At 70.1% G+C, this 54492-nt stretch carries 57 protein-coding genes and 4 pseudogenes (1 of these 61 running past the window's edge); 14 read left to right on the plus strand and 47 right to left on the minus strand.

The genetic code is table 11. From position 1 onward, the window contains the following. A pseudogene (locus tag ABT078_RS12525) lies at positions 1-61 on the plus strand (CocE/NonD family hydrolase C-terminal non-catalytic domain-containing protein) (its annotated part extends 799 nt beyond the left edge of the window); the annotation flags it as partial. A 118-nt stretch (positions 62-179) separates the two neighbouring features. Then, positions 180-1409, plus strand: coding sequence for a fumarylacetoacetase (fahA, locus tag ABT078_RS12530; protein ID WP_351226700.1), 1230 nt, complete (start codon positions 180-182; stop codon positions 1407-1409). Between the two features lie 135 nt (positions 1410-1544). Here fahA and ABT078_RS12535 read toward each other — a convergent pair whose 3' ends face one another. Further along, positions 1545-1838 carry a hypothetical protein gene (locus ABT078_RS12535; RefSeq protein ID WP_351226702.1) on the minus strand — a complete coding sequence of 98 codons (294 nt, stop codon included), beginning with the start codon at positions 1836-1838 and terminating at the stop codon, positions 1545-1547. A gap of 421 nt (positions 1839-2259) precedes the next feature. Here ABT078_RS12535 and ABT078_RS12540 point away from each other — a divergent pair, with 421 nt between their 5' ends. After that, the gene (locus tag ABT078_RS12540) at positions 2260-2901 is read left to right on the plus strand and encodes a DUF4190 domain-containing protein (protein WP_351226704.1); all 642 of its coding nucleotides are present in this window, start codon (positions 2260-2262) and stop codon (positions 2899-2901) included. 106 nt (positions 2902-3007) lie between these two features. Here the strand turns inward: ABT078_RS12540 and ABT078_RS12545 are convergent, their stop codons facing one another. From ABT078_RS12545 to ABT078_RS12615, 15 genes are all read right to left on the minus strand, one after another. Continuing rightward, positions 3008-3157 (minus strand): hypothetical protein, encoded by a 150-nt coding sequence (locus ABT078_RS12545; RefSeq protein WP_351226706.1) that lies wholly within the window; start codon positions 3155-3157, stop codon positions 3008-3010. Between the two features lie 144 nt (positions 3158-3301). Further along, on the minus strand, positions 3302-4951 hold the full coding sequence (nuoN, locus tag ABT078_RS12550) for an NADH-quinone oxidoreductase subunit NuoN (RefSeq protein WP_351226708.1): 1650 nt from the start codon (positions 4949-4951) through the stop codon (positions 3302-3304). Then, positions 4948-6552, minus strand: a complete 1605-nt coding sequence (locus tag ABT078_RS12555; protein WP_351226710.1) for an NADH-quinone oxidoreductase subunit M — start codon at positions 6550-6552, stop codon at positions 4948-4950. The genes nuoN and ABT078_RS12555 overlap by 4 nt, the downstream gene beginning before the upstream one ends. 14 nt (positions 6553-6566) lie before the next feature. Next, a complete protein-coding gene (nuoL, locus tag ABT078_RS12560; RefSeq protein ID WP_351226712.1) occupies positions 6567-8462 on the minus strand; it encodes an NADH-quinone oxidoreductase subunit L in 1896 nt (631 codons plus the stop codon). Positions 8463-8473: 11 nt separating this feature from the next. Then, complete coding sequence (nuoK, locus tag ABT078_RS12565) at positions 8474-8773, minus strand: NADH-quinone oxidoreductase subunit NuoK (RefSeq protein ID WP_069927518.1); 300 nt, start codon at positions 8771-8773, stop codon at positions 8474-8476. Next, complete coding sequence (locus ABT078_RS12570; RefSeq protein WP_351226715.1) at positions 8770-9651, minus strand: NADH-quinone oxidoreductase subunit J; 882 nt, start codon at positions 9649-9651, stop codon at positions 8770-8772. The genes nuoK and ABT078_RS12570 overlap by 4 nt, the downstream gene beginning before the upstream one ends. Continuing rightward, complete coding sequence (gene nuoI / locus ABT078_RS12575) at positions 9648-10277, minus strand: NADH-quinone oxidoreductase subunit NuoI (RefSeq protein WP_351226717.1); 630 nt, start codon at positions 10275-10277, stop codon at positions 9648-9650. The genes ABT078_RS12570 and nuoI overlap by 4 nt, the downstream gene beginning before the upstream one ends. Next, complete coding sequence (gene nuoH, locus ABT078_RS12580) at positions 10270-11658, minus strand: NADH-quinone oxidoreductase subunit NuoH (protein ID WP_351226719.1); 1389 nt, start codon at positions 11656-11658, stop codon at positions 10270-10272. The genes nuoI and nuoH overlap by 8 nt, the downstream gene beginning before the upstream one ends. Beyond that, on the minus strand, positions 11655-14186 hold the full coding sequence (locus tag ABT078_RS12585; protein WP_351226721.1) for an NADH-quinone oxidoreductase subunit G: 2532 nt from the start codon (positions 14184-14186) through the stop codon (positions 11655-11657). Before ABT078_RS12585 ends, nuoH begins: the two co-directional genes overlap by 4 nt. Further along, on the minus strand, positions 14183-15568 hold the full coding sequence (nuoF, locus tag ABT078_RS12590; protein WP_351226723.1) for an NADH-quinone oxidoreductase subunit NuoF: 1386 nt from the start codon (positions 15566-15568) through the stop codon (positions 14183-14185). The genes ABT078_RS12585 and nuoF overlap by 4 nt, the downstream gene beginning before the upstream one ends. Then, the gene (nuoE, locus tag ABT078_RS12595; protein WP_351226819.1) at positions 15568-16308 is read right to left on the minus strand and encodes an NADH-quinone oxidoreductase subunit NuoE; all 741 of its coding nucleotides are present in this window, start codon (positions 16306-16308) and stop codon (positions 15568-15570) included. The genes nuoF and nuoE overlap by 1 nt, the downstream gene beginning before the upstream one ends. Before the next feature lie 17 nt (positions 16309-16325). Continuing rightward, entirely contained in the window at positions 16326-17702 is a 1377-nt protein-coding gene (locus tag ABT078_RS12600; protein ID WP_351226725.1) for an NADH-quinone oxidoreductase subunit D, read from the minus strand. After that, positions 17699-18427, minus strand: a complete 729-nt coding sequence (locus tag ABT078_RS12605) for an NADH-quinone oxidoreductase subunit C (protein ID WP_351226727.1) — start codon at positions 18425-18427, stop codon at positions 17699-17701. The genes ABT078_RS12600 and ABT078_RS12605 overlap by 4 nt, the downstream gene beginning before the upstream one ends. After that, positions 18424-18978 carry a NuoB/complex I 20 kDa subunit family protein gene (locus tag ABT078_RS12610; protein ID WP_003998928.1) on the minus strand — a complete coding sequence of 185 codons (555 nt, stop codon included), beginning with the start codon at positions 18976-18978 and terminating at the stop codon, positions 18424-18426. The genes ABT078_RS12605 and ABT078_RS12610 overlap by 4 nt, the downstream gene beginning before the upstream one ends. Positions 18979-18997: 19 nt before the next feature. Continuing rightward, positions 18998-19357 (minus strand): NADH-quinone oxidoreductase subunit A, encoded by a 360-nt coding sequence (locus tag ABT078_RS12615; protein ID WP_351226729.1) that lies wholly within the window; start codon positions 19355-19357, stop codon positions 18998-19000. Positions 19358-20205: 848 nt separating this feature from the next. Between ABT078_RS12615 and ABT078_RS12620 the strand changes: the two genes are divergently transcribed. Beyond that, a complete protein-coding gene (locus ABT078_RS12620; RefSeq protein ID WP_351226731.1) occupies positions 20206-21006 on the plus strand; it encodes a C40 family peptidase in 801 nt (266 codons plus the stop codon). Between the two features lie 82 nt (positions 21007-21088). On the opposite strand, the gene ABT078_RS12625 is transcribed toward ABT078_RS12620, so the two are convergent. The 3 genes from ABT078_RS12625 to ABT078_RS12635 form a co-directional block, all read right to left on the minus strand. Further along, positions 21089-22930, minus strand: a complete 1842-nt coding sequence (locus tag ABT078_RS12625) for a hydroxysqualene dehydroxylase (protein ID WP_351226733.1) — start codon at positions 22928-22930, stop codon at positions 21089-21091. A gap of 167 nt (positions 22931-23097) precedes the next feature. Continuing rightward, positions 23098-23253 (minus strand): hypothetical protein, encoded by a 156-nt coding sequence (locus tag ABT078_RS12630; RefSeq protein WP_351226735.1) that lies wholly within the window; start codon positions 23251-23253, stop codon positions 23098-23100. A gap of 599 nt (positions 23254-23852) precedes the next feature. Beyond that, positions 23853-25139, minus strand: coding sequence for a geranylgeranyl reductase family protein (locus ABT078_RS12635; protein WP_351226737.1), 1287 nt, complete (start codon positions 25137-25139; stop codon positions 23853-23855). A 97-nt stretch (positions 25140-25236) separates the two neighbouring features. Here ABT078_RS12635 and ABT078_RS12640 point away from each other — a divergent pair, with 97 nt between their 5' ends. Then, positions 25237-25752, plus strand: coding sequence for a GNAT family N-acetyltransferase (locus ABT078_RS12640; RefSeq protein ID WP_351226739.1), 516 nt, complete (start codon positions 25237-25239; stop codon positions 25750-25752). 407 nt (positions 25753-26159) lie between these two features. On the opposite strand, the gene ABT078_RS12645 is transcribed toward ABT078_RS12640, so the two are convergent. The 5 genes from ABT078_RS12645 to ABT078_RS12665 all read right to left on the minus strand — a co-directional run bounded on the left by ABT078_RS12645 (position 26160) and on the right by ABT078_RS12665 (position 31480). Further along, positions 26160-27071, minus strand: coding sequence for a glutaminase (locus ABT078_RS12645; protein ID WP_351226741.1), 912 nt, complete (start codon positions 27069-27071; stop codon positions 26160-26162). A gap of 21 nt (positions 27072-27092) precedes the next feature. Further along, positions 27093-27788 (minus strand): demethylmenaquinone methyltransferase, encoded by a 696-nt coding sequence (locus tag ABT078_RS12650; protein WP_351226743.1) that lies wholly within the window; start codon positions 27786-27788, stop codon positions 27093-27095. A gap of 66 nt (positions 27789-27854) precedes the next feature. Continuing rightward, entirely contained in the window at positions 27855-28499 is a 645-nt protein-coding gene (locus tag ABT078_RS12655; protein WP_351226745.1) for an amidohydrolase family protein, read from the minus strand. 7 nt (positions 28500-28506) lie between these two features. Then, entirely contained in the window at positions 28507-29706 is a 1200-nt protein-coding gene (gene mqnC / locus ABT078_RS12660) for a cyclic dehypoxanthinyl futalosine synthase (RefSeq protein ID WP_351226747.1), read from the minus strand. 115 nt (positions 29707-29821) lie between these two features. Beyond that, positions 29822-31480 (minus strand): serine/threonine-protein kinase, encoded by a 1659-nt coding sequence (locus ABT078_RS12665; RefSeq protein WP_351226749.1) that lies wholly within the window; start codon positions 31478-31480, stop codon positions 29822-29824. A gap of 185 nt (positions 31481-31665) precedes the next feature. Here ABT078_RS12665 and ABT078_RS12670 point away from each other — a divergent pair, with 185 nt between their 5' ends. Then, the gene (locus tag ABT078_RS12670) at positions 31666-32733 is read left to right on the plus strand and encodes an alpha/beta hydrolase (RefSeq protein WP_351226751.1); all 1068 of its coding nucleotides are present in this window, start codon (positions 31666-31668) and stop codon (positions 32731-32733) included. Positions 32734-32751: 18 nt separating this feature from the next. On the opposite strand, the gene ABT078_RS12675 is transcribed toward ABT078_RS12670, so the two are convergent. Beyond that, on the minus strand, positions 32752-33648 hold the full coding sequence (locus ABT078_RS12675; RefSeq protein ID WP_351226753.1) for a menaquinone biosynthetic enzyme MqnA/MqnD family protein: 897 nt from the start codon (positions 33646-33648) through the stop codon (positions 32752-32754). Positions 33649-33929: 281 nt separating this feature from the next. Between ABT078_RS12675 and ABT078_RS12680 the strand changes: the two genes are divergently transcribed. Further along, entirely contained in the window at positions 33930-34133 is a 204-nt protein-coding gene (locus tag ABT078_RS12680) for a cold-shock protein (protein ID WP_017948713.1), read from the plus strand. A gap of 137 nt (positions 34134-34270) precedes the next feature. Here the strand turns inward: ABT078_RS12680 and ABT078_RS12685 are convergent, their stop codons facing one another. Next, positions 34271-34420: an ABC transporter ATP-binding protein gene (locus ABT078_RS12685; protein ID WP_502981207.1), complete on the minus strand. Its 150-nt coding sequence runs from the start codon at positions 34418-34420 to the stop codon at positions 34271-34273. Between ABT078_RS12685 and ABT078_RS12690 the strand changes: the two genes are divergently transcribed. Beyond that, positions 34401-34544, plus strand: coding sequence for a hypothetical protein (locus ABT078_RS12690; RefSeq protein ID WP_502981208.1), 144 nt, complete (start codon positions 34401-34403; stop codon positions 34542-34544). The two genes, ABT078_RS12685 and ABT078_RS12690, sit on opposite strands and share 20 nt — an antisense overlap. Positions 34545-34578: 34 nt before the next feature. Here the strand turns inward: ABT078_RS12690 and ABT078_RS12695 are convergent, their stop codons facing one another. Further along, positions 34579-35061 carry a GNAT family N-acetyltransferase gene (locus ABT078_RS12695; RefSeq protein WP_351226756.1) on the minus strand — a complete coding sequence of 161 codons (483 nt, stop codon included), beginning with the start codon at positions 35059-35061 and terminating at the stop codon, positions 34579-34581. 57 nt (positions 35062-35118) lie between these two features. Here ABT078_RS12695 and ABT078_RS12700 point away from each other — a divergent pair, with 57 nt between their 5' ends. Further along, entirely contained in the window at positions 35119-35517 is a 399-nt protein-coding gene (locus tag ABT078_RS12700; protein ID WP_351226758.1) for a DnaJ family domain-containing protein, read from the plus strand. 191 nt (positions 35518-35708) lie between these two features. On the opposite strand, the gene ABT078_RS12705 is transcribed toward ABT078_RS12700, so the two are convergent. The 8 genes from ABT078_RS12705 to ABT078_RS12735 form a co-directional block, all read right to left on the minus strand. Next, complete coding sequence (locus ABT078_RS12705) at positions 35709-36329, minus strand: TetR/AcrR family transcriptional regulator (protein ID WP_351226760.1); 621 nt, start codon at positions 36327-36329, stop codon at positions 35709-35711. A 188-nt stretch (positions 36330-36517) separates the two neighbouring features. Continuing rightward, positions 36518-36592 carry a 50S ribosomal protein bL37 gene (locus tag ABT078_RS42655; RefSeq protein WP_451077016.1) on the minus strand — a complete coding sequence of 25 codons (75 nt, stop codon included), beginning with the start codon at positions 36590-36592 and terminating at the stop codon, positions 36518-36520. A gap of 44 nt (positions 36593-36636) precedes the next feature. Beyond that, the gene (arsM, locus tag ABT078_RS12710) at positions 36637-37422 is read right to left on the minus strand and encodes an arsenite methyltransferase (protein ID WP_351226762.1); all 786 of its coding nucleotides are present in this window, start codon (positions 37420-37422) and stop codon (positions 36637-36639) included. A gap of 164 nt (positions 37423-37586) precedes the next feature. Further along, complete coding sequence (locus tag ABT078_RS12715) at positions 37587-38918, minus strand: dicarboxylate/amino acid:cation symporter (protein WP_351226764.1); 1332 nt, start codon at positions 38916-38918, stop codon at positions 37587-37589. 422 nt (positions 38919-39340) lie between these two features. Further along, on the minus strand, positions 39341-39637 hold the full coding sequence (locus ABT078_RS12720; protein ID WP_351226766.1) for a DUF4229 domain-containing protein: 297 nt from the start codon (positions 39635-39637) through the stop codon (positions 39341-39343). Positions 39638-39693: 56 nt separating this feature from the next. Next, complete coding sequence (locus ABT078_RS12725; RefSeq protein ID WP_351226768.1) at positions 39694-40218, minus strand: GNAT family N-acetyltransferase; 525 nt, start codon at positions 40216-40218, stop codon at positions 39694-39696. Positions 40219-40315: 97 nt separating this feature from the next. Beyond that, positions 40316-41479 carry an aminofutalosine synthase MqnE gene (mqnE, locus tag ABT078_RS12730; protein ID WP_351226770.1) on the minus strand — a complete coding sequence of 388 codons (1164 nt, stop codon included), beginning with the start codon at positions 41477-41479 and terminating at the stop codon, positions 40316-40318. Positions 41480-41569: 90 nt separating this feature from the next. Next, on the minus strand, positions 41570-42025 hold the full coding sequence (locus tag ABT078_RS12735) for an Lrp/AsnC family transcriptional regulator (protein WP_351226772.1): 456 nt from the start codon (positions 42023-42025) through the stop codon (positions 41570-41572). Between the two features lie 115 nt (positions 42026-42140). Between ABT078_RS12735 and ABT078_RS12740 the strand changes: the two genes are divergently transcribed. Beyond that, a complete protein-coding gene (locus ABT078_RS12740) occupies positions 42141-42293 on the plus strand; it encodes a hypothetical protein (protein ID WP_351226774.1) in 153 nt (50 codons plus the stop codon). 56 nt (positions 42294-42349) lie between these two features. Here the strand turns inward: ABT078_RS12740 and ABT078_RS12745 are convergent, their stop codons facing one another. Then, the gene (locus ABT078_RS12745; protein WP_351226776.1) at positions 42350-43024 is read right to left on the minus strand and encodes a UbiX family flavin prenyltransferase; all 675 of its coding nucleotides are present in this window, start codon (positions 43022-43024) and stop codon (positions 42350-42352) included. Between the two features lie 92 nt (positions 43025-43116). Here ABT078_RS12745 and ABT078_RS12750 point away from each other — a divergent pair, with 92 nt between their 5' ends. Continuing rightward, positions 43117-43722, plus strand: a complete 606-nt coding sequence (locus ABT078_RS12750; RefSeq protein ID WP_351226778.1) for a rhomboid family intramembrane serine protease — start codon at positions 43117-43119, stop codon at positions 43720-43722. 3 nt (positions 43723-43725) lie between these two features. On the opposite strand, the gene mqnP is transcribed toward ABT078_RS12750, so the two are convergent. Genes mqnP through ABT078_RS12765 form a run of 3 tightly spaced genes read right to left on the minus strand, consistent with a single transcriptional unit; the run spans position 43726 to position 46567 of the window. Continuing rightward, a complete protein-coding gene (mqnP, locus tag ABT078_RS12755; RefSeq protein WP_351226780.1) occupies positions 43726-44649 on the minus strand; it encodes a menaquinone biosynthesis prenyltransferase MqnP in 924 nt (307 codons plus the stop codon). After that, complete coding sequence (locus ABT078_RS12760) at positions 44646-45110, minus strand: hypothetical protein (protein ID WP_351226821.1); 465 nt, start codon at positions 45108-45110, stop codon at positions 44646-44648. The genes mqnP and ABT078_RS12760 overlap by 4 nt, the downstream gene beginning before the upstream one ends. Positions 45111-45115: 5 nt before the next feature. Next, complete coding sequence (locus tag ABT078_RS12765; protein ID WP_351226782.1) at positions 45116-46567, minus strand: menaquinone biosynthesis decarboxylase; 1452 nt, start codon at positions 46565-46567, stop codon at positions 45116-45118. Positions 46568-46654: 87 nt separating this feature from the next. Between ABT078_RS12765 and ABT078_RS12770 the strand changes: the two genes are divergently transcribed. The 3 genes from ABT078_RS12770 to ABT078_RS12780 are packed head-to-tail and all read left to right on the plus strand — an operon-like array spanning position 46655 to position 48393. Then, positions 46655-46975, plus strand: coding sequence for a PLD nuclease N-terminal domain-containing protein (locus ABT078_RS12770; protein WP_351226783.1), 321 nt, complete (start codon positions 46655-46657; stop codon positions 46973-46975). Between the two features lie 43 nt (positions 46976-47018). Then, positions 47019-47474 carry a nucleoside deaminase gene (locus tag ABT078_RS12775; RefSeq protein ID WP_351226785.1) on the plus strand — a complete coding sequence of 152 codons (456 nt, stop codon included), beginning with the start codon at positions 47019-47021 and terminating at the stop codon, positions 47472-47474. After that, on the plus strand, positions 47464-48393 hold the full coding sequence (locus tag ABT078_RS12780) for an isopenicillin N synthase family dioxygenase (RefSeq protein ID WP_351226787.1): 930 nt from the start codon (positions 47464-47466) through the stop codon (positions 48391-48393). The genes ABT078_RS12775 and ABT078_RS12780 overlap by 11 nt, the downstream gene beginning before the upstream one ends. Here the strand turns inward: ABT078_RS12780 and ABT078_RS12785 are convergent. The 8 genes and pseudogenes from ABT078_RS12785 to ABT078_RS12820 form a co-directional block, all read right to left on the minus strand. Further along, complete coding sequence (locus tag ABT078_RS12785; protein ID WP_351226789.1) at positions 48380-48913, minus strand: SRPBCC domain-containing protein; 534 nt, start codon at positions 48911-48913, stop codon at positions 48380-48382. The two genes, ABT078_RS12780 and ABT078_RS12785, sit on opposite strands and share 14 nt — an antisense overlap. A 32-nt stretch (positions 48914-48945) precedes the next feature. Further along, positions 48946-49497, minus strand: a pseudogene (locus ABT078_RS12790) (CU044_5270 family protein); the annotation flags it as partial. Continuing rightward, positions 49389-49894, minus strand: a pseudogene (locus ABT078_RS12795) (RNA polymerase sigma factor); the annotation flags it as partial. The pseudogenes ABT078_RS12790 and ABT078_RS12795, both read right to left, overlap by 109 nt. Before the next feature lie 77 nt (positions 49895-49971). Next, positions 49972-51057, minus strand: a complete 1086-nt coding sequence (gene ccsB, locus ABT078_RS12800; RefSeq protein ID WP_351226791.1) for a c-type cytochrome biogenesis protein CcsB — start codon at positions 51055-51057, stop codon at positions 49972-49974. Positions 51058-51139: 82 nt separating this feature from the next. Then, positions 51140-52879 (minus strand): cytochrome c biogenesis protein ResB, encoded by a 1740-nt coding sequence (resB, locus tag ABT078_RS12805; protein ID WP_351226793.1) that lies wholly within the window; start codon positions 52877-52879, stop codon positions 51140-51142. A 3-nt stretch (positions 52880-52882) separates the two neighbouring features. Continuing rightward, entirely contained in the window at positions 52883-53620 is a 738-nt protein-coding gene (locus ABT078_RS12810; protein ID WP_351226795.1) for a cytochrome c biogenesis CcdA family protein, read from the minus strand. 1 nt (position 53621) lies between these two features. Beyond that, on the minus strand, positions 53622-54230 hold the full coding sequence (locus tag ABT078_RS12815) for a TlpA family protein disulfide reductase (RefSeq protein WP_351226797.1): 609 nt from the start codon (positions 54228-54230) through the stop codon (positions 53622-53624). 77 nt (positions 54231-54307) lie between these two features. After that, positions 54308-54492 (minus strand): annotated as a pseudogene (locus ABT078_RS12820) (hypothetical protein); the annotation flags it as partial.

The raw sequence follows: 54492 nt of genomic DNA on the forward strand, positions 1-54492 counted from the left end.
CAGCGACGAGGTCGTCTTCCACCGCACCTGGGAGAAGCGGATTGCGCGTACCGCGCGATAGCCACGCGTCCCGCGGCCTCGTCCGCGGCGGGGTCCGGGGCGGAACCCCGGTCACTGACGCCACGCGCACCGCCCACGTAACGTGTCCCCCACACACGTGGAAAGCGAGGCAAGCACCGATGCCCGAGCAGAGCCCGCTCGATCTGGCCGAGGGCGACCCCTTCGGCCCGCACAACCTCCCCTACGGCGTCTTCACCACCGCGGACGAGCCCGACCGGCAGCGGCTCGGGGTCAGGATCGGTGACCATGTGCTCGACGCGGGGGCGGCGGCGCACACCCTCGGCTCCCCCTACGCCGCGCTGCTCGCGCGGCCCAGCCTGAACCCGCTGCTCGCGGCGGGCCGGACGGCCTGGCGTGACGTACGGCGCGCGCTCACCGCGTGGGTCACCGTGCCCGCGCACCGGCAGGACATCGAGCCCCTGCTCCACCACCTGTCCCGGGTGACGCTGCACCTGCCGTACGAGGTCGCCGACTACGTCGACTTCTACTCCAGCGAGCACCACGCCACGAACGTCGGGCACATCTTCCGCCCCGACGGCGAGCCGCTCACGCCCAACTGGAAGCACATTCCGATCGGATACCACGGCCGCTCCGGCACGGTCGTCGTCTCCGGCACCGACGTGATCCGGCCCGCCGGCCAGCGCAAGGCCCCCGCGGACCCGGCGCCCGTCTTCGGCCCGTCCGTCAAGCTGGACATCGAGGCGGAGGTCGGCTTCGTCGTCGGCACCCCCTCCGAGCCGGGCCGGCCGGTCCCGCTGTCCGCCTTCCGCGAGCACGTGTTCGGCCTGCAGCTGCTCAACGACTGGTCCGCACGGGACATCCAGGCCTGGGAGTACGTCCCCCTCGGCCCGTTCCTCGGCAAGTCCTTCGCCACCTCCGTCTCCGCCTGGGTCACCCCGCTGGAGGCCCTCGACGCCGCCCGTGTCGCCCCGCCCGCGCGTGACGTCCCCGTACTTCCCTATCTGAACGACTCCGCCGAGGAGGAGCCGGGAGGTTTCGACCTCCGCATCTCCGTCGCCGTCAACGGACAGACCGTCAGCGAGCCGCCGTTCGCCACGATGTACTGGACGGCCGCCCAGCAGCTCACGCACATGACCGTCAACGGCGCCTCGCTCCGCACCGGCGACCTGTACGGCTCGGGCACGGTCAGCGGCCCCGACGTCCACCAGCGCGGCTCCCTCCTGGAGCTCACGTGGAACGGGCGGGACCCGCTGGACCTGCCGTACGGGAAGCGGACGTTCCTGGAGGACGGCGACGAGGTCACCATGACCGCGTGGGCGCCTGGTCCCGACGGCGTACGGGTCGGTCTGGGCGAGGTCACGGGCCGGATCGTGCCCGCGGCCGACTAGCGGCCTCCGGCGTGCGGGCGGGCGGCGCCGCCCGCACGGGAGGACACGCCCGCCACGACCACGAGGGCGCGGGGCCACTCTGCCGGCGTCACGAGCGCCCCGACGCCGGCGTTCGGGCCTGCGCCGCCCGGCGCGTCACCCGTGCTCGGCCAGCCTGAGCGCCAGGACCAGGACCGCTGACACCAGCGTGAGCAGGACCCAGGCCGCCACCCACGGCCGGCGTCCGCCCAGCAGATGCCGGACCGCGCCGGTGATCTCGACACCGGCGCCGATCAGCCCCGGTACGCCGATGACCGTCGCAGTCCAGTAGGCCCAGGGGTGCTCGCCGAGGAACCTCAGCAGCAGGACGGCCGGGAGCAGGAGCACCGCCGGCCAGGTGTCGGCGCTCGAAGGCCTGCGCTGTGTGTCCTGCACTGCCGGCGTGTTCATGTGTCCCCCGTTGACGCGATCAAGGTCTGGCGTCCCGAAGGACGCCGGACCTTGATCGCGGGTTGCCCCGCCGCGCACCGCCGGGGCCCGGATCCGAGCCCCACCGGCGGAGCCGTCGTGACAGCGGCCGGCGGGAAGTTCGGCAACTGTCCCCACTCCCACCCGGCGTCCGCGGTGTCAGAGCCTGGCTATAGGTTGCGATCTCACCGTCTGTACAAGGAGCGCCACGCGCATGTCCATACCGCCGCAACCACCATCGTCCCCGGAGCCGTACCCACAGCCAGGGCCGTACGGGCAGCCGGGGCCGTACGGGCAGCCGGGGCAACCTGGACCGTACGGACAGCCCGGGCAACCCGGTCCGTACGGCGGCCCGCAGGGCTGGTACGCCGCGCCGCCGCAGAAAACGAACACACCGGCCGTCGTGGCGTTCGTCATGTCGATCGTCTGCGCGCTGCCGCTGGTCCCGCTGATCCTCGGCATCATCGCCCTCTCCCAGATCCGCAAGCGCGGCGAGAAGGGCAAGGGCTTCGCCATCGCCGCCATCGCCATCCACGCCGTGACCATCGCGTTCTACGCACTCGTGGTGATCCTCGGAGTCTCCGGAGCGTTCGACGACGGTCCCGAGCCGCGCCGCGACACCAGTGGCCAGGTCACCAGCCCGGGCTCCAGCGACGTGCAGGACATCCGCGAGGGAGACTGCTTCACCACGGAGGACGATCTGGCGGAGTACGGCGACGCGGACGGCGGCCAGGCCGCCTTCTCGGTACGCATCGTGCCCTGCGACCAGCCTCACGAGGGCGAGGCGTACGCCGTCTTCCAGCTGGAGGACGGGCCGTACCCGGGTACCGAGAAGGTCATCTCGATCGCCGAGGAGAAGTGCGCCGGCACGCCGCTCACCGACTACGTGGGCGAGGCCGCGAAGCTCCCGGAGACGCTGGAGGTGTACTACTACCACCCGCAGTCCGCCGGCTGGACCCTCGGCGACCGCGAGGTCACCTGCTTTCTGGGCGACACCAGCGGCTCGAGCACCGGCTCGGTCCGCGCCGGCGCCGGCGGTTCCTGAGCCGGGGCCGGGCCGCAGGCCACGGACCGAGAGGTCATGGCACGGCACACGCCGGGATGCGAGATGCGCACCGTGCGACGGCCCGGACGCCGGGGCATCCCGTCGGTCAGTCCTCGTCGTCCGCCGTCCGCTCGCCCTCGGCCTGGGACGGGGTCGTCCTGGAGACGTCGGGGTGCTGTTCCTCGGTCGATTCGAGGTCCTCGCCCTCGGCCTGCGAGGGAGTGGTGTACTCGGGGTACTGGTACTGGTCGATCATGATGGCTCTCCCTTGACCCTCCAGCCCTCCCCTTGGTCGAGCGTAGTCCTTTTGCTGCGGCCCGGCCCGCGCGCTCGGACATGCCGAAGGCCCGGTGTCTCCCCCGAGGAGACACCGGGCCTTCGGCATGATCGCGCCCGCCGGCTACCGGACGAACACGCTCGCCTGCCCCGCCAGATCCAGGAAGTACTGCGGCGCCACACCGAGCACCAGCGTGACCGCGACACCCACCGCGATCGTCGTCGACGTGAGCAGCGACGGCACGGCGACCGTCGGGCCCTCGGGCTTCGGCTCGCTGAAGAACATCAGCACGATGACCCGGATGTAGAAGAACGCGGCGATCGCGGACGAGATCACACCGACCACGACCAGCGCGCCCGCGCCGCTCTCCGCCGCCGCCTTGAAGACGGCGAACTTCCCGGAGAAGCCCGACGTCAGCGGAATGCCGGCGAAGGCGAGCAGGAACACCGCGAAGACCGCCGCCACCAGCGGCGAACGCCGCCCGAGCCCCGCCCACTTGGACAGGTGCGTGGCCTCGCCGCCCGCGTCCCGTACGAGCGTGACGACCGCGAACGCGCCGATCGTCACGAACGAGTACGCGCCCAGGTAGAAGAGCACGGAGGAGACGCCGTCGGGCGTGACCGCGATGACACCGGCGAGGATGAACCCGGCGTGCGCGATCGACGAGTACGCCAGCAGCCGCTTGATGTCGGTCTGGGTGATCGCGACGATCGCGCCGCCCAGCATGGTGACGATCGCGACCGCCCACATGACCGGCTGCCAGTCCCAGCGCAGCCCCGGCAGCACCACGTACAGCAGCCGCAGGAGCGCGCCGAACGCCGCGACCTTCGTGGCCGCCGCCATGAAGCCGGTGACCGGGGTCGGCGCGCCCTGGTAGACGTCGGGTGTCCACATGTGGAACGGGACCGCGCCGACCTTGAAGAGCAGCCCCATCAGGATGAGCGCGCCGCCGATGAGCAGCAGTGCGTCGTTGCCCATCGTGGAGGCCAGCGCGGGGTCGATGGTCTGGATGCTGCCGTCGACGACGTCGGCGATCCTCGCGTACGAAACGGAGCCGGCGTACCCGTACAGCAGCGCGATCCCGAAGAGCAGGAAAGCCGACGAGAACGCTCCGAGCAGGAAGTACTTCACCGCGGCCTCCTGCGACATGAGCCGCTTGCGGCGGGCCAGGGCGCAGAGGAGGTACAGCGGCAGCGAGAAGACCTCGAGTGCGATGAAGAGCGTCAGCAGGTCGTTCGCCGCGGGGAAGACGAGCATCCCCGAGATGGCGAAGAGCGCCAGCGGGAACACCTCGGTGGTGGTGAACCCGGCCTTGACCGCGGCCTTTTCGCTCTCGCTGCCCGGTACGGACGCCGCCTGCGCGGCGAACGAGTCGACGCGCTTGCCGTGCGCCACCGGGTCGAGCCGCCGCTCGGCGAAGGTGAAGATCGCTACCAGCGAGGCCAGCAGGATGGTGCCCTGCAGGAACAGCGCGGGACCGTCGACCGCGATGGCGCCCATCGCCGCGATGTGCGCCTTGGTGGTGCCGTACCCGCCGGCGGCGAGCCCGACCACCGCGGCGAACGCGGCGGCCAGCGCGACGACGGTGACGAACACCTGTGCGTAGTAACGGCCCTTGCGCGGGACGAGCGCCTCGACCAGCACACCGATGACCGCCGCGCCGACCACGATGAGCGTGGGGGCGAGCTGTGCGTACTCGATGTGCGGGGCCGGGATCTTGTCCAGCGGCTCGGCTGCCGTTGTCCACAGGCTGTGGACAGCTGTCGTGCTCACTTGGCCGCCTCCACCTCGGGCTGGGGGTCCTTCTTCTGTACGTCCGACATGGTGTGCTCCACGGCCGGATTGACGATCTCCGTCAGCGGCTTCGGGTAGACGCCGAGGAAGATCAGCAACGCGATCAGCGGGGTGACCACCAGCAGTTCACGCAGGCGCAGATCCGGCAGGGTCCGCACCTCCTCCTTCACCGGGCCCGTCATCGTCCGCTGGTAGAGCACCAGCGTGTAGAGCGCGGCGAGCACGATGCCGAAGGTGGCGATGATGCCGACCACGGGATAGCGGGCGAACGTGCCCACCAGGACCAGGAACTCACTGACGAAGGGCGCGAGCCCCGGCAGCGACAGGGTCGCCAGACCGCCGATGAGGAAGGTGCCGGCGAGGACCGGGGCGACCTTCTGCACACCGCCGTAGTCGGCGATGAGCCGCGAGCCGCGCCGCGAGATCAGGAAGCCGGCCACCAGCATCAGCGCGGCCGTCGAGATCCCGTGGTTGACCATGTACAGCGTCGCGCCGGACTGGCCCTGGCTGGTCATCGCGAAGATGCCCATGATGATGAAGCCGAAGTGCGAGATCGACGCGTACGCGATCAGGCGCTTGATGTCCCGCTGACCCACCGCGAGCAGCGCCCCGTACACGATGCTGATCAGCGCCAGCACCATGATCACCGGTGTCGCCCACTCCGACGCCTCCGGGAACAGCCCAAGGCAGAAGCGGAGCATCGCGAAGGTGCCGACCTTGTCGACCACCGCCGTGATCAGTACGGCGACCGGGGAGGTCGCCTCACCCATGGCGTTCGGCAGCCAGGTGTGCAGCGGCCACAGCGGCGCCTTGACGGCGAAGGCGAAGAAGAAGCCGAGGAACAGCAGCCGCTCGGTGTTCGTCGCCATGTCGAGCTGCCCGTTGGCGCGGGCCTCGGCGATCTCCGTCAGCGAGAAGTTCCCGGCGACGACGTAGAGACCGATGACCGCGGCCAGCATGATCAGTCCGCCGGCCAGGTTGTAGAGCAGGAACTTCACCGCGGCGTACGAGCGTTGCGTCGCCGCGTTCTCGTCGCTGCCCGCGTGGGCGCGGTCCCCGAAGCCGCCGATGAGGAAGTACATCGGGATGAGCATGGCTTCGAAGAGGATGTAGAAGAGGAAGACGTCGGTGGCCTCGAAGGAGAGGATCACCATCGCCTCGACCGACAGGATCAGGGCGAAGAAGCCCTGCGTCGGCCGCCAGCGCTTGGACTGCCCCGCGACACTGTCACTGTCGGACACTTCCAGGGGGTCGGCGTCGTGCCAGCCGGCCAGGATGATGAAGGGGATCAGTACGGCGGTCAGCGCGATCAGCGCCACCGCGATTCCGTCCACGCCCAGCTCGTACCGCACACCGAAGTCCGCGATCCAGGCGTGGGATTCGGTGAGCTGATAGCGGTCGCCGGCGGGGTCGAACCTTACGGCCACGACCGCCGCCAGTACGAGCGTGCCGAGCGAGACGAGCAGCGCCAGCCACTTGGCGGCGGCGCGGCGGCCGGCCGGGACGGCGGCCGTGGCGATCGCGCCGATCGCCGGTAGTGCCGCCGTCGCCGTCAGGAGGGGAAAACCAGCGTTTGCCACTTGCGACATCGTGGTCACACCGCCCTCATCAGCAGGGTCGCGGCGATCAGCACCGCCGTACCTCCGAACATCGAGACCGCATAGGTGCGGGCGTAGCCGTTCTGCAGCTTGCGGAGGCGGCCGGAGAGACCGCCGAACGACGCCGCCGTGCCGTTGACGACTCCGTCGACCAGGGTGTGGTCCACGTACACGAGCGACCGGGTGAGGTGCTCGCCGCCGCGGACCAGGACGATGTGGTTGAAGTCGTCCTGGAGGAGATCGCGGCGTGCGGCCCGGGTGAGGAGCGAGCCGCGCGGGGCGACCACCGGGACCGGACGGCGCCCGTACTGGACGTAGGCGAGCGCGACGCCGATCACCATCACCGCGACCGTGGACGCGGTCACCGCGCCCGCGCTGATCGGCGGGTGCCCGTGCTCGAACTCGGTGACCGGCTTCAGCCAGTTCACGAACGATTCGTGGAAGGAGAACAGCCCGCCCGCGAAGACCGACCCGAAGGCGAGCACGATCATCGGCAGGGTCATCGTCCTCGGGGACTCGTGCGGATGCGGCAGATCACCCTTCTCGTCGGGCTGCCAGCGCTTCTCTCCGAAGAAGGTCATCAGCATCACGCGCGTCATGTAGAACGCGGTGATCGCGGCGCCCAGCAGGGCGACTCCACCGAGGATCCAGCCCTCCGTGCCGCCCTTGGCGAAGGCCGCCTCGATGATCTTGTCCTTGGAGAAGAAGCCCGACAGGCCCGGGAAACCGATGATCGCGAGATAGCCCAGGCCGAAGGTGACGAAGGTGATCGGCATGTACGTCCGAAGGCCGCCGTACCTCCTCATGTCCACCTCGTCGTTCATGCCGTGCATGACCGAACCGGCGCCGAGGAAGAGCCCGGCCTTGAAGAAGCCGTGCGTCACGAGGTGCATGATCGCGAAGGCGTAGCCGATGGGGCCGAGGCCCGCGGCCAGGATCATGTACCCGATCTGCGACATCGTCGAACCGGCCAGCGCCTTCTTGATGTCGTCCTTCGCGCAACCGACGATCGCACCGAAGAGGAGCGTGACCGCACCGACGACGGTGACGACGAGCTGCGCGTCCGGCGCCCCGTTGAAGATCGCTCCGGAGCGGACGATCAGATAGACACCCGCGGTCACCATCGTGGCCGCGTGGATCAGGGCCGAGACCGGGGTCGGGCCCTCCATCGCGTCCCCGAGCCAGGACTGCAGCGGCACCTGCGCGGACTTGCCGCACGCGGCGAGCAGGAGCAGGAGCCCGATGACCGTCAGCGTGCCCTCCGAGACCTGACCGGTGGACCCGAGCACCGGGCCGAAGGTGAAGGTCCCGAAGGTCGTGAACATGACCATGATGGCGATCGAGAGGCCCATGTCGCCGACCCTGTTGACCAGGAAGGCCTTCTTCGCCGCCGTCGCGGCGCTGGGCTTGTGCTGCCAGAAGCCGATGAGCAGGTACGAGGCGAGCCCGACGCCTTCCCACCCGACGTACAGCAGCAGGTAGTTGTCGGCGAGGACCAGCAGGAGCATCGCCGCGAGGAACAGGTTGAGGTAACCGAAGAAGCGGCGGCGGCGCTCGTCGTGCTCCATGTACCCGATCGAGTACAGGTGGATGAGCGAGCCGACGCCGGTGATGAGCAGGACGAAGGTCATCGACAGCTGGTCGAGCTGGAAGGCCACGTCCGCCTGGAAGCCCTCGACCGGGATCCAGCTGAACAGATGCTGGTACAGGGTCCGGTCGTCGCCGGGCCTGCCCAGCATGTCGGCGAAGAGCACGACACCGATGACGAAGGAGGCGGCGGCGAGCAGTGTGCCGATCCAGTGGCCCGTACGGTCGAGCCGGCGCCCTCCGCACAGCAGCAGCGCCGCTCCGAGCAGGGGCGCCGCGACCAGCAGCGCAATCAGGTTCTCCACGTTTCAGCCCCTCACAGCTTCATCAGGCTGGCGTCGTCGACCGAGGCCGAGTGGCGGGAACGGAACAGCGACACGATGATCGCGAGCCCGACCACGACCTCCGCGGCGGCGACGACCATCGTGAAGAACGCGATGATCTGGCCGTCGAGGTTGCCGTGCATCCGGGAGAAGGCGACGAACGCGAGGTTGCAGGCGTTGAGCATGAGCTCGACGCACATGAAGACCACGATCGCGTTCCGCCTGATCAGCACGCCGGCTGCGCCGATGGTGAACAACAGGGCGGCGAGGTAGAGATAGTTGACGGGATTCACCGCTTGGCCTCCTGTCCGTCGCGCTCGCCGTCCCGGTCGTGCTCGGTCCGGTCGTGTCCCTTCCGCCCGGGCTCGTCGCGGTCCCGGCCGAGACGCTCCTCCGATCGCCGCTCCAGCGCCTTGAGGTCGTTCAGCGCCTCGCTCGACACATCGCGGATCTGACCGCGGGCGCGCAGCGTCTTGTTGACGGTGAGCTCGGACGGGGTGCCGTCCGGGAGCAGACCCGCGATGTCCACCGCGTTGTGCCGGGCGTAGACACCGGGCGCGGGCAGCGGCGGCAGGTGCTTGCCCTCGCGCACGCGCTGCTCGGCCAGCTCCCGCTGGGTCCTGGCGCGCTCGGTGCGCTCGCGGTGGGTGAGCACCATGGCGCCGACGGCCGCCGAGATCAGCAGGGCGCCGGTGATTTCGAAGGCGAAGACGTACTTGGTGAACAGCAGGGCGGCGATGCCCTCGACATTGCCGCCCGCGTTCGCCTGACCGAGGCCGACGAAGGAGCTCGGGGTCAGCGCGGCGTTGCCGATGCCGGCGATCAGCAGGACGCCGAAGCCGAGTCCGCACAGTGCGGCCCACCAGCGCTGGCCCTTGATCGTCTCCTTGAGGGAGTCCGCGGCCGTGACGCCGACGAGCATGACGACGAAGAGGAACAGCATCATGATCGCGCCGGTGTAGACGACGATCTGGACGACGCCCAGGAAGTACGCCCCGTTGGCGAGGTAGAAGACCGCGAGGATGATCATGGTTCCCGCGAGGCACAGCGCGCTGTGCACGGCCTTCTTCATCAGGACGGTGCACAGCGCACCGATGACGGCGACGCTGCCCAGGATCCAGAACTGGACGGCCTCTCCGGTCGAAGTGGCCGCGGCGAGCATGGCGCTCATGCGTCGGCCTCCTCGTCCCGGGCCGCGCCCGAAGGGCTTGCCGAGGGATGCAGTTCGCCCTTGGAGGCGGCGACCTGGGGCTCCGTACCGGGCGCCGCCTCGGTGACCAGGCCCCGGTAGTAGTCCTGCTCGTCCATGCCGGGGTAGATCGCGTGCGGCGAGTCGACCATGCCCTGCTCGAGCCCGGCGAGCAGCTGCTCCTTGGTGTAGATCAGGTTCTCTCGGGAGCTGTCGGCGAGCTCGAACTCGTTGGTCATCGTGAGCGCGCGGGTCGGGCAGGCCTCGATGCAGAGACCGCACAGAATGCAGCGGGCGTAGTTGATCTGGTACACCCGCCCGTACCGCTCGCCCGGCGAGTAGCGCTCCTCGTCCGTGTTGTCCGCGCCCTCCACATAGATGGCGTCCGCGGGACAGGCCCAGGCGCACAGCTCGCAGCCGATGCACTTCTCCAGCCCGTCCGGGTGCCGGTTGAGCTGGTGCCGGCCGTGGAAGCGCGGCGCCGTCGTCTTCTGCTGCTCCGGGTACTGCTCGGTCAACCGCTTCTTGAACATGGCCTTGAAGGTCACGCCGAAGCCGGCGACCGGGTTCTGGAACGCGCTCTCGGATTCCTCGGATCGCTCAGACACCGTCAGCCTCCTTTCCGTCACGAGGTCCGTCACTGTCGGTATTCGTGCCACCACTGACGATCAACTCGCGGTCGCGGCGCGGCCGCCTGCGCGGCACCAGCGGCAATTCCTGCCCCGGCAGAGGCGGTACCGGGAATCCACCCGCCATCGGGTCGAACTCCCGGGGCGCGGCCGCCTTCTCCGCCTCTTCGGCCCGCTCCTGCTTGCCGCGGAGCATGTCGACCACGAACGACAGCAGCAGTACGGCGAGGACGGCCCCGCCGACGTACAGCACGATCTGCGAGAAGTCCTGGCCCTCGTTGCGCAGCGCCCGCACTGTCGCCACGAGCATCAGCCAGACGACCGAGACCGGGATGAGGACCTTCCAGCCGAGCTTCATCAGCTGGTCGTAGCGGACGCGCGGCAGCGTGCCGCGCAGCCAGATGAAGAAGAACAGCAGCAGCTGCACCTTGAGGACGAACCAGAGCATCGGCCACCAGCCGTGGTTCGCGCCCTCCCAGAAGGTGCTGATCGGGTACGGGGCCCGCCAGCCGCCGAGGAAGAGCGTGACCGAGACCGCCGAGACGGTGACCATGTTCACGTACTCGGCGAGCATGAACAGCGCGAACTTGATGGACGAGTACTCGGTGTTGAAGCCGCCGACCAGGTCGCCCTCGGACTCCGGCATGTCGAACGGGGCCCGGTTCGTCTCGCCGACCATCGTCACGATGTAGATCAGGAACGACACCGGGAGCAGCAGGATGTACCAGCGGTCCGCCTGCGCCTCCACGATCGCCGAGGTCGACATCGATCCCGAGTAGAGGAAGACCGAGGCGAAGGCGGCGCCCATGGCGATCTCGTACGAGATCATCTGCGCGCAGGAGCGCAGTCCGCCGAGCAGCGGGTACGTCGAGCCGGACGACCAGCCCGCCAGCACGATGCCGTAGATACCGACCGAGGCGACCGCGAGGATGTAGAGCATCGCGATCGGCAGGTCGGTGAGCTGCATCGTCGTCCGCTGGCCGAAGATCGAGATCTCGTTGCCCGCGGGGCCGAAGGGGATCACGGCGATCGCCATGAAGGCCGGGATCGCGGCGACGATCGGCGCGAGGACGTAGACCACCTTGTCCGCGCGCTTGACGATCACGTCCTCCTTGAGCATCAGCTTGACGCCGTCCGCGAGGGACTGGAGGAGGCCCCAGGGGCCGTGCCGGTTGGGGCCGATGCGCAGCTGCATCCACGCGACGACCTTGCGCTCCCAGACGATGGAGAACAGCACGGTCAGCATCAGGAAGGCGAAGCAGAAGACCGCCTTGACGACGACGAGCCACCAGGGGTCCCGCCCGAAGAGCGAAAGGTCCTCGGCGGCGAGCAGGGTCGGTTCGAGGAGTGCCGTGTTCATGCCTCCACCTCCGTGGGAGCCGCGGGGGCCGTGTCGATGTGCGCCTCCGCCGCGGCGGCCGCCGGGCCGATGCGGACCAGTTCGCCGGGGCGGACGCCCGTGTCGCTCAGCACGCCGCCGCCCGTCGAGTTGAGCGGGAGCCAGACCACCCGGTCGGGCATCTCGGTCACCTGCAGCGGGAGGTGCACGGAGCCGGCGGATCCGGTGACGGCGAGGACATCGCCGTCCTTGACTCCGGTCTCGGCCGCAGTGGCGGCGGAGAGCCGGGCGACCGCGGCGTGCCGGGTTCCGGCCAGCGCCTCGTCGCCCTGCTGGAGCAGTCCCTGGTCGAGCAGCATCCGATGGCCCGCGAGGACCGCCTCGCCCTCGCCGGGGCGGGGCAGCGGCCGGGCGGCCTCGGTGGGCTCGCCCGCCCTCGGCCCTGCCCAGGCGCCGAGCCGGTCCATCTCCCGCCGCACGGACCGCAGATCCGGCAGCGCGAGGTGGACGTCCAGGGCGTCGGCGAGCATGTGCAGCACCCGCGCATCGGCAGGCGCCGACGGGCGGGTCATCTGGTCGGGCTTCAGCGCGGCCTCGAAGAGACGTGCCCTGCCTTCCCAGTTGAGGAAGGTGCCGGGCTTCTCGGCGACGGCCGCGACCGGGAAGACCACGTCGGCCCGTTCGGTGACCTCGGTCGGGCGCAGCTCCAGGGAGACCAGGAAGCCGACCGCGTCGAGCGCCTCGCGTGCGCGTGCGGGGTCGGGCAGGTCGGCGACCTCGACGCCCGCGACGACCAGGGCACCCAGCTCGCCGGTGGCCGCGGCCTCGACGATCTGGCCGGTGTCACGGCCGTAACGGTGCGGGAGTTCCCGTACGCCCCAGGCCGCCGCGGTCTCCTCGCGGGCCCGCGGGTCGGTGGCGGGGCGGCCGCAGGGCAGCAGCGACGGGACTGCGCCCGCCTCGACCGCGCCGCGCTCGCCAGCCCGGCGCGGGATCCACACCAGCCGGGCGCCGGTCGCGGTCGCCGCCCGTACCGCCGCCGTCAGGGCGCCCGGCACTGCGGCGAGCCGCTCGCCGACGACGATCACGGCCCCCTCGGCGCGCAGCGCCTCGGCGGCCGTGGCGCCGTCCCCGTCGAGCCCGGTGCCGGAGGCCAGGGCGCTCAGCCACTCGGTCTCGGTGCCGGGTGCGGCGGGCAGCAGGACACCCGCTGCCTTCCTCAGACCGCGCGTGGCGTGCGTGGCGAGGGCGAAGGTCCGCTGGCCGTGCTTGAGTGCGGCCTTGCGCAGCCGCAGGAAGACGCCGGGTGCCTCTTCCTCGGACTCGAAGCCCGCGAGCAGCACCGCCGGTGCGGCCTCCAGCGAGGTGTACGTGACGCCCGCCCCGTCCAGGTCCCTTCCGCGTCCCGCGACCGCCGAGGCCAGGAAGTCGGCCTCCTCGGAGGAGTGCACGCGCGCCCGGAAGTCGACGTCGTTGGTGTCGAGGGCGACCCGGGCGAACTTGGCGTACGCGTACGCGTCCTCGACCGTGAGCCGCCCGCCGGTCAGCACCGCCGCCCGGCCGCGCGCCGCCGCGAGCCCGGCGGCCGCGGCCTCCAGGGCCTCCGGCCAGCTCGCCGGCTCCAGCTCACCGCTCTCCTTGTTGCGGACGAGGGGGGTGGTGAGCCGGTCGCGCTGCTGGCCGTAGCGGAAGGCGAACCGCCCCTTGTCGCAGATCCACTCCTCGTTCACCTCGGGGTCGTTGGCGGCGAGCCGCCTCATGACCTTGCCGCGCCGATGGTCGGTGCGGGTCGCGCAGCCGCCCGCGCAGTGCTCGCAGACGGACGGCGACGAGACGAGGTCGAAGGGACGGGCGCGGAATCGGTACGCCGCCGAGGTCAGCGCGCCCACCGGGCAGATCTGGATGGTGTTCCCGGAGAAGTACGACGCGAAGGGGTCGCCCTCACCCGTGCCGACCTGCTCCAGCGCGCCCCGTTCCAGCAGCTCGATCATCGGGTCGCCGGCGATCTGGTTGGAGAAGCGGGTGCAGCGCGCGCACAGCACGCACCGTTCGCGGTCGAGCAGGATCTGGCTGGAGATGTTGATCGGCTTCTCGTACGTCCGCTTCCGCCCTTCGAAGCGGGAGTCGGCCTGGCCGTGCGAGACGGCCTGGTTCTGCAGGGGGCACTCGCCGCCCTTGTCGCAGACCGGGCAGTCGAGGGGGTGGTTGATGAGCAGCAGCTCCATCACGCCCTGCTGCGCCTTCTCGGCGACGGGCGAGGTGAGCTGCGACCTGACGACCATGCCGTCGGTGCAGGTGATGGTGCACGACGCCATCGGCTTGCGCTGGCCCTCGACCTCGACGATGCACTGGCGGCAGGCGCCGACGGGGTCGAGGAGTGGGTGGTCGCAGAACCGGGGGATCTCGATGCCGAGCAGTTCGGCGGCGCGAATGACCAGGGTGCCCTTGGGCACGGAGATCTCGATGCCGTCGATGGTCAGGGAGACCAGGTCCTCGGGCGGGACCGCGGCCTCGCCGCTCCCGGAGGGAGCGCCCGTCGTCACAGTCATGCGTTCACCTCCATGTTGTCGTCGTGCCGGTTCGCCCACGCGGTGGACGCGGCCGGGTCGAAGGGGCAGCCCTTGCCACGGATGTGCTGCTCGTACTCGTCGCGGAAGTACGTGAGCGACGAGAAGATCGGCGAGGCGGCGCCGTCGCCGAGCGCGCAGAACGACTTGCCGTTGATGTTGTCGGCGATGTCGTTCAGCTTGTCGAGGTCCTCCATGGCGCCGTTGCCCGCCTCGATGTTGCGCAGCAACTGGACGAGCCAGTAGGTGCCTTCGCGGCAGGGCGTGCACTTGCCGCAGGACTCGTGGGCGTAGAACTCGGTCCAGCGTGTGACGGCCCGTACGACACAGGTCGTCTCGTCGAAGCACTGCAGCGCCTTGGTGCCGAGCATCGAACCGGCGGCGCCCACACCCTCGTAGTCCAGCGGGACGTCGAGGTGTTCGTCGGTGAACATCGGGGTGGACGAGCCGCCCGGGGTCCAGAACTTGAGCCGGTGGCCGGGGCGCATGCCGCCGCTCATGTCGAGCAGCTGGCGCAGGGTGATGCCGAGGGGCGCCTCGTACTGGCCGGGGTTCGCGACATGACCGCTGAGGGAGTAGAGCGTGAAGCCCGGGGACTTCTCGCTGCCCATCGAACGGAACCAGTCCTTGCCCCTGTTGAGGATCGCGGGAACGGACGCGATGGACTCGACGTTGTTCACCACAGTGGGGCACGCGTACAGACCGGCGACCGCGGGGAAGGGGGGACGCAGCCGGGGCTGGCCGCGCCGTCCTTCCAGCGAGTCCAGCAGTGCGGTCTCCTCACCGCAGATGTACGCGCCCGCGCCCGCGTGCACGGTGACGTCGAGGTCGAGTCCGCTGCCGAGGATGTCCGTGCCGAGATAGCCGGCCTCGTACGCCTCACGCACGGCCTCGTGCAGCCTGCGCAGCACGGGCACGACCTCGCCGCGCACATAGATGAAGGCGTGGTTGGACCGGATCGCGTAGCAGGCGATCACGATCCCCTCGATGAGGGAGTGCGGGTTGGCGAAGAGGAGCGGGATGTCCTTGCAGGTCCCGGGCTCCGACTCGTCGGCGTTGACCACGAGGTAGTGCGGCTTGCCGTCTCCCTGAGGAATGAACTGCCACTTCATTCCGGTGGGGAAGCCGGCGCCGCCGCGGCCGCGCAGTCCTGAGTCCTTGACGTACGCGATCAGGTCGTCCGGGGCCATCGCCAGGGCCTTGCGCAGGCCCTGGTAGCCCTCGTGGCGCCGGTACGTCTCCAGCGTCCAGGACTCGGGCTCGTCCCAGAAGGCCGACAGGACGGGGACGAGCAGCTTCTCCGGGCTGGTCTCGCCCCCGGCCTCCGGCTGGGAGGGGCCCTCATAGCTGGTGGACACCGTCATCACTCCCCCTCCTCGGATGCGGCGTCGCGCGGTTCGTCGTGGGCCACCGCGCCGCGCGGGTGGACGACGCGTGGGTGGGGCGGCTCGCCCTTGGCGAGCCGGAGGCCGATCAGGGAGGCCGGGCCCGCGCCGCCGCTCGCCTCGACGGCGCCGGGGCGCTGGTCGGGGAAGCCGGCCAGCATGCGGGCGGTCTCCTTGAACGAGCACAGGGGGGCCCCGCGGGTGGGTTCGACGGTCCGACCGGTCCGCAGGTCGTCGACGAGCTGCCGCGCCGACTCGGGCGTCTGGTTGTCGAAGAACTCCCAGTTGACCATCACGACGGGCGCGAAGTCGCAGGCCGCGTTGCACTCGATGTGCTCGAGGGTGACCTTGCCGTCGTCGGTGGTCTCGCCGTTGCCGACCCCGAGGTGCTCCTTGAGCTCGGCGAAGATGGCGTCGCCGCCCATCACCGCGCAGAGCGTGTTGGTGCAGACCCCCACCTGGTAGTCGCCGGAGGGCTTGCGCCGGTACATGGTGTAGAAGGTGGCGACGGCCGTCACCTCAGCCGTCGTCAGCCCCAGCATGTCCGCGCAGAACCGCATCCCGGTGCGGGAGACATGGCCCTCCTCGGACTGCACGAGGTGCAGCAGGGGCAGCAGTGCGGACCGGCTGTCCGGGTAGCGGCCGATGATGTCCTCGGCATCCGCCGCCAGCCGCTCGCGCACCTCCACCGGGTATTCGGGGGCGGGGAGCTGTGGCATCCCGAGCGATACGTCTGTCACCGGTCGACGCCTCCCATCACGGGGTCGATGGACGCGACGGCGACGATGACGTCGGCGACCTGGCCGCCCTCGCACATCGCCGCCATGGACTGCAGATTGGTGAAGGACGGGTCGCGGAAGTGGACCCGGTAGGGGCGGGTGCCGCCGTCGGAGACGACATGGACACCGAGCTCGCCCTTGGGCGACTCGACGGCCGCGTACGCCTGGCCGGCCGGGACCCGGAAGCCCTCCGTCACCAGCTTGAAGTGGTGGATCAGGGCCTCCATGGAGGTGCCCATGATCTTCTTGATGTGATCGAGGGAGTTGCCGAGTCCGTCGGGTCCGAGCGCGAGCTGCGCGGGCCAGGCGATCTTCTTGTCGGCGACCATGACCGGGCCGGGTGCCAGCCGGTCCAGGCACTGCTCGACGATCCGCAGCGACTGTCGCATCTCCTCGAGGCGGATGAGGAAGCGGCCGTAGGCGTCGCAGGTGTCGGCGGTCGGGACGTCGAAGTTGTACGTCTCGTAGCCGCAGTACGGGTCGGTCTTGCGCAGGTCGTGCGGGAGGCCGGTGGAACGCAGCACCGGTCCCGTCGCGCCGAGGGCCATGCAGCCGGACAGGTCGAGATACCCGACGTCCTGCATCCGGGCCTTGAAGATCGGGTTCCCGGTGGCGAGCTTGTCGTACTCGGGCAGGTTCTTCTTCATCTTCTTCACGAACTCGCGGATCTGGTCCACGGCGCCCGGGGGCAGGTCCTGGGCGAGGCCGCCGGGGCGGATGTACGCGTGGTTCATCCGCAGGCCGGTGATGAGTTCGTAGATGTCGAGAATGAGTTCACGATCACGGAATCCGTAGATCATGATCGTGGTGGCGCCGAGCTCCATGCCGCCGGTGGCGATGCACACCAGGTGCGAGGAGAGCCGGTTCAGCTCCATCAGCAGGACGCGGAGGACCGTCGCCCGGTCCGGGATCTGGTCCTCGATGCCGAGCAGCTTCTCGACCGCGAGGCAGTACGCCGTCTCGTTGAAGAACGGCGTGAGGTAGTCCATGCGCGTGACGAAGGTCGTGCCCTGCGTCCAGGTCCGGTACTCGAGGTTCTTCTCGATGCCGGTGTGCAGATAGCCGATGCCGCAGCGGGCCTCGGTGACGGTCTCGCCGTCGATCTCCAGGATGAGGCGGAGCACTCCATGGGTGGACGGGTGCTGCGGACCCATGTTGACGACGATGCGCTCGTCGTCGGCCTTGGCCGCGGACCGGGCGACCTCGTCCCAGTCGCCGCCGGTGACTGTATATACAGTCCCCTCGGTCGTCTCACGTGCCGTGGAAAGGGGCGTCCCGGAGGGACCCGATGAGGGGTGGTGGCCGGGAGACCGGTGGGCTGATGGGGTGGTCACGAGTACGACCTCCGCTGGTCCGGAGCCGGGATCTGGGCGCCCTTGTACTCGACGGGGATGCCGCCGAGGGGGTAGTCCTTGCGCTGAGGGAAGCCCTGCCAGTCGTCCGGCATCATGATCCGGGTGAGGGCGGGGTGGCCGTCGAAGATCAGGCCGAAGAAGTCGTAGGTCTCGCGCTCGTGCCAGTCGTTGGTCGGATAGACCTCGACCAGCGACGGGATGTGCGGGTCCGAGTCCGGGGCACTGACCTCCAGGCGGATCAGCCGGCCGTGGGTGATCGAGCGCAGGTGGTAGACGGCGTGCAGTTCCCGGCCCTTGTCGCCGAGGTAGTGGACGCCGCTCACGCCCGTACAGAGCTCGAAGCGCAGCGCCGGGTCGTCCCGCAGGGTCCTCGCGACGCGGACGAGGTGCTCGCGCGCGATGTGGAAGGTGAGCTCGTCGCGGTCGACGACGGTCTTCTCGATCGCGTTCTCCGGAACGAGGTCCTGCTCCTCCAGGGCACCCTCGAGCTCGTCGGCGACCTCGTCGAACCAGCCGCCGTACGGCCGGGTGGCCGCACCGGGCAGGCGTACGGAGCGGACGAGCCCGCCGTAGCCGGAGGTGTCGCCGCCCTTGTCGGCGCCGAACATCCCGCGCTGGACGCGGATCTCCTCACCGTGCTCACCGCGCTGCCCCGGCAGGTTCTGCGCGCTGAGCTCCTTCTCGGGGTTCGGCTGATCCGTCATCGCAGCAGCCCCTTCATCTCGATCGTCGGGAGCGCCTTGAGGGCCGCTTCCTCCGCCTCGCGGGCCGCTTCCTCCGCGTTCACGCCGAGCTTGGAGGTCTGGATCTTCTGGTGGAGCTTGAGGATCGCGTCCATCAGCATCTCCGGACGCGGGGGGCAGCCCGGCAAATAGATGTCAACAGGAACAATATGGTCGACGCCCTGCACAATCGCGTAATTATTGAACATTCCGCCCGAGGATGCGCAAACCCCCATGGAAATCACCCACTTGGGATTGGGCATCTGGTCATAGACCTGGCGCAGGACGGGCGCCATCTTCTGGCTCACCCGCCCGGCGACGATCATCAGATCGGCCTGCCGCGGGGAGCCGCGGAAGACCTCCATGCCGAAGCGGGCCAGGTCGTACCGCCCGGCGCCCGTCGTCATCATCTCGATGGCGCAGCAGGCGAGGCCGAAGGTGGCGGGGAAGACGGACGCCTTGCGCACCCAGCCCGCGGCCTGTTCGACAGTGGTCAGCAGAAAGCCGCTCGGAAGTTTCTCTTCGAGTCCCATTGGTGTGCTCCTCAGCCCCTCAGTCCCATTCCAGGCCGCCGCGCCGCCATACGTACGCGTAGGCGACGAAGACGGTGAGCACGAAGAGCAGCATCTCCACGAGCCCGAAGATCCCCAGGGCGTCGAAGGTGACGGCCCAGGGATAGAGGAAGACGATCTCGATATCGAAAATGATGAAGAGCATCGCCGTCAGGTAGTACTTGATGGGGAAGCGGCCGCCTCCGGCCGGATGCGGCGTCGGCTCGATGCCGCATTCGTACGCCTCGAGCTTCGCCCGGTTGTAGCGCTTCGGGCCGATAAGCGTGGCCATGACCACGGAGAAGATCGCAAAGCCTGCCCCTAGGGCGCCGAGCACGAGAATGGGCGCGTAGGCATTCACGCTCCTCGCTCCTTCCAGTCGTCCTTGACCGTTGGACCGCACCGGGCATCCGTCTCGCCGCCTCGCGAAGATCGTGCATATGTGAGGCAGTTCACAAGCCCGACTGCTCCGCATCCTATGCCTGCCGGTCTGTGATCTGCGACACGGGACGGAACAACGTCTTTGTGATCTCCACCACCTGACGAAGGATCATGAAGTCGGATGATCGGTGATCTTGCACGCGAAGCGCACGAGCGGCTACAAGAAGTGATTCACTGTCGCGTTACCGCTGGTCAGAGCGGTGCCGTCACTATCAGGGCAGGCACCCGCACGCAAATTCGCGAAGCACATAAGGGGGTGGTAGATGGTGCTGTCACTCGGCCGAGGGGCCTCCGGGACGGAGGTGGACACGCGCATCCCTTCACGAGCGCGGGCCGCCCTTCCTCGCGAGCGCGGGCCGCCCTTCCTCGCGAGCGCGGGCCGTCCTTCCTCACGAGCGCGGGCCGTCCTTCCTCGCGAGCGCGGGCCGCTCCCCGCCATCCGGCCGGGCCGCTCCTGACGGCCCCGGAGTCACCACCGGAAGAACGGTTCCGGAGCGCGGCCGACGGTGACCTTTCTGTGACCTGCACCACTCCCGGCCACACCCCGGAATTCGGGGCTTGGCCATCGGTGTGAAGGGGTGGTAAGCGACGGGCAATCCGGACCTTTTACCGATAGGCCGTGATCACAGCCCTGATCACCGATGACCGTTTTGCCCGTTACGGCGTCAATAAGGTTCCCAGGAAAGCGGATTGCCGGATTCCGGACGTAACTGTGGCGCAACACACGTTTCTTGAAGGGAACCGGTGGTCCTTGATAGCGGTTGTCCCATGTCCCACACCGCTCACATACGAAGCCACCGGAAGCCCCGCCCTCGCAGTGCCTCGACGCTCGCGCTCCGGGCCGGAGTTGCCGGTGGCGTCCTCAGCACCATCGCGGTGGCCGGTAGCGCCGGGCCGGCGAACGCCGAGCCGGTGACCGAGACCATCGAGATGCCCGCACTCACGCTCGAGTCCCCCTCGGTCGCGGCCGCCGTCGCCCTGTCCGCCGAGGCGACCCAGCAGTCCGCCCTCGACGCCCAGCTGCAGACGCAGGAGAACGCGGCCGCGGCGAAGGCCGCCACGGCCGCGAAGAAGGCCAAGGCCGAGGCCGTCCGCAAGGCCGAGGCCGAGAAGAAGGCCGAAGAGGCCGCCCGCGCCGCGGCCGAGGAGCGCGCCTCCCGCTCCTCCGAGCGCACGACCCTCTCCGCGTCCTCCCGGAGCACCTCGACCCCGTCCGGCTCCGTCGGGACCGTCATCTCCTTCCTCAAGGCCCAGCTCGGCGACGCGTACGTCATGGGCGCCACCGGCCCCAACGCCTGGGACTGCTCCAGCCTCGTCCAGGCCGCGTACCGGCAGGTCGGCGTCGACCTCCCCCGTGTCTCGCAGGACCAGTCGGTCGCCGGCACCCAGGTGTCCCTGAACAACCTCCAGGTCGGCGACATCCTCTACTGGGGCGGCGCCGGCTCCGCGTACCACACGGGTGTGTACATCGGAAACGGCCAGTACCTCGACGCCGCCAACCCCGGCAAGGGCGTCGTGATCCAGGACCTGTCGGGCTACCCGGCGAGCGGTGCGGTCCGGGTGCTCTGACACAGAACCGCACAGAGGCCACCGCCTCCCCGCCCGGGGGTGGTGGCCTCTGTGTATCCGCTCTGCGGTCGTCCGCCCGAAATCACCCTAGATCGAAGGTATTCGGCAGCCCGAGGCGGAAGCGGATCTCGTCGACCCGCTTGAGGGGTTCGAGCTCCGGGGGCCGATAGTGGCTCCAGGTGGCACACCGCTCGGCGGCCGAGCCGTCGATGTCGAGCAGGGCGTTGACGGCGTGCCGGGCCGCCTCGTTGGCCCCCTCCATCGAGGCCAGGTTCATCCCGGTGCGGACGTAGTCCCCGGCCAGGAAGAAGTTCGGCACCCGAGTCCCTGCCGACGGCCGGTCGTGCAGCGAACCGACCGGATGGATGAGGAGCTGCTCGCGGTTGGCGGGGTTCGGTCCGCCGAGCCCGGTGACGGCCGGGTCCATGAACCAGCCCAGGCGGTCCTCGTCTTTCAGAACGGGATCGCCCGCAGTGCCGACGGCCTCTGTCAGCTGGGCCCAGACCTCGGCGACGAACTCCTCCTTCGTGCACTGCTTTGCGGTCTTGCCGTAGAGAATGCCGGGCTTGTCCCACTCGGAGGCGATGACCGAGACACAGTCGGCGGCGCGCCCGTCCCCGTACTCGGCGGGGAAATCGTGCCCGTCCCAGAACTGCGCCTGCCCGACGGCGGTGACCGACCACGGCGAGTCCAGACAGTTCACGTGCCCGTGGACCATCGGGCTGGGGGTGCGCATGTAGAACTGCACCCCCACCATCCAGTCGGTCCGCAGCGCATCGCACCGCGCCAGCTGCGGATCGGCGGCCCGCAGCATGGGCCCCCAGGTGGGCCGGGCGTGCTCGACCGGCAGTGCGGAGACGTAGTGGTCGGCGGTGACGACCCGGCTGCCCGTGCCGTCCGGAGCGCTGACGCGTACGCCGGTGACCCTGCCGTTCCCGTACAGAACCTCCCGTACCTGGGTGGACGTGACGAACTCGATGCCCAGGGAGCGCAGATGGGCGGTCCACGGGTCGAGCCATGCCTCGTTCGTCGGGCCGTTGAGCACCCGGTCGATGTCTCCGTCATGGCCGAGACCCAGCAGCCCGAAGACGAGGAAGTTCTCCATGTAGACGCCGGCGACGGTGCGGGTCGACGACTCCTCCGCCCTGGTGGCGGTGAGATTGCGGCTCTGGCCGACGCCGAAGACCCTCTGGTAATCCTCGCTGAAGTCCTCGGCACGGATGAAGTCCCACCAGGGGACGCTCTCCCACTGCCGCTCGCGCCGGGCCTCGCAGCTGGTGAGGAAGACGAGCAGTCGGTTGACGAAGTAGCCGAGCTCGTACGCGGGCATGTTCGTGGCCAGCTGGAGTACGGACAGCAACTGGTCGCGGATCCAGTCCGGGGTGAGGTCCCGGGGCCTCGGCGGCGTGGTGACGCGCCGGAGCGGGAAGTGCAGATCGGCACGGCCGCCGGAGCGGGCGAACAGGGTCTCGGTGCCGGAGCGCAGATTGTCGTGGACGCCGTTCGCGTTCCCGGCGTACGGGATACGGCGCAGGGTGTCCGGCAGGTTCCGGTAGAAGCCGGGGATGAACCGGAAGCCGTGCTCGCCCGGGAGCGGCTTGCGGCCGCCGATTCCGGTGCCGGGGACGTCCATCGAGCGGGCCTTGCCGCCGAGGACGTCGTAGTACTCGTAGACGGTCACGGCGTAGCCGCGCTCGGCGAGTTCCTGGGCGGCGCTCAGGCCGGAGACACCTCCGCCGAGGACGGCGACGCGGCGGCCGGGGGCAGCGGCCCGCCCGGTGGCCGCCCGGGCACCGGGAGCAAGGGCGACGGCGCCCACCGCTCCCGCCGTCCCGGCGAGGAACGTCCTGCGGCTGTGCGCCCCGTGCGAGTCCGCGTGCGGGTCTGCGTGCGTGCCCCCGTCCGTCTCCGTCTCCCTGTGCATGCTTCCGTGCGTGCTCCCGTGCATGGCTGGAGCCCCCTTCCCCGACGCCTTGTCAGGAATACGTCAGGAAGGTTAGGGAGGGGACGGTCGAGCCGGAAGGGAACAGGCACGGACGGCCACAGCACCTCTACAGCGCGTACACGCGCCGCAGAGGTGCTGTGCTCCGCTCAGCGACGGGAGGCCGCGCCCCCAGGAGCGGGGACCGCGACGCCGTCCTCGGTCACGTACTTCCTGCCGTCGTCGTACTTGGTGATGGTGAACGAGTCCAGGGTCTCGCCCACCGCCTTGTCCGTGGTCGACCTGTCGTCCCACTCGGCCGCCACTCCCGACGTTGTTGCGGCTGTCGCTGCCGTCGGTGTACGAGGGCGGGACGTCGTCCGCGCCGGTGCCCCAGGAGCCCGGCCGGTCTCCCAGGGTGAAGGGGAGCACACCGCCGCGGCGGGTGAAGTCCCCGCCCAGCCAGGACCGGTCGGTGGGCGGTTGAACGAACACGGCGTGAACCGCGGTGCGCCGCATCGCAGTTCAGCCGGGCCACCGCTGCCATCGAGGCCGTGGCGCCTCGCACCGCCGTGCGGCGATGGCGTCGTGATGGGCACGCAGGGCCAGTTCCTCGTCGGACCACACCACCCCGTTGCCGTCCGGCCGGGGTTCGCCGCTCCCGTCGGTCAGCTTCGAGACGGCGAAGGTGCAGGCCGGCGCGACAGGACGGGTGACGTACCAGCCCGTCGCCGCGACGCCACGACGCCCGCGAGGACAACCCCGCGGACGACGGCAGAGAGCCCGTGCAAGCGGCGGCCGGGACCGGAGCCGTGGCGGACCACGGCCGCAACGTACTGGCGTCCGTACGGACGGACGTGCCGGTCCGCGCGGACTGGGAGCACGGACGGGCCGGTCCGCCGGGACCGGGAGCGCGGACGGGCGCTCAGGCCTTCGGGGCCACCTTGCTCAGCCCGTTGATGATGCGGTCCATCGCGTCGCCGCCCGTCGGGTCCGTCAGGTTCGCGAGCATCTTCAGCGTGAACTTCATCAGCACCGGGTGCGTCAGTCCGCGCTGCGTCGCGATCTTCATGACCTTCGGGTTGCCGATGAGCTTCACGAAGGCGCGGCCGAGCGTGTAGTAACCGCCGTAGGTGTCCTTCAGGACCTTCGGGTAGTTGTGGAGGGCGAGTTCGCGCTGGGCCGGGGTGGCCCGGGCGTGCGCCTGGACGATGACGTCCGCGGCGATCTGGCCGGACTCCATGGCGTACGCGATGCCCTCGCCGTTGAACGGGTTGACCAGGCCGCCCGCGTCGCCGACGAGCAGCAGACCGCGCGTGTAGTGGGGCTGACGGTTGAAGGCCATCGGCAGGGCGGCGCCGCGGATCGGGCCCGTCATGTTCTCGGGCACGTAACCCCAGTCCTCGGGCATCGAGGCGCACCAGGCCTTGAGGACCTCGCGCCAGTCCAGCTCCTTGAAGGACGCGGTGGTGTTGAGGACACCGAGCCCGACGTTGGACGTGCCGTCGCCCATGCCGAAGATCCAGCCGTAGCCGGGCAGCAGCCGGTCCTCGCCGGGGCCGCGGCGGTCCCACAGCTCCAGCCAGGACTCCAGGTAGTCGTCGTCGTGGCGTGGGCTGGTGAAGTACGTGCGGACCGCGACGCCCATCGGGCGGTCCTCGCGTCGGTGCAGGCCCATCGCGAGGGAGATCCGCGAGGAGTTGCCGTCGGCGGCGACCACGAGCGGGGCGTGGAAGGTGACCGGGGTCTTCTCCTCGCCGAGCTTGGCGTGCACGCCGGTGATGCGGCCGGTGCGGTCGTCGATGATCGGCTCGCCGACGTTGCAGCGCTCGTACAGCCGCGCGCCCGCCTTCTGCGCCTGCCGGGCCAGCTGCTCGTCGAAGTCGTCCCGCTTGCGTACGAGCCCGTAGTCCGGGTACGAGGCCAGCTCCGGCCAGTCCAGTTGCAGCCGTACGCCGCCGCCGATGATGCGCAGGCCCTTGTTGCGCAGCCAGCCGGCCTCTTCGGAGATGTCGATGCCCATGGCGACGAGCTGTTTGGTGGCGCGCGGGGTGAGGCCGTCGCCACAGACCTTCTCGCGCGGGAACGCGGTCTTCTCCAGGAGGAGTACGTCGAGCCCGGCCTTGGCCAGGTAGTACGCGGTCGTGGAACCGGCCGGGCCCGCGCCGACGACGATCACATCTGCGGTGTGCTCGGAGAGAGGCTCGGTCACGGCGTGGACTCCCGAAGACTCGATTTCGCGTGCTTAAAAGCACTGGACCTGTGCAGTCTATGGGGGCGTAGTGATCCACGAACCGAAGGGTTGTCCCATGAGCGAAACGCTTCCCGCCGCGCCGGTCGTGCAGTTGCGTGTGCCCACCGACGAGGACGCCCTGGCCTGGCACCGGGTCTTCGCCGACCCGGACGTGATGGAGTTCCACGGGGGAGCCCCGGCGGAGCTGTCCGTGTACGAGGAGCTGACGGCCCGGCAGCGCAGACACGACGCGGAGCGCGGCTTCTGCCTGTGGACGCTGCTGGACGCCGAGGGCGAGGTCATCGGCTTCACGGGGGCGCAGCCGTGGCCGCACGCGTGGGGTCCGACGGGCGAGATCGAGATCGGCTGGCGGCTCGCTCGCCGCGCCTGGGGCCGGGGTTACGCGACCGCGGCCGCCCGTGCCGCGCTGGAGCGGGTCAGGGCGGCGGGGGTCACGCGCGTCGTCGCGATGGTGGACGCGCGCAACGAGCGGTCGATCGCGGTGACGCGGCGGCTCGGCATGGAGCTGGCCGAGACGTTCACGACGCCGGTGTCGGAGCGGACGGGGTACTGCTTCGGCCTCACGCTGTAGGGCCTGTTCCTGCGGATCAGGGCAGCAGCACCGGCCGCCGCTCGGCCGCGACGTCCTCCACCCGGCCCGGCAGCGCCACGGCCGCACCGATCGGCACCCACACGACCGCGAACGGGAAGCAGAGGCCGTCCACCGGCAGCGCCGCCCCACCGAACGGGGGGCACTTCCCCTGCCCGCCCCTCCCCGAACGGAGGGCAAGCCCTCGGCTCCCCCAGCTCCCCGGCGACACGACCGGTACCGCGCGGTGGCGCCGCCTGTCCGTCTCGATCTCCCCCAGAGGTCCGCCTGGGGGTGCCTCCAACGGGCTCAGCGTGGCGCCCCGCCGGTGTGTGCCGATGTGCGCCTCCGCCGCGTGGGCCCCGCGCAGCGGCCCACGCCCCACCCACCCGCACCGGCACGAGCACGCCCTAGAACACCGACAGCCCCGTCAGCGTCGTGAAGCGGTCCAGCGCCGCAACCCCCGCCACCGAGTTGCCCTGGCGGTCGAGCCCCGGGCTCCAGACGCACAGCGTGCACCGGCCCGGCACGACCGCGACGATCCCGCCGCCGACGCCGCTCTTGCCGGGCAGGCCGACCCGGTAGGCGAACTCACCTGCCGCGTCGTACGTCCCGCACGTCAGCAGCACGGCGTTGATCTGCTTCGCCTCGCTGCGGCTCAGCAGCCGCGTCCCGTCGGCCCGCAGCCCGTGACTGGCCAGAAAGCGCGCCGCGAGCGCCAGATCGGCGCAGCTCATCTCGATCGAGCACTGCCAGAAGTAGTCCTCGAGGAGTGTCGGGACGGGGTTGGCGATGGTCCCGTACGAGGCCATGAAGTGGGCCAGCGCCGCATTGCGGTCGCCGTGTTCCGCCTCGGACTCGGCGACCTCAGGGTCGAAGGCGACGTCCGGGTTGCCGCTCTCCGCCCGCAGGAACTCCAGGAGTTCACTGCTCGCATCGCCTGTCAGGGTGAGCAGTCGGTCGGTGACGACGAGCGCGCCCGCGTTGATGAACGGATTGCGCGGGATGCCGTGCTCGTACTCCAGCTGGACGAGCGAGTTGAACGGGTTGCCGGACGGCTCACGTCCCACCCGCTCCCACAGGTCGTGGCCGCCGAGGGAGAGCGCGAGCGCGAGGGCGAAGAGCTTGGTGACGGACTGGGTGGAGAAGGGGTGCTCCCAGTCGCCGGTTCCGTACACCTTGCCGTCGAGGTCGGCGAGGGCGATGCCGAAGCGGTTCGGGTCGACGGAGGCGAGGGCCGGGATGTACTCGGCGAGGGTCCCGCTGCCGACCAGCGGGGCCACGTCCGCCGCGACCTGCTCCAGCAGTGCCTGGTAGTCCATGGGCGTGCGCCGGGCCGGGTCCTACTGGGGCTTGGTGCCGCGGTGCAGTGCCACGATCCCGCCGCTCAGGTTCCGCCACGCCACCTTCGACCAGCCGGCCTTCTGCAGCAGCCCGGCGAGCTCGGCCTGCTCGGGCCACGTCTGGATCGACTCGGCGAGATAGACGTACGCGTCCGGGTTGGACGACACCGCGCGGGCCACGGGCGGCAGCGCCCGCATCAGGTACTCCTCGTACACGGTCCGGAACGGCGTCCAGGTCGGGTGCGAGAACTCGCAGATCACGACGCGTCCGCCCGGCTTGGTCACCCGGTGCAGCTCGCGCAGCGCCTGGTCCGTGTCGTGCACGTTGCGCAGGCCGAAGGAGATGGTGACGGCGTCGAAGACGTCGTCCCGGAACGGCAGTTTCGTCGCGTCGCCCGCGGTCAGCGGCAGCCACGGGTGCCGCTTCTTGCCCTCGCGCAGCATCCCGAGCGAGAAGTCGCAGGGCACGACGTACGCGCCGGTGCGGGTGAACGGCAGTGAGGACGTGCCGGTACCGGCGGCGAGGTCGAGGATCTTCTGGGCGGGGCGCGCGTCGACCGCCTTGGCGACCTCCTTGCGCCAGCGCCGGTCCTGGCCGAGCGAGAGCACGTCGTTGGTGAGGTCGTAGTTCGCCGCCACACCATCGAACATGGAGGCGACTTCGTGCGGCTGCTTGTCCAGGGAGGCTCGGGTCACGCCCCCCATTGTGCCGCTCGCCCCCGGCCGGAGCGCGGGCAGGGCACGCTGGACGCGCGGAGGGACTCAGCGGCGGCGGTGGACCAGCCGTCCGCCGAGGACGGTCGCGACGCACGTACCGGCGCCGCGCTCCAGCAGGGCCGTCTCGTCGGCCACGTCGAAGGCGGCCAGGTCGGCGCGTCCGCCGACGGTCAGCGGGGCGTGCACCGAGCCGGCCAGGTCGAGGCCCGCGACGAGCGGATCGAGGTTCGGCCCGGAGAACAGGAATCCGGGAGCGCCCACGGCGGCCACGACGGTGAGTCCGGAGCGGTCCACCGCCGACCGCACGGTGTCCGGGAAGCTCCCGGCGACCGCCGTCGTGCCGTGCGCCAGCATCCGCTGCAGCCCACGCCGCACACTGCCCGCCATACGGGCTGCGTCGAGCTCCAGCGCGTCGAAGGCCTCGCCCGTGATCGGCTCGGTGCCCAGCTCGTCCGCCTCGCGCGGGTCCGGGTGGTAGACCCGCGTGAGCAGCCACCGGCCGTTCCACTGCCGGAGCCCCGGCGTGATCACGCCGGGCCAGCGCCGCACCCGCGCCCCGGGCCGGGCGGCCAGCACGTCCTCGTACGGGCCGACGGCCACGATCCGGTCGCCGTCGACGGCCACCGCGCCGTCCACAAGGGCCGCCGCGCCCACCGGAAGGACCAGGGGCGCGGCATGAACGGTCAGCATGAGGGGTTCAGTTGGCGCTCAGCAGCTTCAGTTCCGGATGCGCCGTGCCGCCCTCGATCGCCGTCGAGGAGATGTGCGAGGCGACCCGCTCGTCGACCGGGTCGTTCGCCGGGTCGTCGTGGACGACGATGTGCTCGTACGTCGTCGCCCGCTGCGCCGGGACGCGGCCCGCCCTGCGGATCAGGTCGATGATCTCCTGACGGTTGGAGCGGTGCTTGGCACCGGCCGAGGAGACGACGTTCTCCTCCAGCATGATCGAGCCGAGGTCGTCCGCGCCGTAGTGCAGCGAAAGCTGGCCGACCTCCTTGCCCGTGGTCAGCCACGAGCCCTGGATGTGGGCGACGTTGTCGAAGAAGAGCCGGGCGATCGCGATCATCCGCAGGTACTCGAAGATCGTGGCTTGCGTACGGCCCTTGAGGTGGTTGTTCTCGGGCTGGTACGTGTACGGGATGAAGGCCCGGAAGCCACCCGTCCGGTCCTGCACGTCGCGGATCATCCGCATGTGCTCGATGCGCTCGGCGTTGGTCTCGCCCGTGCCCATCAGCATCGTGGACGTCGACTCCACGCCCAGTCGGTGCGCGGTCTCCATGATCTCCAGCCAGCGCTCGCCGGACTCCTTCAGCGGCGCGATCGCCTTGCGTGGCCGCTCGGGCAGCAGCTCGGCACCGGCGCCGGCGAAGGAGTCGAGACCGGCGGCGTGGATGCGGGAGATCGCCTCCTCGACGGAGACGCCGGAGATGCGGGCCATGTGCTCGACCTCGGAGGCGCCGAGGGAGTGGATGACCAGCTGCGGGAACTCCTTCTTGATGGCGGCGAAGTGCTTCTCGTAGTACTCGACGCCGTAGTCCGGGTGGTGGCCGCCCTGGAACATGATCTGGGTGCCGCCCAGCTCGACCGTCTCGGCGCAGCGGCGCAGGATGTCGTCGAGGTCGCGGGTCCAGCCCTTCGCGGTGTCCTTCGGCGCGGCGTAGAAGGCGCAGAACTTGCAGGCCGTGACGCACACGTTGGTGTAGTTGATGTTGCGCTCGATGATGTACGTCGCGATGTGCTCCGTACCGGCGTAGCGGCGGCGGCGCACGGCGTCGGCCGCGGAGCCCAGCGCGTGCAGCGGCGCGGACCGGTACAGGTCGAGCGCCTCTTCGGCGGTGATCCGTCCGCCCTCGGCGGCACGGTCCAGGACGGACTGAAGGTCGGCCTTCTCGGTCACCGGGAGTCACCTTTCGGCGGGGTCTGGACGGTCCGAAACAGCCTACGCCAGCGATTTCGCTCGGCTTCCGGCACACCCTCCGCCGCAGATGCCCCGGACTCGGCGCCGCCCCGCCTCAGCGCTGCTTCGCCAGATCGCCGGTCGGCTTTCCGGCTCGCGCGTCGGCGGAGACGTACCGCAGAGCGCCGCCGCTCAGTTCGAGCCGGAGGCCCTTCGTGCTCTCCGTGCACATGCCCTGACTGCGCGGGCCGCGTCTGGCGTCGACGACCAGGGTCTTCGCGTCGGCACGGGTGGCGGTGAGCAGGTCCTCGCAGATGAAGTTGCCGAGGATGTCGGTCTGTTCGGCCTTGCCGATCTGCTCGCCGGTGCGGCCGGGTCCGATGGTGACCTTCATGGTGCCGGCGGGGAGACCGGACGCGGTGATCGTCCCCTCCCAGGTCCCGATGAACGTCTCCGGTACGTCATCCTCCTGAGGCGCTCCGCCGTCCGCGGAGGCGCTGGACGACGACGCGGGCGGCTCCGCCATGGCGTCGGACTTGTTGCCGCCGCCCGGGAAGAGGTCGAAGAGGATGCCCGCGCCGACCGTCACCGTGGCCAGCGCGCCGGCCACGGCGAGCGCGACCGTGCAGCTCACCCTGCGGCCGCCGCCGGGGCGGTGGCGTTCCGTGCTGGTGGTGACGGAGACGGAGAGGCGGCCGTCGGGGGCGCCCTGTGCCGGAACCGCATCGGTCACGGGCGGCGGGGCCGGTGGCACGGACGGCAGCGAGGAGGACGACGGCAGTGACGAGGGCAGTGACGAGGGATCGACCGGGGGGCCGAACTCACCCAGCGCATGGCTGGTGAACGGCACCGGCCCCGACCCCGCGTCCCGCCGGGCCGGTTCCAGGTCGAGGAGCCGTACCGCTGCCCGGCTGACCTGTTCCACCAGCGGCCCAGGCAGCCAGCCGCCCGCCACCAGCGCACCCGGGCCGCCCGGTGCGAGCCGGCGGGCGACGTCCTCGGGGGCCGGGCGTGCGGACGGGTCCTTGGCCAGGCAGTCGGCGACGAGCTCCCGCAGCTCCCCCGTCAGTGCGCCCAGCTCGGGCTCCTCATGGACGACCTTGTAGAGGAGCGCGGCCGACGAGTCGCCGGGGAAGGGCGCCGTGCCGGTCGCGGCGTACGCGAGGACCGCGCCCAGTGAGAAGACGTCGGCCGCTCCCGTGACCGCACCGCTGCCGACGATCTGCTCGGGTGCCATGTACCCGGGTGAGCCGACGGAGACACCGGTCGTGGTGAGCGAGGCGGTGCCGTCCGTCGCGCGGGCGATGCCGAAGTCGATGAGACGTGGGCCGTCCAGCGTGAGCAGCACGTTCGAGGGCTTGACGTCGCGGTGGACCAGGTCGAGCGCGTGGACGGCGGCCAGCGCCTCCGCGAGGCCCGCGCCCAGCGTCCGTACGGTCTGCTCGGGCAACGGCCCGTGGTCCGTGACCGCCTGTCCCAGCGACGGCCCGGCCACATAGCCGGTCGCCACCCACGGAACGGGCGCGTCCGGGTCCGCGTCCAGTACCGGAGCCGTCCAGGCGCCGCCCACCCGCCGCGCTGCCGCGACCTCGCGGCGGAACCGCTCCCGGAACTGCTCGTCGAGCGCGAAGTGCGGATGGACGATCTTGACCGCGACGGTACGGCCGCCCTCGGAGCGGGCCAGGTACACCCGCCCCATGCCGCCCGCGCCGAGCCTGCCGAGCAGCCGGTACGCACCGATGGTCTGCGGCTCGCCCGCTTCCAGCGGCTGCATGTGCTCCCCCGATTCGGCTTTCGCCCGACTCCGCGATGTCCGTCCGGGACAGCGTAGAACGCGGGGTGGGCCGGATCACGGGGATTGGGCCCGTCCCCGGATCAACCGATCGGCCGTGGCCCTCATCTCCCTGGGCGTAAATGCCACCCCTTGCCCATAAAACGGCAGAAGCCTCGGAGTTCACGATGAATCGCCGCCGTCTGCGCCTGTCCAAGGTCCTCGTGGCCGCCGTCGCCCTCGGCTCGGTCGCGCTCGTCGCGGGCTGCTCGGACGGGGGGAACCCGGTCTCCTTCGACGGCCCGTCGGCGCAGCCGCCCGCGACCGGGGCCGCGACCGGGGCGTCGTCGGGCGGCAAGGCGGCCTCGCGGGCAGCCGCCGAGGCCGCGGCCAAGACCCGGATGCCGACCGGCCCGAAGGCCGAGTTCACCACCCAGAACACCATCGACGACGGGACCAGGATCGGCGTCACGACGCTGCACGGCACGAAGTCCGGCTTCACCGGAAAGGTCTGGGTCTGGGCCCCGAAGCAGTACTTCGACCCCGCGTACGCGCGCAGCGGATTCCCCGTGCTCATCGCGCTCCCCGGCGGCAACGGATATCCGAACAATTACTGGATGGGCACCGACCTGAAGCTGCAGAGCAGCATCAGCCGGTGGGCACAGGAAGAAAAGAGCCTTCCGTTCATAGTCTTGATGCCCGTACTCAACCCGGACGACAGGTATTACTACGACGGCAGCGATATTCCGGGGCAGCCGAAAATGGGCACCTGGATGACCGAGGACGTCCCCGATTTCGTCAAGGCCAATTTTCGTACGTTCACCTCACGCGACGGCTGGGCCTTCATGGGATCGTCCTCCGGCGGCTTCGTGGGGCTGAAGTCGGTGCTGCAGCACCCCGACAGGTTCAAGGCGGTCATCGCCTCCGGCCCGGACACCGTGCCCGACTCCCCGCTGTGGGCGGGACACCCCGCCGAACAGCAGGCGAACAACCCCGAGAAGCTCGCCGACGTCCTCGGCGCCAGGCCGGACACCAAGGACAACCGGGTTTATCTGGCCTTCCAGATCGGCACGAGGGAGTCCGGGATGAGGAACCTGAAGTCCTTCATCCGCGCACACACCAAAGGCCCGGTCAAGACGCGGCTGCAGGTCGTCCAGGGCGGCGAGCACAACGCCAGGACCTATGTGCAGGGCATGGAGGACGGGTCGATCCAGTGGATCAGCCGGCACATGCAGGCGCCCGTCCCCACTCCCTGATCCACGGGTCGGCCCGGGTCAGAGGTCGAGCAGCTCGACCCGTACGTCCGCCGGGAAGCCGGTCGTCGGCCCGGTCCTGCGCGCGAACTCCCGTACGCCGGCGAGCTGCTCCGGACCGAAGCGGAAGTCGAGCGTGGTGAAGTACCGCTCCAGCAGCTCGGCGTCGAAGCTCTCCCAGCGCGACGCCTGCTCGGCGACCTTCTTGACCTCTTCCAGGGACAGATCGCGCGAGGCCAGGAACGCCTCGTGGACCTTCCGCACGACACCGGGCTCGCGCGCGAGGTAGTCCTTGCGCGCCGCCCACACCGCGAAGACGAACGGCAGCCCGGTCCAGTCCTTCCACATCTGGCCCAGGTCGTGGACCCGCAGGCCGAGGCGCGGCGCGTCGTGCAGCGAGGCGCGCAGGGCCGCGTCCCCGATCAGTACGGCCGCCTCCGCCTCCTGCATCATCACGCCCAGGTCGGGCGGGCAGGTGTAGTAGTCGGGCGTCACGCCGTACTGCTCGGAGAGGATCAGCTGCGCGAGCCGCACCGAGGTGCGCGAGGTGGAGCCCAAGGCGACCCGCGCACCGCCGAGCTGCTCCAGCGGCAGCTGCGACACGATGACGCACGACATCACGGGCCCGTCGCAGCCGACCGCGAGATCGGGGAAGGCGACGAGGCCTTCGGCGTTGCGGAGGTATTCGACGAGGGTGATGGGGCCGATGTCGAGGTCGCCGCGCACCAGCTGCTCGGAGAGCTTCTCCGGGGTGTCCTTCGTGAGCTCGAGATCGAGCAGGGTCCCGGTGCGAGCCAGACCCCAGTAGAGGGGCAGGCAGTTCAGGAACTGGATGTGACCGACGCGCGGCCGACTGCGACGGTCGTCGTCGTCGGCGGCGTACTCCGCGGGTTCCGCGGGCTCTGCATGACTGTCCACATCGTGAGGCTAGACCTCCGGACCGCGGCGGGAATGGCCGGGTCGGCCGCGCCACAACACCCGGATGACCGTCAGCATGTCAAGCCGGCATCAAACATCCGGGTGAAGTGATCTTTCCCTCTATCGCTCCCAACACCCTGCGTGCTACGCTCGACGCAAGTTGCAGTTTGGTTTCCCTTGCAGTACAGAGCCTGCGGAGCATGTGACCCGCAGGCTTTTGTAGTTTTCAGACTTGTTTGCAGGTTCTGGAGCAGGGCAACCCTTTGGCCCAAGGAGGGCTTATGGCTACCGGAACCGTCAAGTGGTTCAACGCTGAAAAGGGCTTCGGCTTCATCGCCCAGGACGGCGGCGGCCCGGATGTCTTCGTCCACTACTCCGCGATCAACGCGACCGGCTTCCGCTCCCTCGAGGAGAACCAGGTCGTGAACTTCGACGTCACCCAGGGCCCGAAGGGCCCGCAGGCGGAGAACGTCACCCCGGCCTGAGTTGCCCGGGTCGGCGATCGCGCACGACTTAGCAGTACCCAAGGAGCCCTGCTCCGTACAGAACGTACGGAGCAGGGTTCCTGCCTTTCCCGGCCGGGACCCGAGTGTCCTGCGGGACCGTGATGCCCCGGCACCCGTCAGGCCGGGACCGCCGCCGGGTCCCGGCCGAGGCGCGGCACGAAGGCCAGGAGCCGCCGGGTGTACGGATGCTGCGGCGCGGCGAGCACCTCGGCGGTCCGCCCCTGCTCCATGGCCCGGCCGCCCCGCATGACAGCGGAGTCGCTCACCGGGCTGGTGATCGCCGACGTCCTGCTCCTCGCCCTCACCGCGCTGGAAGAGACCCGGGCGGTGGAGTCCTCCCACCATCTGACGGCCCTGCGGGAGCAGTTGCTCGACCCGAGACGGAAGTGAGCACCGGGAATCGGGACGGCCACGGCTCGGGTGGCTACAGCTCCCGGAACATGATGCTCAGCCCGACCGGCCCGTGCTCAGGATGCCGGAACGCCCCCGGGACCGTCCCCAGGGTCCGGAAGCCCAGGGACTCCCACAGCTTCAGCGCCGGGTTCGTCTCCACGACCGCGTTGAAGACCATGCCGGTGTAGCCGTCCCGACGCGCCTGGTCGAGCACGTGCTCGGCCAGGCGCCGGCCGAGGCCGCGGCCCGCCCGGTCCGGGTCGACCATGAAGCCCGCGTTCGCGATGTGTGCGGCCGGGCCGCCGTAGTTGGGGCGTACGTACGCCGTGGCGACCAGCGCGCCGTCCTCGTCCTCGACGACGAAGACGTGGTTCGCGGGTGCCATCCACAGCTCGCGGGCGTCGGGCTCGGGGGTGTCGGGGTCCCAGGCGTAGGTGTCCCCGGCGGACACGATCCGGTGCCAGAACGGCCAGATCCGGTCCCAGTCCTCGGCAGTCGCGTCTCTGATCAGCACACTCCGAGTGTCCCAGAGGCCTCACCGACCGTCTCATGCGCCCGTACCCTGGAACGCATGACCGAGCGCAAGCCCCCGGGTGTCGGCTTCGAGTCGTGGGTCGACAGGCAGATCCGTGACGCGAACCGACGCGGTGACTTCAAGGACCTGCCCGGCTTCGGGAAGCCCCTGCCCGACGACAGGGCGCCCTACGACGAGCTCTGGTGGGTCAAGGGCAAGATGCACGAGGAGGGCATCGCCGTGCTGCCGCCGGCCCTCGCCCTGCGCAAGGAGGCCGAGGACGCCCTGGAGAAGGCCTACTCGGCGCCCTCGGAGACCGCGGTGCGCCGCATCGTCACGGAGATCAACGAGAAGATCACCAAGATGCTCCTCATGCCGCCCCCGGGCCCGCCGCTCGGCAAGAAGCCGTACGACGTCGAGGAAGTCCTGCGGGACTGGCGGCTCAGGCGCGGCTGAAGCCCCGGGCGCGGCCGAGGCGGTAGCGCGGGCGCGTGACGCGGAGGCCGCCGACGGCCGTGAGGGTGAAATCCGTTACGCCGAAGCCGAGTTCAGGGCGTCCGTGCTCCTGCCCGGCACGGTGGAGCACGCGGCGGACGACGAGGGCGCCTTCGAGTTGCGGAACCCGCGGAACCGGCGACGCGTCCACCTCACCGGCCGGACGGCGTCCACCGCTCGCCCCGCATGAGATTGCCCAGGCCCTCCCAGGCGAAGTTCATCAGCGTCGCCGCGGCCTCCTTCGCGGAGACGCCGGGCGTCTCGTTCGCCCACCCGGCGAGCGACTCGGCCGCGCCCACCAGCGCCTGGGCGAGCCCTGCCACATCGCGGTCGGCGAGCTCCCCGCCCCCGTGGGCCTCGCGCGCCGCCGCCCCGATGAGCCCGGTCACGAACGCCACGATCTCGTCCCGCATCACCGCCACCTCCGCGGCGAACGGCTCCCCGTGCGTACGCGCCTGCCGGTGCAGCACCGCCCACGCGTCCGGGTGCTCGGCGGTGTGCCGGAAGAACGCCGCGAGACCCTCCCACAGCTGCCGGTCCGCCGGGAGCCCCGGCTCCACGGCGGCTCGCACCGCCTCGATCAGCGCCGCGGCCTCGCGCCGGATGCAGGCGGTGAACAGCTCCTCCTTGGAGTTCAGATAGAGATAGACCAGCGGCTTGGACACCCCGGCCAGCTCGGCGATCTCGTCCATGGACGCCGCCCGGTACCCGCGCTGCCCGAATGTGTGCACCGCGGCGTCCAGCATCTGCTGCTCCCGCACGGCACGCGGCATCCGCTTGCCGCTCCTTCCGGCACCCACAGCGACCATTCCGGCTTTCCTCCCGCCCCGCGGTCCTACCCCGCGGCAAGCCTACGGCCCGTCGGCAGCCGGGTCGGTCCGTGAGGGGCCCGCCCCGGCCCCTCGCAGACCGGTGCCCCGGATCGCGCTCGATCCGGGGCACCGGTGAACTACGGGGCGGCTCAGGCGTTGGGGCGCTTGCCGTGATTCGCCTTCTTCTTCTTGCGGGCACGCCGCTTGCTGCCTCGCTTGGACATGGCCAGATCTCCCTGTTTCAGGACTTATCCATGGCCTCGTCAGTCTAGTTTCGGCCCATCGGGACCGCACCACGACCGCCGCCGACCGGCTTGACGGCGCGCACGACGGCGGAGTGCATGCCGTCCGCGACTCCATGGGTCGGCGTGATCTCGATGTCGGTGAACCCGGCGGCCCGCAGGCCCTCGCGGTACTCGGCGAACGAGAGGGCTCCCGCGACACAGCCGACGTGGTCACCGCGCTCGGCACGCTGCTCGGGCGAGAGACCGTCGTCGGCGACGACGTCGGTGACGCCGAGCCGGCCACCGGGGACCAGCACGCGGAAGGCCTCCGCGAAAACGGCCGACTTGTCCGTGGACAGGTTGATGACGCAGTTGGAGATGACGACGTCGATCGTGTTCGCGGGCAGCGGGACGGCCTCGATGGTCCCCTTGAGGAACTCGACGTTGGTGGCACCGGCCTTCCGCCGGTTGGCCAGGGCGAGGGCGAGCATCTCCTCGGTCATGTCCAGCCCGTACACCGTGCCGGCCGGACCGACACGGCGCGCGGAGAGCAGGACGTCGATGCCGCCGCCGGAGCCCAGATCCAGGACCCGCTCGCCCTCGTGGAGGTCGGCGACGGCGAGCGGGTTGCCGCAGCCGAGCGAGGCGGCGACGGCTTCGACAGGCAGCAGGTCGCGCTCGTCGGCCGCGTAGAGCGCCGATCCGAAACCCTTCCCGACCTCGACGGGCTCGGCCCCGCAACATGCGACCCCGCCCTCGGTCAACTGCACCGCAGCGGCCGCGTACCGCCGGCGGACGGTCTCGCGCAGATTCACGGGCTGCTCGCTCATGACCTCGACCCACCTCCGGGACGACGCATCGATGTTTCTCGAAACAAGGCTCCTCCGTGATTCGACGAACGTCAACACAGGGGGCCCGGGTGACACCACAACGCCCGTGCCCCGCACCCAGGGTCCTGGGGTGCGGGGCACGGGCGTCTCGGGCCGATGTGCGGCTACACGGCGGCGGGCACGGCGACGTTCCGCCCGGCGTCGGCCGGCTCCTGGTCGTCGACCGGCGAGGCCGAGGCCGCGTTGTACGCGTCGAGGTCGAGGATCTTCTCGCGGGCCGCGACGAGGACCGGGACCAGCGCCTGACCGGCTACGTTCGTGGCCGTGCGGATCATGTCCAGGATCGGGTCGATCGCCATCAGCAGACCGACGCCCTCCAGCGGGAGGCCCAGGGTGGAGAGGGTCAGGGTCAGCATGACCGTCGCACCCGTGAGGCCCGCGGTGGCCGCCGAGCCGACGACCGAGACGAAGGCGATCAGCAGGTAGTCCTTGACGCCCAGCTCGACGCCGAAGATCTGCGCGATGAAGATCGCGGCGAGCGCCGGGTAGATCGCGGCGCAGCCGTCCATCTTGGTCGTCGCGCCGAACGGGACGGCGAAGGAGGTGTACTCCTTCGGTACGCCGAGACGCTCGGTGACCTTGACCGTGACCGGCATCGTGCCGACCGAGGAGCGGGAGACGAAGGCCAGCTGGATGGCCGGCCACGCGCCCTTGAAGAACTGCAGCGGGTTGACCTTCGCGACGGTCGCGAGCAGCAGCGGGTACACGCCGAACAGAACCAGCGCGCAGCCGATGTAGACGTCGGCGGTGAAGGTCGCGTACTTGCCGATGAGGTCCCAGCCGTAGTCGGCGATGGCGTAGCCGATGAGGCCGACCGTGCCGATCGGGGCGAGGCGGATGACCCACCACAGGGCCTTCTGGAGCAGCTCCAGGACGGACTCGCTGAGGGTGAGGATCGGCTTGGCGCGCTCACCGAGCGCCAGCGCCGCGATTCCCGCGACGGCGGCCATGAAGACGATCTGAAGGACGTTCAGCTCGGTGAAGGGCGTGATGACGTCCGTCGGGATGATCCCGGTGAGGAAGTCGATCCAGGAGCCCGCGTTCTCCGGCTTCTGGCCGTCCTTCGGGGTGAGGCCGGTGCCCGCGCCCGGGTTGGTGATCAGACCGATCGCGAGGCCGATGGCGACCGCGATGAGCGAGGTGATCATGAACCAGAGCAGCGTGTGCGTGGCCAGTCGGGCGGCGTTGTTGACCTTGCGCAGGTTGGTGATCGACACAAGGATCGCGAAGAAGACGAGCGGGGCGACCGCCAGCTTCAGCAGCTGGACGAAGATTCCGCCGACCTGCTCGAGGGTCTTGTACAGCCAGTCGATGTCCTGGCTGCGGGCCAGCCAGCCGAGCAGGGCGCCGAGCACGAGACCGGCGACGATCTGGGCCCAGAAGGGGACGTCGGGTATGCGGCTGGTGCGGGTGGGCGTCGCGGAGTTCGCGGACACGGACACACTCCATCAGGGGGTCCCCCACGCTCTCAGGGCGTAGGGAAGTACGGGGGCGTACGAGGACAGGGTGCGGCGCCCGCGCCTGAGGACCAGGAGGAACCGGGACGAACCAGGGCGGCGCCGCTGTGATGCCGGGTCAGACCGAGCGGCAACAGACCGCGGACATACAGCGGCAGAGATCGACGTGCAGGCGCGCCACGAGCGGAGGGCTCATGGGGGCGTGAGGGCGCACTGCTGTCGTCATGGGCAACACGTTAACACTTGAACTTTGAGAACCTCAAAGCCCTGCTTTGAGGCGGCAACCCGCCAAGCGGAAGACCGCCACACTCGAGGCCCCGGAACACGCCAACACCCCGCACGGGAGCGGCTGCTCGGGTACGGGGTGTCGAACGAATATGAGGAGTCTTACATTCCGCTTATTACCGGAGGGCGCTGTCCTCCTGCGAACGGTTCGCCTCCAGCCGGGACTTCGCCCGGTCGACCTTCGTCACGATCTGCTCGGACATCGCGTCGCGCTGCTTGCGCAGAAGGACGTAGCTCAGCGGCGCCGAGATCACGATGGCGAGGACCAGCACCCACAGCAGGTTCGAGTCACCGAGGCCGCGCGGCAGCACCCTCAGGTACACAAGTCCCCACAGGACGAAGAAGCAGCCGGCGAAGACGCCGAGCCGCATGAGCGTGTACCGGAGCGTGGCGCTCGTCTTGCTGTCGGACACGACGGCCCCTTTCCCTTCACTGACGTGCCCGTCCAGTGAAGCACGTCCCGAATTGATCAGTTCAGGGGGAGCAGCATCGTGATGTCGTCACGGTCGTCCCCTTCGGCCACCCGGATCGCGCTGGGCACTCGTCCGACCTCTTTGTAGCCGCACGAGGCGTAGAACGTCTCCAGGCCGAGGCCACCGCGGCAGGTGAGCCGTATGGCCTCGATGCCGCCCAGTCCACGGGCCGCGTCGGCGGCGGCGGCGAGCAGTTCGCGGCCGTACCCCTTGCCCTGGTGCCGAGGGTGGACCATCACGGTGTAGAGCCAGATCCAGTGCCGCATCAGCCGGTGCGTGTTGAGGGTGAGGAAGGCTGCGGCCGCGAGCTGCCCGTCCTCGTCGTACCCGACGAGCAGCCGCTTGCGCCCCTCGGCGATCCCGGCCAGATGCTTCAGCCACTCGGGCCGTATGTCGTCCCCCGTGACGGGTGGTACGAAGCCCACGGCCCCACCCGCGTTGGACACGTCCGCCCAGAGCGTGAGCACTCCCTCGCGCAGGGCGGGCCCAACGGGCGGATCGAGCTGGAAGACGAGGGCCATGCCCCGAAGGTAACAACCGGCCGGGACTGCCCCGGAACCCGTCCGGCTGTGAGAACGGACACCCGCTCCCGCCGGCCCCGGGGGAGCCGCCGGACCGTCAGACCCGCATCGGCTGCGGCGACTCGCGGCGGTCCGCGTCCGGGCCCGGGTACTCGCGGATGATCTCGTAGCGGGTGTTCCGCTCGACCGGGCGGAAGCCCGCGTCGCGGATCAGCTCCAGCAGGTCGTCGCGGGTGAGCTTGTTGGGCGTGCCGTAGTTGTCGGCGTCATGCGTGATCTTGTACTCGACGACCGAGCCGTCCATGTCGTCCGCGCCGTGCTGCAGCGCCAGCTGGGCCGTCTGGACGCCGTGCATGACCCAGAAGACCTTGACGTGCGGGACGTTGTCGAAGAGGAGCCGCGAGACCGCGAAGGTCTTCAGCGCCTCGGCGCCCGTCGCCATCGTCGTCCGCGCCTGAAGGCGGTTGCGGACCTTGCCGTCCTTCATGTCGACGAAGTCGTGCTGGTAGCGCAGCGGGATGAAGACCTGGAAGCCGCCGGTCTCGTCCTGGAGTTCACGCAGCCTCAGGACGTGGTCCACCCGGTGGCGGGGCTCCTCGATGTGCCCGTACAGCATCGTGCACGGGGTCTTCAGACCCTTCTCGTGCGCGAGGCGGTGGATGCGCGACCAGTCCTCCCAGTGGGTGCGGTGGTCGACGATGTGCTGCCGGACCTCCCAGTCGAAGATCTCGGCGCCGCCACCGGTGAGCGACTCGAGACCGGCCTCGATCAGCTCGTCGAGGATCTCGGACGCGGAGAGCCCGGAGATGGTCTCGAAGTGGTGGATCTCCGTCGCCGTGAACGCCTTCAGCGAGACGTTCGGCAGGGCCTTCTTCAGCTCGCTCAGCGACCGCGGGTAGTAGCGCCACGGCAGGTTGGGGTGGAGCCCGTTGACGATGTGCAGCTCGGTGAGGTTCTCGTTCTCCATCGCCTTGGCGAGGCGGACGGCCTCCTCGATGCGCATGGTGTACGCGTCCTTCTCGCCCGGCTTGCGCTGGAACGAGCAGTACGCGCAGGACGCGGTGCACACGTTCGTCATGTTGAGGTGACGGTTGACGTTGAAGTGGACGACGTCGCCGTTCTTGCGCGTACGCACCTCGTGGGCGAGGCCACCGAGCCAGGCCAGGTCGTCCGACTCGTACAGAGCGATGCCGTCCTCACGGCTGAGCCGCTCGCCGGCACGGACCTTCTCCTCCAGCTCGCGCTTGAGCCCCGCGTCCATCAAGCCGCCTCCCATACGTCAACCAATCGGGCCTCACACACCGTACTCCCCCGCACTTCACGGGCGAGGGCGCCCCCACAGCGCTCCGCGCTAGGCCTCCTCGGGAAGTTCGCCGACCCGGTTCTCCCACTTCGTGGAGAGCACGATCGTCGTACGCGTCCGCGAGACGCCCTTCGTCCCGGACAGCCGGCGGATCGTCTTCTCCAGTCCGTCGACGTCGCCCACCCGCACCTTGAGCATGTACGAGTCGTCGCCCGCGATGAACCAGCAGTCCTCGATCTCCTCGAGGTCGCGCAGCCGGCGCGCCACGTCCTCGTGGTCGGCGGCGTCGGAGAGGGAGATGCCGATCAGCGCGGTGACGCCGAGGCCGAGCGAGGCGGCGTCGACGGTCGCACGGTATCCGGTGATGACGCCCGCCGCCTCCAGGCGGTTGATGCGGTCGGTGACGGAGGGACCCGAGAGTCCGACGAGCCGGCCGAGCTCGGCGTACGAAGCTCTGCCGTTCTCGCGCAGAGCCTGGATGAGCTGCCTATCCACGGCGTCCATATGCCTGAGCCTTCCATTATTCAGCGATACCGCAAGTTTACGTGTAGAATCTAAGGCACACAGGGCCGACACCCTGTGAATCTTTTCAAACGATCACAGACGATCCATACAGGAGATGACGCTCACCGTGTACACGATCGAGATGGCCTACGCCCACATGCGACAGCTGCAGGAGCTGGCCAGCCGCTCGCGTGCTCACCGGCCTGCCGCCGCGCAACGCGCCGACCGGACGGCCTCTCCCGCCCGCCGCGCGGCCAAGAAGCGCTAGGTCCCGTCCGACAGGACCCAGGCCCCTTCGGGCAGGACCCGGTTCCTGTCCGATCCCTAGTCACCTCGGGACTGGGCACCACCCAGTTCCCCCTCCCAACGGCGGTACAGCCGGTGCGGCACCCCTGCCGCGTCCAGGACCCGCCCGGCGACGAAGTCCACCAGATCCTGGATGTGCGTCGCCCCCGCGTAGAACGCCGGAGAGGCGGGCAGGACGACAGCGCCCGCCTCGTCCAGCGCCACAAGATGCTTCAGGGTCTGCCCGTTCAGCGGGGTCTCCCGCACCGCGACCACCAGCTTCCGGCGCTCCTTCAGCGTCACGCTCGCCGCCCGTTGCAGCAGGTCCTTCGACAGTCCGAGCGCCACGCCCGCGACACACGCGGTCGACGCCGGCACGATCAGCATCCCCTTGACGGGGTACGAGCCCGACGACGGTCCCGCGGCGAGGTCCCCCGCGGCCCAGTGCCGTACGTCCGCGGCCTCGTCCACCGCGAAGGTGCCGGGCTTGCCGTCGGCGCCCCGCTCCAGCCACACGCGCAGATCGTCGCGCCAGTGGGCGTCCCGGAAAGCGATGCCGGTCTCGTCCAGCAGGGTGAGCCGCGACGCCCGCGACACCACCAGGTCGACACTCTCACCGGCGTCGAGCAGTCCGCGCAGCACGGCGGCGGCGTACGGGGTCCCGGACGCCCCGGAGACCCCGACTACCCACGGGGTGCGGTTGGCGTCATTCATGGCATCGAGCCTATCCGGCCGCCGGGTGGCGGAACTGAGTAAGGTCTCCCGGACGTTTCCGGGGGAGACGCAGAGACCTCAGGGGGGCCGCGATGTCGACCAGGGCACTCGAATGGAGCCGGACCGACCGGGCGATGGCGGCAGGCAAGCTGATGCTGGGCTGGTTGGCGCTGCTGTGGCTCCTGGAGGTCGTCGACCTCGCGACGGGCCACAGCCTCGATCCGTACGGGATCACGCCGCGCGAGTTCGGCGAGCTGCGGGACATCGTCCCCGCGGCCTTCCTCCACTTCGGCTTCGACCACCTCACGGCCAACACGTTCCCGCTCCTCGTGCTCGGCTTCCTCGCCGCCCTCGGGGGCATACGCCGCTTCCTGGGGGTCGTCGCCACCGTCGTGCTGGCGTCTGGCCTGGGCGTCTGGCTGACCTCACCCGAGGGCTCCCTCACGCTGGGCGCATCGGGCGTCGTGTTCGGCCTCTTCGGCTATGTGCTGGTCCGCGGGTTCGTGGACCGCAGCGCGGTGGACGTGGTGGTCGGCCTGCTCGTGGCGGCGTTCTACGGCTCGATCCTGTGGGGCGTGCTGCCCACCGCGTCGGGGGTGAGCTGGCAGGGCCACCTCTTCGGTGTGCTGGGCGGTGTGGCGGCGGCCTTCTTCTTCCGCCGCCACCGCACTCCGCAGCGGGCCCCGCTCACACCGTGAGCCTCACACCGTGAGGCCTCGCACCAGCAGGTCCAGCAGAGCGCACGCGAAGAGCGCGATGCCGATGAAGCCGTTCACGGTGAAGAACGCCCGGTTCAGCCGGGACAGGTCGTGCGGGCGCACGATCGTGTGCTCGTAGCCGAAGGCGACGGCGACGATCACCAGTCCCGCCCAGAAGAAGAGGCCGGCGCCGGTGGCGAGGGCGTACCAGACGAACAGTCCCGTCGTCACCGCGTGGCACACCCGCGCACCCCACAGCGCCGCCGGCACCCCGAAGCGTGCCGGCACCGACATCACGCCTTCCGCACGGTCGGCCCGGACGTCCTGGCAGGCGAAGATCAGGTCGAAGCCGCCGATCCACACGCCGACCGCCAGGCCGAGGATCACCGCGTCCCAGGACCAGGTCCCGGTGACCGCGATCCATGCGCCGACCGGGCCCATCGCCTGGGCGAGCCCCAGGATCGCGTGCGGGAAGTTCGTGAAGCGCTTCCCGTACGGATAGACCACCATCGGGACGATCGCGACGGGTGCGAGGGCCAGGCACAGCGGATTGAGCAGTGCCGCCGCGCCCAGGAAGATCACGAGCGCGATGCCCGCCCCGGTCCACGCGGACCGCAGGGACACGGCGCCTGTGACCAGCTCCCGTCCCGCGGTGCGCGGGTTACGGGCGTCGATCTCGCGGTCGATGATCCGGTTGCAGGCCATCGCGAAGGTCCGCAGGCCCACCATCGCGACGGTGACCAGCAGCAGCTCGGTCCAGTGGATGTTCCGGTCCAGCTGGAACATCGCGGTGAGGGACGCGATGTAGGCGAACGGCAGCGCGAAGACCGAGTGCTCGATCATCACCAGCCGCAGGAACGCCTTGACCTTGCCGGTCGGCTGCGGCGCGGAGCCGGGGCCGACTACGCCGTCTGCGGTGGTGGTCATGCCAGGCTCCTCCGGAAGTCCTCCAGCTCGTCGCGGAGGTCCGCGACGGGCAGCGCCCCCAGCTCCAGTTCGAGCGGGTCCTCACCGCCGTCGGGCGAAGTGACACGGGCGAGCAGGGCCACCCGGTCGTCGCCGCGGGTGCGGCCCTCCAGGCCGAGCGCACCGTCCGCGAGGTCCAGCGCGAAGTCGGCGTCGCCGTCCAACGCCGTCAGCAGGGCGTCCGCGAACGCGGCGGCCTCGGCGACGGCGAAGCCGGGCAGGACGAAGCCGCGGCTCTCGCCGTCGGCCCGGTCGGCGAGCATCTGCCACGTGTCCTCGGGGCCGGCGAACTCCTCCGGGGAGACCCCGGCCCGCTCGGCAGCGAGGCGCAGCCCCGGGTCGTTCACGTCCAGCTCGGGGCGCACCAGCGCCACGCACGGGGTGTCGGCGCCGAGGAACAGGGCGGGACCGCCCACGGCCATGGGGCTCACAGGCCGTACTCCTTCCAGCGGCGGTCGACCAGCGCCGCCGTGTCCGGGTCGGAGAGCACCATGTTCGGCCAGCCCCCGTCCCGGGTGTAGCCCTCCTCGGGCCACTTCCTCGTCGCGTCGATTCCGGCCTTGCCGCCCCAGAACTGCTGGTAGGAGGAGTGGTCCAGATGGTCCACGGGTCCCTCGACCACCGTCAGGTCACGGGCGTAGTCGGTGTTGCCGAGCGCCCGCCACGAGACCTCGTGCAGGTCGTGGACGTCGCAGTCGGAGTCGACGACCACGATCAGCTTGGTCAGCGACATCATGTGCGCGCCCCAGATCGCGTGCATGACCTTCTGCGCGTGCTTCGGGTACTTCTTGTCGATCGAGACGATCGCGCAGTTGTGGAAGCCGCCCGACTCGGGCAGGTGGTAGTCCACGATGTCCGGCACGATGATCTTCAGCAAGGGCAGGAAGAAGCGTTCCGTCGCGCGCCCCAGAGGGCCGTCCTCCGTCGGCGGGCGGCCGACCACGATCGACTGGAGCAGCGGGCGCTTGCGCATCGTCACACAGTCGATCGTCAGCGCGGGGAAGTCCTCCTGCGGCGTGTAGAAGCCGGTGTGGTCGCCGAACGGGCCCTCGGGAAGCATCTTCCCCGGCTCCAGCCAGCCCTCCAGCACGACCTCCGCCTGCGCGGGTACCTGCAGCGGCACGGTCTTGCAGTCCACCATCTCGATGCGCTTCCCCTGGACGAAGCCGGCGAAGAGGTACTCGTCGATGTCGCCGGGCAGCGGCGCCGTGGAGGCGTACGTGACGGCCGGCGGGCAGCCGAAGGCGATCGCGACGGGCAGCTTCTCGCCGCGCCGCGCGGCCACCTGGTAGTGGTTGCGGCTGTCCTTGTGGATCTGCCAGTGCATGCCGATGGTGCGCTTGTCGTGGCGCTGGAGGCGGTACAGCCCGAGGTTGCGCACGCCCGACTCCGGGTCCTTGGTGTGCGTCAGACCGAGGTTGAAGAAGGAGCCGCCGTCCTCCGGCCAGGTGAACAGCGCGGGCAGCCGGTCCAGATCGACGTCGTCCCCGCGCAGGACGACCTCCTGCACCGGGGCGTCCTTCACCTTCTTCGGCGGGACGTGCGTCATGGCGCCGAGCTTCCCGAACGCCTCGCGCACCCCCACGAACCCGTGCGGCAGCTCGGGCTTCAGCAGTCCGCCGATCTTCGTGCTGATCTCGTCGTACGACTTCAGACCGAGAGCCTTGAGCAGCCGGCGGTCCGTCCCGTACACGTTCATCGCCAGCGGCATCGACGAGCCGCGCACGTTCTCGAAGAGGAGCGCGGGGCCGCCGGACTTCTGGACCCGGTCGACGATCTCCCCGACTTCCAGACAGGGGTCGACTTCGGTCTTGATGCGCTTGAGGTCGCCCTCGCGCTCCAGTGCGCGCAGCAGCGAGCGAAGATCGTCGTAAGCCATGCCGTCCAGTATCGGCCACTCGCTACGCTGGAGCTGTCACGGGGGCCGTGCCCACGGTCCCGAATCTCCGCACGCAGGGGGCCACCCATGCTTCGGGTACTGATGTTCTTGGTGCCGCTGGCGCTCAGCATCTACGCCTTCATCGACTGCATCTCCACCGACGAGCAGGAGATCAGGCACATCCCCAAGCCGATCTGGGCGATCCTCGTGCTGCTCTTCCCGCTCGTCGGCTCGATCTCCTGGCTGGTCGCCGGCAAGAAGCGCACGGCCGCGCGGCCGGAGCGCGGCGGCCGCTGGGTGGCCCCGGACGACAACCCGGACTTCCTGAGGTCCCTCGACGACGAGACCGATCCGACGAAGGACCCGGGGCAGGACCCCAGGCGGGACGAGGACCCGGGCAAGTCCTGACGGGCAGGGCCGGCTGAACGGGCTGCGGAAGGGGCCGGGGGTCATGGACCAGGAGCAGGCACGGCGCTGGCTGTCCACCGCTCTCGCCGAGGCCCGCGCCGGCCTCTCGGAGGGCGGCATCCCGATCGGTGCCGCGCTGTACGGCGCGGACGGTGCCCTCCTCGGCCGCGGCCACAACCGCCGCGTCCAGGACGACGATCCGTCGCTGCACGCGGAGACGGCCGCGTTCCGGGCGGCCGGGCGGCAGCGCTCGTACCGCGGTACGACGATGGTCACGACCCTCTCCCCCTGCTGGTACTGCTCCGGGCTGGTCCGGCAGTTCGGCATCTCCCGGGTCGTCGTCGGCGAGGCCGAGACCTTCCACGGCGCCCACGACTGGCTCGCCGCGCACGGCGTGGAGGTCGTGGTCCTGGACGACCCCGAATGCACGGCCCTGATGGGCGCGTTCGCCGGCAGGCACCCCGAGCTGTGGAGCGAGGACATCGGCGATGACCAGTGACCGCATTCCCGTGATCGACCTGGCGCCCTGGCTCGCCGGGGACCAGGAGTCCCGCGCCCGCACCGCCGCCACCGTCGACGAGGCCCTGCGCACCGCGGGCTTCCTGCTCGTCACCGGCCACGGGGTCGGCCAGGACCTGCGGTCGGAGATCCGGGAGCCGGCCCGCGGCTTCTTCCGCCTCCCGCAGGCGGCGAAGGAGCCGTACGCGGTGAAGGTCGGCGGACGCGGCTGGCTCGGGCCCGGGGCGGAGGCCAACGGCTACGCGGAGGGCACACGGACGCCGCCCGATCTCAAGGAGTCGCTGTCCTTCGCCGCGGACGAGCCGAGCGGCGACCCGGCGGTCGACGCGGAGTGGTTCCTGCCGAACACCTGGCCGGGCGAGTGTCCCTCGCTGCGTCCTGCCGTGGAGGCGTATCTGGCCGCGATGCGAGTGCTGTCGGATCGGCTCCTCGGCCTGCTGGGGGTGGCGCTCGGCGAGTCCGAGGACTTCTTCACCCGGCACACCACGCATCCGACCTGGGGTTTCAACATCAACTGGTATCCCGGCCGGGACACCGTCGGCGAGCCGCAGCCCGGCCAGTTCCGGATCGGCCCGCACACCGACTTCGGCACGGTCACCGTCCTCGACCGGCAGACCGGCAAGGGCGGTCTCCAGGTCTTCACGGACGGGGGCGGCTGGGAGGACGCCCCGTACGCACCGGACGCGCTGACCGTCAACATCGGGGACCTGATGGCCCGCTGGACCGGCGGCCGCTGGTGCTCGGGACGCCATCGGGTGCTGCCACCGCCCGCCGACGCACCGGCGGAGGAGCTGATGTCGCTCGTCTACTTCTACGAGTGCGATCCGGGTACCGATGTGCGGGGCATCGACTCGCACACGTATCTGCGTGCCCAGCTGGACGCGATCACGGCCGGCTGACGTACTCGTCGCGCAGCTGCCTGAAGCGGTCCGGGGTCCAGCCGGACCAGTCCATGGGCCGTCCGTCGAGCGCGGCGTCCAGGTACTCGAAGTGCTGGTGCCAGCCCGCCAGATTGTCGAGGCGCTGCTCGTCGGTCCCGGTGAACTCGTTGGTGAAGCGCAGGACCGTCGCCAGGGAGTCCGCGGGGGCCGGCTCCATGTGGAAGCGGATCCGGCCGTGGAGCTCCACGGTGTACTCGGCGACGGCCTCCCTGTCCCAGGCCGTCACCCGCCCGGACACCACCGTCCCCTCCCCCTCCGCGGGAGCGTTGAGCCACCGGAGCGTCACCCGCCCGTCGAGGTGCGGCTCCAGCGGGTCGGCGGCGGCCAGCCACTGGGGCAAGCCCTCCGGGGTCGCCACGGCGACCCAGACGTTCACCACGGGGTGCGGCAGGTGCATCACGAAGTGCAGGACGTGGGTGTCGCCGTCGGCGCCCTCGCGGGTCTCGCTGGTGCCATGAGGGATCGCTTCGGTCGTCATGGCACCAGCGTCGCCCGTGCGGGCCGGGCCCGCTACCGTGTCTCGCCCACCCGGTCGACGACCGCGCGCACCAGGATCGCGCTCGTGCCGGCGAGCTCGCTCTTCTCCAGTCCGCCCTCGGTCTCACGGACGGCGATGTCGCGCTCGCCGAGGAGTTCCCTGGTGTTCCTGTCGAAGATCAGCTGCGCGCGGATGCCGTCGTCCTCGCGGGCGATCGCGACCCCGTGCCGACCGGCGGCGTCGGCCACGTCGTCGACGACGACCACGCCCGGGATCTTCGCCGCTGCGCGGAAGAGCGCGGCGCCGGCCTCAGGGGGCATGACGTTCTCCCGGATCAGGTCACCGACGAGGACGAACATCTGCTGCTCCTCGCTGTTGCTCCCGCCGCCGTCGGCGTTCTCGCGGAGCCGGTCCAGCATCTTGCCGGGGTCGGTCGGCAGGGTCTCCAGATGCCGGTAGCTGCCTCGCCCCGCCCGGAGAGCCGGGAGCGTACGGTGCCGACGGGGATGCCGAGCGCCTCCGCCGCGGCCGCGTAGTCGAGCCCCGACCACACGCAGAGCGCGAGCACCTCTCGCTCGGGCCGCCCCAGCGCCGCCATTGCGGTCCGTACGAGTCCGAGCCGCTCGGTGCCGTCGATCCTGGCCGCCACCTCGTCGGCGAAGTCGGCGACGTCGTGTCCCGTTCGTCTCGGGGCAGCCGCGCCATCGCGGCCGCATGCCGGCGCCCGGCGCGTTGCGCGTTGCGCGTGACGTTCGTGGCGATGCCGAGCAGCCAGGGCAGCAGCGAGCCGCCCTCGGCGTCGACCTTGCCGCGCAGCCGCCACGCCTCCAGGTACGTCAGCGACACGACGTCCTCCGCGACCGCCCACTCCCCCGTGAGCCGGTAGGCGTGGTTGCAGACGGAGCGGGCGTGCGCGTCGAACAGTGTGCCGAAGGCGTCGTGGTCGCCCGCGCGCACACGCGTCCTCAGTTGTGTGTCCACGCCCGTTCATCCGTCCGAACGGCAAAGGCCGGTTCCCATGACCTGCGTCACAGGAACCGGCCTCTGCGTCGGATCCGTCAGACCCCGGCGTAGCTGTGGAGGCTGTTCACGAAGAGGTTGACGCCGTAGTAGTTGAAAAGGAAGCAGGCGAAGGCGACCAGCGCGATGTACGCCGCCTTGCGGCCCTTCCAGCCCGCGGTCGCACGCGCGTGGAGATACGCGGCGTACGCGACCCAGGTGATGAAGGACCAGACCTCCTTGGCGTCCCAGCCCCAGTAGCGGCCCCAGGCGTCACCGGCCCAGATCGCGCCCGCGATGATCGTGAAGGTCCACAGCGGGAAGACCGCGGCGTTGACGCGGTAGGCGAACTTGTCGAGGGAGGCCGCGGCGGGCAGGCGCTCCAGCACCGAGCGGGCGAAGGAGCCGGGGTTGCCACCGCTCTCCAGCTTGTTCTCGTACGAATCCCGGAAGAGGTAGAGGAGCGTCGCGACGGCGCCCAGGTAGAACACCGCTCCGCAGAAGATCGCCGTGGAGACGTGGATCCACAGCCAGTACGAGTGCAGTGCCGGGACCAGCTGGTCGCTCTCGGTGTAGAGCCAGGTGACGGCGATGCCGAGGTCCAGCAGGACCGAGGTGACCAGCGGCAGTCCGATCCAGCGGACGTTCTTCTTCGCGAAGAGGAAGACCAGGTACGCGCCCACCACCGCCGTGGAGAAGGTGGTCGAGAACTCGTACATGTTGCCCCAGGGGGCCCGCTGCACGGACACGGCGCGGGCGGTGACGCCGGCCGCCTCGACGAGGAAGGCGAGGATGGTCAGCGAGACCGCGATCCGCCCGTAGAGGTCGCCCTTGGCCGTGCCGCCCGCGGCACCGGGACCGTCCGGCACGTCGCGCCGTCCGGCCGCCGTGCGCGTGACGACCTTGGGGCGCTCCAGCACGGTCGTGCCGCCTCCTGCGGAGCCGGCGCCGGCACCTGCGGTCACGCCCGCTGCCGGCGCGGGGGCGGTCAGCGCGGCGGCGGTGCGGCCGACCTTGCTGCGGCTGCCGAAGACCCACTCGGCGATGTGCGCCAGGAACGCCAGGGTGTAGACGGCCATCGCGGAGTAGATCAGCACGTTGCTGAACTCGGCGAGGCTCTCGTTGGTGGCGGCGGCAAGATTCACTGGGTTGCCCCTCGGGAGGATTCATGCGGCTTCGAGCACGTGGGGTCGCCGCCCGGGATCCGGGGGTCGTTCCCCGGGGATGTCAGCACTTCTCGGCCCCTTCGGCAGGAACAGCGTCGGCAGGATCGGGATCTGGGACGGGATCGGGCGCGGTCGGCACCTGTGCGTTGAGAGTGACGGCCAGGTCCCCCAGCTCCTCGCCGAGCTTCGCGGACTCGCTCCGGCCGAGCCCCGCCATCTCGACGACGGTCAGCCCCCCGGTGGAGGAGTCGCCCCGTACGGCCCGGACCCAGATCCGGCGCCGCTGGATGAAGAGCGAGCCGACGAGCCCCGCGATCGCGGCGATCGCCCCGGCGAGGGCGAGACCGTTGCCGGGCTGCTGGGAGATCTGGAAGCTGGCCCACTCCTTGATCTCCTTCTCGAAGGTGACCGAGCCGGCGCCGTCGGGCAGCGTCATCGTCTCGCCGGGCAGCAGCGTCTGCTTGAACACATCGCCCTTGGCGTCCTTGAACGCCGTCATCTTGCTGGTGTCCAACTGGTACACGTTCTGCGGAAGTCCCGCATTCACCCGCAGATCGCCGTGGTAGGCGCCCAGGTTCAGGGCCGGGAAGACGAGGCCGGGGAACTGCGAGAGCATCTCGCCGTGACCCTTGCCCGCGTACGTCGGGACGAAGAACGCGGGGAAGCCCAGCTGGTCCTTCTTGCCGTCCTTGTCCCGGTAGCCGTCCATCACCTTGATGACCCCGGTGGAGCTGACGTTGTTGTCGATGGGCAGCAGCGGCACCGCGTCCCGGAACACGACCTTGCCCCTGCCGTCCCGGACGGTGACGACGGGCGCGTAGCCGTGGGAGAGCAGATAGACCTTGGAGCCGCCGACCTTCAGGGGCTCGTTGACCCGGATGATGCGCTTCTTCTCCCGGCCCTCCGCGCCCTCCGTGTACGTCACGGCCGCCTCGAAGGTGCGCGGGGTGCCGCGCTGGGGCCCGCCGGCCTCGTACGTACCCGTGAAGCCGTCCAACCGGAAGCTGAACGGGGCCAGCTCGTCGATGCCGAACAGGGAACCGGACTTGAAGTCGTCGTACTGGGTGAGCGTGTTGGAGAAACCACCGCCCTCGACGATCAGCTTGCCGCCCTCGGACTTGAAGAGCTGCCCGGCCGCGAAGGCCACCAGCATCACGATCAGCGCGACATGGAAGACGAGGTTGCCGGCCTCGCGCAGATAGCCCTTCTCGGCGGCGACCGCCTCACCGGCCATGTGCGAGCGGAAGCGGCGCTTCTTGAGGAGCGCGAGCGCGGCCTCGCGGACCGCCTCGGGCTCGGCGTCCGTGCGCCAGGTCGTGTACGCGGGCAGCCGGGTGAGCCGCCGGGGGGCGGCCGGCGGGCGGCTGCGCAGCTGGCCGACGAACTGCCAGGTGCGGGGCACGATGCAGCCGATGAGCGAGACGAACAGCAGGATGTAGATCGCGGAGAACCACACCGAGCTGTAGACGTCGAAGAGCTGGAGCTTCTCGAAGACCGGCGTCCAGAACTCGTTGTTCGCCTTCCAGGCGGCCACCTTCGTCTCGTCCACGCTGTTCTGCGGGACGAGGGAGCCTGGGATCGCACCGAGCGAGAGCATGAAGAGCAGGATCAGGGCGACCCGCATCGAGGTCAGCTGGCGCCAGAACCAGCGCATCCAGCCGATGACGCCGAGAGTGGGTCCGCCGACGGGCTCCGCCTGCTCGTCCTGAGGTGCGGTGGAGAGCCGGGCGGTCCCCGTCTCCTCGGCCACCGACTCATCGGCCACCGTCTCTTCGGCCGCCGTCCGTGCCGTCTTGCTCATGGATCAGATCCCCACCTGGAAGCCTTCGGACCAACCCTGCATCTCCTGCACGAGGATGTCCCACGCGCCTGTGAGGAGCAGGAGGCCGGTCACGATCATCATTCCGCCGCCGATGCGCATCACCCACGCATAGTGCCGCTTGACCCAGCCGAACGCACCGAGCGCCTTGCGGAAGGCGACCGCGGCGAGGATGAACGGCAGTCCGAGCCCGAGGCAGTACGCCGCGGTCAGCAGCGCGCCGCGGCCCGCGCTGGCCTGCTCCCATGCCAGGGCGTTGACGGAGCTCAGCGTCGGGCCGATGCACGGGGTCCAGCCGACACCGAAGAGGGCGCCGAGGACCGGCGCGCCGACCAGACCCGTCGTCGGCCGCTTGTGGAAGCGGAACTCGCGCTGGGTGAGGAAGGGCATCAGGCCCAAGAAGAAGATCCCCATCAGGATCATCAGCGCGCCGAGGACGGCGGTGAGGGTCTCCCGGTGCTCCTGGAGGGTCCCGCCGAAGTAGCCGAAGAGCGCCCCGCCCGAGACGAAGACGGCGGAGAAGCCGAGCACGAAGAGGGAGGCCCCGGCGACCATCCGGCCTTTTCTGGCCTCGGCCAGATCGGTACCGGTGACTCCGGTCACGTACGAGAGATAGCCGGGGACCAGCGGCAGCACGCACGGCGAGAAGAAGGAGACGAGACCCCCCAGCACGGCGATGGGCAGGGCGAGCAGCAGTGCCCCGTTGTAGACCGTCTCGTTCACGCTACTTCTCCGCGATCAGCGGGTCGACCATCGAGCGGAGCATCTTGTCGTCGAGGGGGCGCAGCGCGCGCGCGGCGATCTTCCCCTCCCGGTCGATGACGAGGGTGGTGGGAATGGCCTGCGGATTGAGGCTGCCCTTGGGGAATTTCAGGATGAGCTTGCCGATCGGGTCGTGGAAGCTCGGGTAGCTGACACCGAATTCCTGCTCGAAGGCGCGCGCGGGCGCGGTCTGCGTGTCGCGGGTGTTGATGCCGACGAACTCGACGCCCTGGGCCTTGGTGTCCTTGGCGACCTTCTCCAGGTACTTGGCCTCGCTGCGGCAGGGCGTGCACCACGAGCCCCACACGTTCATGACGACGATCTTGCCCTTGTAGTCGGCGAGATCGAGCGGCTTGCCCTGCAGATCCTTGCCGGAGAGCTCCGGGGCGGCCACGCGCTTGCCCTTGGCAGCGGTGGAGATTCCGCCGGTGCTCGTGACGAAGTTGGTGTCGCCGCCGCCGCCGGACTTGCCGTTGGAGTCGCCGCTGCACGCCGAGAGCGTGAGCGCGGCCGCCAGGGCACCGGCGCCGGCGGCGAGCAGAGTGCGTCGAGGGGCGCGGCTAAGGCTCATGTGAAAAGTTTCGCATGGGGCTTCGGGGGATCTTCCGCACCCCCCTCGGTGCCCGTATCGCCCGTTGTCAAGATCGATTAAGCGGTGGTCTCACGGAGGAAGGTGTTCCAGCCCCCCGCTGGGGACTGTCCGACCTCGAGGGTACGGAGCTTCGCGAGGATCTTCGGGTCCTGGACGTCGAGCCAGTCGCAGAACTGCCTGAAGGACACCAGCCGTACGTCCTTCTTTCCGGCCATTCGCTTGAGCGCCTCTTCGACGGCGT

Origin of the sequence: Streptomyces sp. NPDC002133 (assembly GCF_040296405.1) — a bacterium.
In the GTDB taxonomy this organism is placed as follows: domain Bacteria; phylum Actinomycetota; class Actinomycetes; order Streptomycetales; family Streptomycetaceae; genus Streptomyces.

What these genes read in the sequence shown, in the direction of transcription:
- fahA (WP_351226700.1), top strand. Translation starts at nt 180, where the DNA reads ATGCCCGAGCAGAGCCCGCTCGATCTGGCCGAGGGCGACCCCTTCGGC.
- ABT078_RS12535 (WP_351226702.1), bottom strand. Translation starts at nt 1,838, where the DNA reads ATGAACACGCCGGCAGTGCAGGACACACAGCGCAGGCCTTCGAGCGCC.
- ABT078_RS12545 (WP_351226706.1), bottom strand. Translation starts at nt 3,157, where the DNA reads ATGATCGACCAGTACCAGTACCCCGAGTACACCACTCCCTCGCAGGCC.
- ABT078_RS12570 (WP_351226715.1), bottom strand. Translation starts at nt 9,651, where the DNA reads ATGAGCGCCATGCTCGCCGCGGCCACTTCGACCGGAGAGGCCGTCCAG.
- nuoH (WP_351226719.1), bottom strand. Translation starts at nt 11,658, where the DNA reads ATGAACACGGCACTCCTCGAACCGACCCTGCTCGCCGCCGAGGACCTT.
- ABT078_RS12585 (WP_351226721.1), bottom strand. Translation starts at nt 14,186, where the DNA reads ATGACTGTGACGACGGGCGCTCCCTCCGGGAGCGGCGAGGCCGCGGTC.
- nuoF (WP_351226723.1), bottom strand. Translation starts at nt 15,568, where the DNA reads ATGACGGTGTCCACCAGCTATGAGGGCCCCTCCCAGCCGGAGGCCGGG.
- nuoE (WP_351226819.1), bottom strand. Translation starts at nt 16,308, where the DNA reads ATGCCACAGCTCCCCGCCCCCGAATACCCGGTGGAGGTGCGCGAGCGG.
- ABT078_RS12605 (WP_351226727.1), bottom strand. Translation starts at nt 18,427, where the DNA reads ATGACGGATCAGCCGAACCCCGAGAAGGAGCTCAGCGCGCAGAACCTG.
- ABT078_RS12610 (WP_003998928.1), bottom strand. Translation starts at nt 18,978, where the DNA reads ATGGGACTCGAAGAGAAACTTCCGAGCGGCTTTCTGCTGACCACTGTC.
- ABT078_RS12620 (WP_351226731.1), top strand. Translation starts at nt 20,206, where the DNA reads ATGTCCCACACCGCTCACATACGAAGCCACCGGAAGCCCCGCCCTCGC.
- ABT078_RS12625 (WP_351226733.1), bottom strand. Translation starts at nt 22,930, where the DNA reads ATGCACAGGGAGACGGAGACGGACGGGGGCACGCACGCAGACCCGCAC.
- ABT078_RS12640 (WP_351226739.1), top strand. Translation starts at nt 25,237, where the DNA reads ATGAGCGAAACGCTTCCCGCCGCGCCGGTCGTGCAGTTGCGTGTGCCC.
- ABT078_RS12645 (WP_351226741.1), bottom strand. Translation starts at nt 27,071, where the DNA reads ATGGACTACCAGGCACTGCTGGAGCAGGTCGCGGCGGACGTGGCCCCG.
- ABT078_RS12655 (WP_351226745.1), bottom strand. Translation starts at nt 28,499, where the DNA reads ATGCTGACCGTTCATGCCGCGCCCCTGGTCCTTCCGGTGGGCGCGGCG.
- ABT078_RS12665 (WP_351226749.1), bottom strand. Translation starts at nt 31,480, where the DNA reads ATGCAGCCGCTGGAAGCGGGCGAGCCGCAGACCATCGGTGCGTACCGG.
- ABT078_RS12670 (WP_351226751.1), top strand. Translation starts at nt 31,666, where the DNA reads ATGAATCGCCGCCGTCTGCGCCTGTCCAAGGTCCTCGTGGCCGCCGTC.
- ABT078_RS12680 (WP_017948713.1), top strand. Translation starts at nt 33,930, where the DNA reads ATGGCTACCGGAACCGTCAAGTGGTTCAACGCTGAAAAGGGCTTCGGC.
- ABT078_RS12690 (WP_502981208.1), top strand. Translation starts at nt 34,401, where the DNA reads ATGACAGCGGAGTCGCTCACCGGGCTGGTGATCGCCGACGTCCTGCTC.
- ABT078_RS12700 (WP_351226758.1), top strand. Translation starts at nt 35,119, where the DNA reads ATGACCGAGCGCAAGCCCCCGGGTGTCGGCTTCGAGTCGTGGGTCGAC.
- ABT078_RS12705 (WP_351226760.1), bottom strand. Translation starts at nt 36,329, where the DNA reads ATGCCGCGTGCCGTGCGGGAGCAGCAGATGCTGGACGCCGCGGTGCAC.
- arsM (WP_351226762.1), bottom strand. Translation starts at nt 37,422, where the DNA reads ATGAGCGAGCAGCCCGTGAATCTGCGCGAGACCGTCCGCCGGCGGTAC.
- ABT078_RS12725 (WP_351226768.1), bottom strand. Translation starts at nt 40,218, where the DNA reads ATGGCCCTCGTCTTCCAGCTCGATCCGCCCGTTGGGCCCGCCCTGCGC.
- mqnE (WP_351226770.1), bottom strand. Translation starts at nt 41,479, where the DNA reads ATGGACGCGGGGCTCAAGCGCGAGCTGGAGGAGAAGGTCCGTGCCGGC.
- ABT078_RS12735 (WP_351226772.1), bottom strand. Translation starts at nt 42,025, where the DNA reads ATGGACGCCGTGGATAGGCAGCTCATCCAGGCTCTGCGCGAGAACGGC.
- ABT078_RS12740 (WP_351226774.1), top strand. Translation starts at nt 42,141, where the DNA reads ATGACGCTCACCGTGTACACGATCGAGATGGCCTACGCCCACATGCGA.
- ABT078_RS12745 (WP_351226776.1), bottom strand. Translation starts at nt 43,024, where the DNA reads ATGAATGACGCCAACCGCACCCCGTGGGTAGTCGGGGTCTCCGGGGCG.
- ABT078_RS12750 (WP_351226778.1), top strand. Translation starts at nt 43,117, where the DNA reads ATGTCGACCAGGGCACTCGAATGGAGCCGGACCGACCGGGCGATGGCG.
- mqnP (WP_351226780.1), bottom strand. Translation starts at nt 44,649, where the DNA reads ATGACCACCACCGCAGACGGCGTAGTCGGCCCCGGCTCCGCGCCGCAG.
- ABT078_RS12760 (WP_351226821.1), bottom strand. Translation starts at nt 45,110, where the DNA reads ATGGCCGTGGGCGGTCCCGCCCTGTTCCTCGGCGCCGACACCCCGTGC.
- ABT078_RS12765 (WP_351226782.1), bottom strand. Translation starts at nt 46,567, where the DNA reads ATGGCTTACGACGATCTTCGCTCGCTGCTGCGCGCACTGGAGCGCGAG.
- ABT078_RS12770 (WP_351226783.1), top strand. Translation starts at nt 46,655, where the DNA reads ATGCTTCGGGTACTGATGTTCTTGGTGCCGCTGGCGCTCAGCATCTAC.
- ABT078_RS12775 (WP_351226785.1), top strand. Translation starts at nt 47,019, where the DNA reads ATGGACCAGGAGCAGGCACGGCGCTGGCTGTCCACCGCTCTCGCCGAG.
- ABT078_RS12780 (WP_351226787.1), top strand. Translation starts at nt 47,464, where the DNA reads ATGACCAGTGACCGCATTCCCGTGATCGACCTGGCGCCCTGGCTCGCC.
- ABT078_RS12785 (WP_351226789.1), bottom strand. Translation starts at nt 48,913, where the DNA reads ATGACGACCGAAGCGATCCCTCATGGCACCAGCGAGACCCGCGAGGGC.
- resB (WP_351226793.1), bottom strand. Translation starts at nt 52,879, where the DNA reads ATGAGCAAGACGGCACGGACGGCGGCCGAAGAGACGGTGGCCGATGAG.
- ABT078_RS12815 (WP_351226797.1), bottom strand. Translation starts at nt 54,230, where the DNA reads ATGAGCCTTAGCCGCGCCCCTCGACGCACTCTGCTCGCCGCCGGCGCC.